Origin of the sequence: Dactylosporangium darangshiense (assembly GCF_039537565.1) — a bacterium.
GTDB classification, from domain to species: Bacteria; Actinomycetota; Actinomycetes; order Mycobacteriales; family Micromonosporaceae; genus Dactylosporangium; species Dactylosporangium darangshiense.
Genome location: NZ_BAABAT010000065.1, coordinates 1 through 48,823 on the forward strand (window position 1 = coordinate 1; position 48,823 = coordinate 48,823).

The window sequence follows — 48,823 nt, forward strand, 5'->3', positions numbered from 1 at the left end:
TGGCGGTTGCGCCGGGGTCGGTGGTGGCGGTGAAGTTCCTGCCGATGACCGTTGGGTTGGTGGCGCCGGCGGGTGTTCGGGTGTCCGACGGCAGTGAGTTGGTCGGGCTGACCGGTGCTGATCCGGACCGTCAGCCGGTGGTCCGGGTTGCGGAGGGTGTATCCGAACCGGCGCCAGGAACTTCGGATGCCGGCTGGCGTCGGTTCTCGACGTCTGAGCCACCACCGCACAGCGATGTTGGTCTGAATGAAGATCTGCAGGTCCCGGAAATGCTGGATACGGGGCCGCCAGCCGCTGGGAGGTCCGGACCGGCCGGCAGGTCGTCTCCGGAATCTCGGCGGGCGCACACCTACAGCAGGGCATCAGCCCGGAGACCCGGCGGCGACCAAGATGAAGCAGGTGTAGCCGATTCGGGCGTGCCACTCATGCACGCCAAACCGTCGGCTCCCAAAGCCGCCTCAAGTATGGCGGATACAGAAAACGGGGGCGTGTCACTTCAATTTCGTCTACGTAAACTCGGTCGCAAAGTCGCGGAGACTTCACATAGAACGCAGCGTACTGTCGAGGCGATCCTGCGGCTATACATCACCCTCCCGAGTCGCTCAACCGCGCCGGGGCTCGCTGAGTTGCGGCACGCTGTCACCGCCGCGGCAGATTCCACGATGGCGGCCGCGTCGGCGGCTCGGACCGCCGGCGATGTGCGGCTGTCGGCCCGCTCCCCGGGTGTGCGGCCGTCGGCTTCACCGACATTGGCCGACATGGCGCACGCCGCGGGACGATCGACGCCGTCAACGGGCCGGGGCGAGCCGGCTGCACCGAGCGGGCCGGCCGGTCCCGACCCATTGCGGTATCGATTGAACGGAATCGGTTCCGCCAACGACGGCATGTCCAGGTCGGTGATGCCGGTCGAACAGGACGAAGCCGCCAGCATTGTCGAACATCGGCCGCCCGTCGGCCTGCCCTCTCAAGACTTCGATGATTTCCAGCTCAACGACGACGGCGAGACCGGATCTGACTTCACCAAGTACGGCGTCCACGAGGTGGACTTCAGTGAGGGCGAGAAGACCCTCGCGCACTGGGACCAACTCGAGTTGGAAGTTCTGGCGCGCGAGGTGTCTGTCGAGGTTGTCCGCCGATGGCGGGCCGGTGAGCAGGGCTTGCGGATCCGGGTCGAGGGCGGTGGCAACGGCAGTGGCGTCGCCCGGCTGATGCGACCCGGCAGCGCTGGTCGGCAGACCGGCCTTCGGCGGGCCGAGGCGGTGGTGAAGATCCTGCGGGACAGGCTGAAGGTCCACTTGTCGCAGCGGTTCGGTGGTCAGTCGGGTCTGAACATCGACAAGATTCTGGACGAGATCCTGGCCGAGCCGCAATCACGCGGCAACGGCCGGTCACGTGCGCCGAAAGCGCCCTACCCGGACGGTGCGGAAGCTCGGCGGCGCGCTGTGGTGTGGCGTAGCGACGATGGACCGCTGCGACCGATCGGCCTGCGGGATGAGCGCGGCATGCAGCTGCACGTTGAAGACCATGACGCGCTGCGTGCGTACATCGATCGCGCAGTACGGTCGCGCAAGTACCAGCTGGTCCATGCGCTGCTGGACGAGTTGTCGCAGCTGGGGGTGTCTGACCTCCGAATGACGCTGCTCAGGCATTACGCACGGCAGCGGTCAAATCGGTCGTCCGGTGCCGCCACGCGGCGCATCGCCGATCAGGTGTCCGTCGGGGCGCCGGTGGTTGAGGAGGCGGCAGTTGAGCCGGGTGGTGGCCTCCCGGCCGCCGATGATGAGGCCGTGGACGAGCAACAGCAGGTGTCGTTGCCCGGCACGTCCAGCGAGAGTCGTTCGTCTGGTGCCGCCACACCGCGCACCGCCGATCAGGTGTCCGTCGGGGCGTCGGTGGTTGGGGAGGCGGCAGTTGAGCCGGGTGGTGGCGTCCCGGTCGTCGACGAACCGGCGGTTACGGATGCGCCCGCTGTCGGCGATGGTGCCGTGGAGGAGCAACAGCGTGCGGACGTTTCCGCTCGGGCTGCGGTGGTTGTCCTCGGCAAGTTGAAACCGGTCGAGGCCATGTGGGCGGTTCGTCAGGCCGAGTCGATCCTGATGAGCCGCCTTCCTGAGCCCCGCTCGGTGCCCGAGCTGCGCGCGGTGCGCGCGGTGGTTGATCGGGTCGCCGCGACGTTGCACCGGCAGGGTCGGGCGGCGGCCTCGGCGTTGGCGCGAGACCTCGCAGCCGCGTTACCCGACCAACTCGCCGCGCTAGGGACGCGGCCCGGTGCGGCATTCGCGGTCGCGCCGGACGACGCGGACTGGTGGGACGATTCCGGGCTGCCGACGTCCGGCTGGCATCGGATCCGTGAGGGATTCGGGCATCCGGATGGCATGTTGCTCAGGCTGGATGGTCGGTTGGAGCAGTTGCCGCCGGGCGTGTCGGTTGAGGAGGGACCGGCTGCCGAGGTGGTCCGGGTGGACTGGTTCGACCGCTATTTCCGCGTCGCGGCCGCCATGCAGTTCGAACGGGTGCCGATGACCGGTCCGACGGTGATGGAGCCGCCACCTGGCTACCAGTTCCGCCACGTTCCCTCGGGGATCATGTTGCACCTGGAAGGCCGCCCGCCGGACCAGCTCGCCCCGGAGCTTTTGCGTCCGCTGGCCAACCGGGCAACGCTGATTCTCGACCCCACGGTGGTCGACACGGCCACGGCCCTGGCGGGCATCGGTGCGCTGCCGGCGGAGGTTGCGGCTCGCCTGGTGATCCGGATCGCGACCGACGTCCGGCTCACGCCGGATGAGGTCGGGGCGCTCGCTGTGGAACTCCAAGGTGACCGTGGGGTCGCCCTGCCGGTGGTGGTGCCGGCTCGATCCATGACCGCCGTTCCGCCGGTCTCAGCCTGGATCATCCCGGTCAGCACGGACCGTCGGGTCACGTTCCTGGAACTGGCCGATGAATACGATGTCTATCCGTCCAACCAGCCCCCGCCGCTACAACGTCGCGCACACGGCCTCGCGCCGATCGATGCGCCGGCGCGCTACCGGTTGCCGGAGGGCTGGTTGGTCGAGCAGACCACGGACGGGTTGTGGGTGCGTCCGGACGACTCGTCGGATGTCAGCATGCAGGACCGGACCGGACCGGTCCGCCGCCCAGGAAATCCACGGATCACCATTGGCGTACGAGGAGTGCCGGTGCCCGGCCCGGTACGAGCCTGGATCACCACCCTGCTGGACAACCTGCCGTCCGGTACAGAACCCGACGTCGTCATGCGCGGCGAACCGGTCTGGCGGTTGTGGCTGGCCGATCCGATCCCGCAGCTGACGGCGGATCAGTGGCTCATGCCGGTGCCCGCAGGTCTCTACCTGCACCGCCGGCAGGATGGCCGGCCCGACCCCGATGGTGTCGCGACAGCCGCGGCGGCGCCGGTCGGGCAGCAGACCATGCGGCTGATACCCGAGCGGGACTCGGCAGATCCGGAGTCGTTGGCGGCCGCGCTTCGCAGCCTGCCTGGGCAACTACGCGGTCGAGTGGTCCTGGACCTCGGGCTGGCCAGCCCCGACCTGACCGCAGCCGATGCGGTGACACTGGCCCGCACCCTCGACGTGCCGGTGCTGCTCGCCCCAGCGCGCCTGTCGGCGGTTCCGGGGGCGGTGATGATGCCGATGACCGACGACGGGCGGCTGAGCTTCGCGCCCTACGCCGACGCCTACCACGTCCTGCCACCCACCCGGCGCGAGCCCGCCCGCCGGATCCCGGCCGACCTGCCGTCCGGCCCGAATCCGGACACCTACCGGCTGTCCGAAGGATGGCTGCTGCACGTCATGGCCTCCGGACTGTGGGCCGGGCCTGAGGACGCACCGTCTGCTGTAGTCGATGAGCTGATCGCGCGCCCCGCCGAAGCCGGTGTCGTGCGACTGACCGTCGGCATGCTCGGGGTGAGGGTGCCTGAGGCCGCGCTGTCACAACTGCGCGATCTGGTCGATCAGCTCGCCCCCCACGTACGTCGCAGGTTGACGACGGAGGCGCTCGACCCGGATCAACCAATCGACGGCATCGGGCGGGCGCGCATCCGGCCCGACGGTATGACCGAGCGCGCCGGCGTGTCCGCGACGGCCCCGGGGCATCAGGATCTGGCCGCCATGAACGCGGATGCCCATCCCCAGCCGGTGCTCCAGGTGCCCAGCGACGGAAACTGCCTGGTGTCCGCGTTCATCGGGAGCTCGCCGGACCAGGTCGCGGCGGCGCTGGGGCCGGGCCTGGCGCCGGACCTCGCCGCGTTCCTCAATGACCCCAACCGGGTGCGCTGGAACATCCAGCAGATGCGGTTCACCGGCGTGACCGCGAACTCGGAGCTGGGCCGCATCAGTCGGTTGCTGCAGCAGCGGGTCGGTGCCTACCTGACCACCAATCGCAACGCGCTTCCCGCCGACGTGAACCGGCAACGCATCCACTTCCGCGACGACGTCGAGCGGGAGGTTCGGACGCTGGATCACCAGCAGGTGCTGGACCGGCTGAGCCAGCTTGACCACCGGCACGTCACGGACGCCGCCTTCCTGACCGCAGCCCGGATCTGGCAGCGGTACGCCACCGTGCGCGCCGCGACGCCCAACCCCGGTCCGGCGACCACGGTGCCGCAGGAGCAGCTCGACTTCATCAACCAGCACGGCCCGCGCATCCCGGTGGCCGAGGTGGATCCGGCACGGCTCGGCGAATACCTGGTCAGTGCCTCGACCGTGTCCGGCCGCCAGCTCAGCGACGACGAGTACGACGAGGTCCGGCAGTCCGTCAGCAACTGGCGCAGCCGGTGGGGCCATCCGTCCGGCGAGTTCCTGGCCCCGCTGCTGGCGCACGCCACCAACAGCCGGGTCACCATTCTGCGCAGCGGTCCGCAGGGAACGTACGTGGCGGACACCTACGGGCCGGCCAACGGTGTCCCGGTGACCCTCTACCACGTGCCGGGCGACCCGACCGCCGAGAAGCTCACCTACAACCACTACGACGCCGCCGCCCCAGCGCCGACCCAGCCCACCCCGCCGACCCAGCCCACCCCGCCGGCCAAGCAGCAGCATCAGCCGCCGCCTCCGCAGTCGTCCGACCGGCAGCTGCGCGACATGGCGGCCGCCCTGCCGGCGAACCTTCGGCTGCAGCGCGCCATCGGCGGTACCCTGCTGCATGCTGACGGCGCCGGCGGCGCGATCAGCTCACGGGTGCCGGCCCCGACCGGCCCCGGACCGGCCATCCTGCTGGACCCGACGGTCACCGACCCCACCGTGCTCGGCGACGCGCTGGCCGGCCTGCGGCCGCAGGACACCACGCTGGCGGTGCTGCACTGGCCGCCGGACCAACCGATCAGCGCCGCCCGGGCGCGGGAGATCACCACCCAGGTGCTGGACTTGCAGACCCGCTCGGCGATGCTGTCGGTGCCGCGTGAGGCGCTGATCGACGCGCCCGCCCAGGACGACCTACTGGTCCTGCCGCTGGACGCCGACGGCGAGGTGACCTTCTTCAATGCGCGACCGCAGCGGTACCTGTTCCTGCCGGCCAGCGCCGGCCCGCAGGCCCGGCCGGCCCCGTACGGGCTGCCCGAGACCCGGCCAGGCGTGTACCAGTTGTCCGACGATTGGGTGGTCTGGGACGGCGGAAGCTACCTGTGGATCGGACCGGCCGTGGAACTGGCCCGGGTCCAGCCGCTGCTGGCGCCGGCCAGCGGTCAGCTCACCGAGCCCGCTGTGTTCCTGGGCTGGAACGGCAGCGAGCTGCCGGCCCGGGTCCGCGAGCAGGTCGGCCGCATCTTCGCCGGAATGCCGCAGGGCGCACCGACCCGACTGGTCACCTCCGGCGTCGGCCTGGACCGGCACACGTTCGACCCGGCAACGGTGGCCGGCCTGCCCGACGGGGTGCGACTGAGCCACGTCCCCGGCGGGGTGCTCGCCCACACCGGAGCGCGCCCGGCCGCCGGGGACGCGGCGATGCACTGGGGCGACCTGGCCACCCCGGACCGGCCGCGGCTGGTCCTGCATGAGTCGGTCGCCGACCCGGTGGCCGCGGTCTGGGCGGTCCAGGACAGCCTGGGCTCGAACGCCGCGTCGCTGCGGGTGGTGCTCGCGGTGGACCCGCCGACACCGGCCGGCGGCCCGGGCGCGGCGGGGCGCGCCGCGCAGGTGGCCGACGCGCTGCGCAGCGGCCTCGGCGGGTCGGTGGAGCTGGTCCTGCCGGTCAGCGCGGTGGGGCGCAACGCGGCCGATGCCGCCGGCCTGGTACCGGTCGACACCCGCGGGCAGCGGACTTTGACCGCTGCCGCGCACGCGTTCGTCGTGCCGGTGCAGGCGGCACCGGCACCCGCCGACGGACCGCTGGGCCTGAGCCCGGCGGCCGGCGGCGGATACCAGGTGACGCCGGGCTGGACGGTCAGCGAGCACAACGGCGTGGTTCTGTTCGCCGAGTACGGCACCGATCCGGGCACGCTGCCGCCGGCCGCGCCGCCTGGCGGTGTCCCAGTCGTGATCCGGCCCGGCGCAGGCGTGGTTCCGCCCGCGGTGGCCGCCGCCGTGTCCCGGCTGCTGTCCGGGGTGCCCGAGGCGGACCGGCACCTACACGTAGAGGCCGACTCGGGCAGCGCCGGGCCGGACGCCGCCGACGCTGCGGCGCACGGCGCACCCGGCGGGCAGGCACCGACGTTCGTGCCGCCTGCCGTTCCCGACCGGCTGGCGCTGGCACTGGGCGACCCGAAGGCCACCCTTCCCGACCTCGACCAGGTCGAGGAGGCGCTGCGCGCCGAGGCGCAACGTCGTGGGCTGATCGTGCCGGCCGCCGACTGGGAGATGCTGCACCAGCGGCTGCTCAACAATTACCCGCTGCTGGCCGGCCCCGACGGATACCTGTTCCCGCTGGGCGGCATGGAGGTCCGGGTCCGGCTCGACCCGGACGACCCGCAGCTCGTCGCCAACCCGGCCGGCTCCTCGGACACCGCCGTCGCCGATCCCTCCCTGGATGACATCGAACACCGCGGCTTGACGAAGGACGGCCGTTTCCACGCCAACGAGATCATCCAGGGCGTGTTCCAGACCGGCGCCCACGGCCAGGGCGCCGGAACCACCATGCGGGCCAACCGGGTGCACGGCAACCTCAACTTCAGTGAGCCCCTGGGTCCGACCTTCCACTTCGCACCCACGGCCAACTTCGCCATCAACAGGACGGACCAGAACTCGGGCCACCTGATCGACACGGAGAAGGGCCGGGTGCTCGACACCCGCGCGGACTCGACGTTCTACTCCTACCGTCCCGGCTGGACCATCGACACCCGCGGCGATACCGAAGCGTGGCAACCGATCGCGCTGGCACCGCCGCCGGGCACGCAACCGGCCCGGCTGGTGGCCGCGATCCCCGACCACCTGCTGCTCGACCCGGCCGAACAGGTCGTGGCCGACCTGCCCGCGGCCGAACCGGATCACCCCGAGCGGCCCAGCCAGGACAACCTGACCCGCCTGCCGGAGACGTTCTCGGTCAGCAATCTCACCGGCCTGACCGACCTGTACGACCACATCGTGGCCCGGCTGCGAGCCGACGGATTCGACATGTCGATCGGCAGCCCGATGCGGCAGGAGTTGCAGCGCAAGCTGTGGAACACCGAAACCCACCTGGACGAGGCGGTCAACCGGCGGCCCCCCGCCGGCGGTGCCGGTCTTGCTGCCGCCAGTCCGTCGGACTCGAAGTCGCCGGCGCCGGTGGCGACGGACTCACGGGGGTACCGGTTCACGCTGCACGAGAACGGCAAGGCTGCGGCCGGCATCCGCGTGCACGCCCGCCGGCACGGCGACACAGTTCGCGTGGGCAGCACCAGCGATGCCGCGCACATCGAGAAGGTCCGTACGGCGATCGTCGGGCACACCGGCGAGTCCACCCTCGGCCAGAACAGCGGCGTCAGCTTCGGTGGCGATGTGGCGCTCCCGCTGGCCAGGAACTACGGCGATCCAGCCGTGTTCAAGGAGAAGTCCAGGTTCGGAGTCTCCGCCAAGGCCGGGGTCAACTGGAGCAGCAACGACAGCGGCGGCGCCGTCCACGCGTCGCTGAACGTGCTGGTGTCCCGGTACACCGGCATGACCGGCGGCCACACGGTGGACCTGGAGCTGTCCGCCGAGGTGTCCACGTCGCGGCGACCGACCGAGCAACCGCGCACCACCCCCACCGTCGACGCCTCGGCGGTGGTGTGGCTGTCCGAGCCCGACGCGTTCGCGTACGGCTTCGGCGTGGACGCCGGCGCGTTCACCACCCCGCCGCCCGCGGCCCCGGCTCCGGGGCAGCAGCGCACGCTGCCGTACCAGGACTGGAGCGGGCGGCTGCGCAACACGGGCAAGCATCCCGAGGACGCCGGCGGGAACCTGGTCCCGGAGCACGTGGTGGCCGGACGGGGCCTGGGGCAGAGCCTGGCCGACATCGAGCCGGCTGCGGTCGCGCAGCTCAAGGCGAACCTGAAGCGGGAACTGGCCGCCAGCGGGTTCCTGCCCCCGGACGAGGATCGGGTCTGGGGGAGGCCGGGCACGGCCGCGCAGGGGCCTGAGCCCGTCGGCATCACGGCGGGACTGCTGATGGCCAAGGCCGCAGCGTTGCGGGGCATCGGTGCGGCGGTGCTGTTTGCCAAGGGGGGCGCGCCGGACGTCGACGCCTGGGTGGACAACCTGGATCTGGTCGACAAGATGATCTCCAACAACGGTCTCGAATCGCACTTCGACACCCTTACCCAGGACGGTCTGCCCTTCTCGCTGCACAGCTGGCGCAACGGCGTCATGCGCACCGCGGAGGTGACAGTCCACGCCCGGTCGCGGGTCACCGACGGCGTCGGACCTGACGGCAACTCGGTGCATTTCGACCGGCTCACCGACGAGTACCACGTGGTGAACCTGTCCATGGGACTGGGCATTGCCGGCCAGGGAGCCGGCGGCGCCCAGGGCTGGTCGATCGAGGGCGGGTTCAAGTTCGACCTGTCCAAGCGGCAGGACCCGTTTGAATCGGTCGACGTCACCGGCGGTGCGCTGAGCCGCAGCGTCGGTGCCTCGGACCGGCTCACCCGTATCGTGAACCGGCCGGAGTTGCTGGAGTACCCGGGCCGGGTGAGCATGTTCCACCTGCCGTACGACTTCAGCTTCACCGTGCGCTACGACGACGGTGCCGCGCCGCGGTTCGATCCGCCGGACGTACGCGGCGACGTGCACGCCGCGCTGCTGAGCTTCAATAGTGATCCGTCGACGTTCAGCGAGGAGGCCGAACAGGACACCGTGCCCTCGGTGCTGCACCAGGGCGTGGTCTATTTCCTCGACACGCACGGTCTGAACGCCGCGATCCGCAACCAGTTGCCGGACCTGACCGGGGCGGGTCATCCGATGGCCAAGCCGCTGACCAGCCTGGCAAACCTGATCGCGGTGCAGTCGCACTTCAAGGAGGTGCTGCACGGCCACTACAGCACCGACACGCTGGTCGAGCCCGGATTCTTGGCCAACACCGGCGCCGCAGCGTCGATCAGCGTGGAGCGTATCGGCCCGGCCCGGTTCGTGGGTGCCACTGCCGACAAGTACGTCACCGGCCTGATCGAGCTGTACCTGGCCGAGACAGCCAACACCGCCAGCCGCTCGTTCGCCAAGACGGTGAACCTACCTGACCTCAACCTCGGGCGAACGTTGACCAAACGGGAAAAGGATCTGTTCAAGCTCAGCTACTCCGAGTCGGTGAACGTCAAGTTCAGCGACAGCTCCGCCGAGGAGACCAAGCGCACCGGCGGCCTGGAGATGCTCAAGCTCGCCTTCAGCCGCGCGTACGCGTTCCGCACGCAGGTCGACTACGGCGTGCGGACCGGCACCCGTACCCAGACCGGCTTCATCTTCAGCAGCAACAGCGCGGCGGCGCCCACCCAGGTGCGGGGCCGCGACATGATCTTCCTGCTGCCGGAGCCCGAGGCCCTGGCCCGGTACGCGGACTACCAACTGCCGCTGAGCGAGCCGCAGCTGATCGACGCGATGGGCCGGTGGGCCGCCGGTGAGCTGACCCTGCCCGGCAACACCGTGGCCGGCCTGCTGCACCGGTGGCGGGAGCAGGTGGCCGCGGGAGCCGGCGTCGGTACCCCCGACCTGGGCACCTTCCTGGTCCAGCACGAGATCCAGCGATGGGCGCACGCCCTGGCCGCCCGCCACAACGATCCCACCGCCCGCGACGTCGTACTGCACGAGGATCGGCGCGAGCAGTTCCGAAACGACTTCGGGCCCACGCTCGACCCGGACAAGAATCCGTTCCACGCCCTGACGGTGCCCGCGTACATGACCCGCACCGGTGACCGGTCCCTGGGTCACTCCGGCGTGGACAACCTGACGCTGTTCACCGGCCCGGCCACGCACAAGGGCACCCGTCCCACGACCACCCTGCTCGACGCGGTGGTGGACCGGGTCGAGGCGGTGGCGCCCGGCCTGCTCGGCGCCGACGCGAGCACCTGGCACCGGGCCGACGGCAGCTGGGGCTTGCTGATGTTCTCGCCCGGCAAGCAGATCATCGGGACGCTGCCCGGCGGCCTGGAGTCGTTGCAGGCCACCCTGGCCGGCCAGCGGGCCAACATCGTGCTGTCGGACATGCTGCACCAGCACAACGGGGTCACGTTCTACTTCGTCGGCCGCAAGGCCGGGGTCCTGGCCGACGTGGTCGAGGTGAAGGTGTCGGCCGCCCTGGATGGCCGGCCGCACTACACCGACTGGGTACCCGACTACGGCATCGAGAACTACGGCCACGCCTACGCCGCCTACGCCGAGCAGCTGAGCAGCTCGCTGGCTTGGAACATCACCCCGGCCAGGTTCGGCTTCAGCAAGGATGAGAAACCGATGGTCGGCAATGTCTCGGTGTCGTACGCGCCGCAGGGCTCGCGCAGCCTGAAACGCTCCGAGCAAGTCACGCGGGAGCAGACCGTATACGACTGGACCGGGCACTACCGCGCCTCCACCAGCGCGCGGATCACCGTCAGCGTGCGTCGGCTCAAGATGTCCCACCGCCCGTTGAACTCCTTGCTCAGCGGCGTCTGGGACGGCTCAGCCAACCTGCTGGCCTTCGCCGGCAGCTGGGTCGACGCCAGCCTGCCCACCCCCAACCCGCCGGCGGCCGGGAGCGCGGCCACGGCCCAGGTGAGCTTCCAGCTGACCAAGGGCGCCAAGGCGATCGCCGCCGCACTCGCCGGCGCGAAGATCGTCCGGGCCGACTCCGTCGACTTCGACGCCCGGCTGGACTTCAAGGTGCCGAAGGGGCTGGCCGAGGCGACCGCGGTGACCCCGTCCACGACGCTGGACCTGCGCCCGCTGCCGCCGCTACCCGGCGACGTGTACGTGAGCGGCGCACTGGTCGACGACCTGTTCCCGGCCGCGCGGGAGCTCATGGCCGGCGTGCTCAGCTCGGCGGGGCTGCTGTCCGGGCTACCCGGCGACGTGTACGTGAGCGGCGCACTGGTCGACGACCTGTTCCCGGCCGCGCGCCAGTTCATAGCCGGCATGTTCAGCTCGGCGGCCGACGACGAGAACTACCGCGGCAGCGTGGCCCTGCCCGGGCTGCTGTCCCGGCTGAGCGTGGACAACCACCTGCCGGACATGGCGGTGGAGGGCGGGTACCCCCTCGCCTCGCACCTGTTCACCGCTGGAGCGTCCAACAGCCGCGTGGCCATGCGGGCATACGTCTCGCTGCACTCGATGGAGATCATCAGCAGTATCGTCAACAGTACTGGCACCGGCCGGTACACGAAGTTCCAGGTGGGCGCGGCGGCCACCCAGTCGCGCAACCGTTGGCGGGTCAACGTCGACGGGGGACTGTCCGGCGAATGGCGGATGCGCGAGACCCACGTCGGCGCCCAGGAGGACACCACCGCCAAGGGTAGGTTCGGCAGCGATGGCAACCGCAACGCCCCGATGAGTCACAGCGCCACCTACGAAGACAACAAGCGCAACGAGACCCACGTCAAGATGCAGGGCGCGGTGTACCTGGTCAAGCTGCGTGGCCGGTTCCGCCTCGCCGCGGTGCCGCACACCCACAGCCCATTCCTCCCGTCCGCAGGGACGGGCCCGATCGGGCCGGAGCGGTTCGGCCCGGATGCCGCCGCCACCGGCTGGATTACCGGCGACGTGTACGTGGAGATGTTCGCCGACGAGGTCCGCGAGATGCAGCGGCAGATGGACGATCGGCCGCATCGATGGAACCTCGGCGTCGCTGGGAGCTGGCCCGCACCGTCCGCCGGTGCGCACCAGGCCGACCTGGACCAGCTGCTGGAACGGTCCACGCCCGCGGCGATGGCGGCGGGCACCGGCACGGGCGCCACCGCACCGGCCGGGCGGGCCATCGGCACCGTCGCCGGCCGCCGCGTCGAGCCGGGCGACTTCGACCCCGGCCAGGCCGCCCCGCACGCCGCGCTGGTCATCCGCGACCAGCTCGGCAACCACCACGGCGCGGTGCCACCCATCCGGTTGTCGGCCGACGCGAGGACGCGGTCGCGGCGGCGGTACGAGCTGTTGCTCAACTGGGCGGTGCACCACCTCAACACCGCGACGCCCGGGCAGCAGGCCGCCGCCGACCTGGCCGAGCTGACCACCTGGCAGGGTCAGGTCGGCGCCGGCGACGCGCTGACGACCCAGCAGCTGGACCGCCGGGCCGCCGACATCGTGCGGCGGGTCGGCCAGGTCCAGCCGCCCGGCGTGGCCGCACCGGAGCGGCCGCACGAGGTCCAGATGCTCGACCAGGACCCCATGACCGTGGCCCGGGGAGTTGCGTTCGAGCTCGCTACCCACGTCGACTTCACCGCCACGGACGCGCAGGGCACCGTGTCGCGGTACCGGATCGATCCGGTGGGCCTGGTGGTCGAGCTGGTGGACCAGGACGGCGCGTACACCCCGGTCACCTCGACCCAGGTGGTGCGGGCGCTGCCCGTACAGTTGCGCGTCGACGCCGTGGTGGCGGGCATCGGCCCGGCGCAGCAGTGGCGGATCTACGAGGAGCTGCTGGAGCGGACCCCGATCCAGATGGAGGCGGCCGCCAGGCTCGTTCGGGAGCTTCGCCGCCGCATCGACCAGGCCCAGGACGACGCCGATGAAGATGCCCGGACCTGGATCACCGGCGGCCTGCCCCGCCCGATCGGCACCCCACGGGCCGGCAACTCGGCGCGGGGTACCGTACGCGTCACCACCGAGCTGCCCCACCGCCGCGCCGGACGGGCCCGCCGGCTGATGTCCGCCGACCTGCCGCCCGGCTGGTCCAGCACCGGCCCGCTGCGGCAGCTGCCGGACAACCCGCGCCCGGGTACCCGGCTGTGGATCGAGCGGCCGCAGGGCGCCGTCGCGGCGTACCTGCACCCCGACGGCGACTACCGAGTCCACATCCCGCGGGCCGGCTTGGACGTGCAGACCATGACCGCCGCCGCGTTCCGGCAGCAGTTCGGCCGCCGTCTGGCCTTCACGCTGGTCGAACCCGACGTGCTGCACAGCTGGCTCGAGCACGACCGCTACTGGGCCGCCTCGCAGCAGTTCGCCCAGAACAACCTGGCCGCGCTCATGGCCGACCCGAACGCCGCCAGTCTGGCCCAGGCGCAGCAGCGGGCCGCGCAGCTTTCGGTCCAGGCCCGGCCCGCGCCCGGCGCCGCGGTGCCGCCCGCGGCTGCACCCGGTCCGGGCAACCCGGTGCTGAACCGGCACCGGCCGCTGCTGGACGCGATCCGCGCCGGCCAGATCACCGCTGCCTACGAGTACCTGACTGCGACCACCCCGGCCGCCCGGCACGCGGTGCTGACCGGACTGCTCGGCAACGCCGGCGCGGTTACCCCGGCGGCGCTGCGCGCCATCGCGGATCTGGCTATCGCCGCCCCGGATCCAACCGCGGCGCCGGCCGCATCCGGCGCGGCCCGACACGCACTGTCCCCCGACACGGCGCGGGACGCCGGGATGCTGCGTGCCCTGGCGGACATCCTCGACCCGTCGGCCGGCCCGATCGACCGGGTCCGTGCCATCGCGGTCGCCACGTGGGGGGTACCCGACCCGCAGGCCTGGGCGGCCACCCTGCAGAACCTGGCCGGCCAGTTGGCCGGACACGTGGCCGGCCCGGGGCAGGCCGCGGATGTACAGGCCCTGCACGACAGTGCCACCGATCCGACGCAGCGGATGGCCTACCACCGCAACGAGCGGATCTTGGACGGCATGACGCCCGAGCAGATCACCGGGTTGACCCAGGCGGTGGCCGTCACCGGGCTGGGCGCGGCCGCGCTCGCGCCGCTGCTGCGCCCCGCCGACGACGCCGCGCAGATGCTCGTCGCGGTGCAGGCGGTCCCGGCCGGCGCCGGGCCCGCAACGGTGGCGCCGGCCGTCATCACCCATGGGGTACCGCCCGGCCCGGCGACGCTGGACCAGTGGACCGCTCTTACCGACTGGGGCCGCTCGTTGGCCTTCCTGAACACCCACGGGCCCGAGCTGCTGTCCGATCCCACCCATCGCGAACTGCAACGACGACGTGCGCAGGCGCCGGACGAGGACGCCACCCTGGCCGCCCACGACGGCCTGCTCACGCTGGCCCGGTACGGCCTGATCCAGGACGGCTACCGATACCTCACCGGCGGCGTCGCACCGGTATCCGCGCCGGCCGCACCGCCGGGCCAGCCGGCCGCCGACCGGCCCACCGACCGGCAGCGGTTCCTGCACCGGCTGCTGAGACACCCCGAGCTCGCCGAGCCGGCCGCCGTCGGCGCGCTGGCCAAGCTGGCCGCCGCCCTTCCCGAACCGGTCGACCGCGCCGACGCGGCGATCCTGCAGACCGTCGGCGACACGCTGGCCGGGCTGACCGTCGACGACGCACAGGTCACCGCCACCGTCCGGCGCGCCCGTGAGGCACTGAGCGAGCCGCAGCGGCAGCAGTGGGCCGCCACCGTCCGTACCCTCGCCGCCGCCACCCCCGGCGCCCGCGGGGCGGCCCTGAGGCACCTGTCCCAGCGGCTGTACCCTGCGGCGCCGCCGGCCCCGCCGGCCGCCCCGAGCGGTACCGCGCGGCAGGACACGTTCGCGCGGCTGCAGCAGGCGGCCCAGGACCTCCGGAGGGCCCAGGTCGCGCTCGATCAGGCCCGCCGGTCCCAGGGGCGGGCCGAGGCCGACCGCGACAGCGCCGGTACCGAACATGAGCGGGCAGGCACCGACCTCACGGACACGCTCGCGCGGGTCCGGACCGCTGAGGACACAGTGCGCCATCGCACCGACGAACTGCCCGGCCTTTCGACGGCCGCCCAGCAGACGAGCGATGCGTTCGAGGCTGCGCAGGACCGGGCCGTCGCGGCCGAGCGGGCCCGCGACGCGGCTCCCGACGACCCGGACCTGCGCCAGTCGGCGACCGACCTGCACAACGCGGCGAACCTGCTGCGGGAGCGGGCCGGGACCGCGCGGCAGCGGCTGTCCGACGCGCGGGAAGCCATCGAGGAAGCCAACACGCTCCTCGGCCGGCTCAACCCGACCCTGCCCGATCTGCGCCAAAGGGTACGGGAGACCAGCGACGTGCTCGGCGCCCGCGAGGCGGCCCTGCACATTCACAACCGGATCGCGGAGATACGCGATCAGCAGCAACGGGAGCGGACCGCGGCGCGCGACGGCGCTCAGGCCGACGTCGACCGGCTGCGGCCGGCGGATCCGCCGGCCGTTCCAGGGGTCGTGGCCACCGACCTGGACGGCCTGCTGGCCGAGTTGGCCAGGGCGGGTCACGACACCACGACCGTGGTACAGGTGCTGGCCAGTCGGCTGAGCGAGCAGGCCGGCGGTACGCTGCCGCCGCGCCTGGTCCTTTCCACCGCAAGGGACTGGCAGCCCGAGGACGGGCCGTTGCCGAGCGACGAGGCCGCCGTGACCGGGCTGGACCGGCGGGCCCTGGCCAGCCAGCTGGCCGTCACCCTCAAGACCATGGTGGAGCTGCGCGTGAGCGAACCGGGCTCACCCCGGCCCCGGTCGTACCTGGCCTATGAAAGCGGCGAAGTCGTCCGGCTCAACAGCACCGATGGCCCGGAGACCATGGAGCAGGCGGTGCAGCGGCTGCCCGAGCACATCCGCGACGAACTGGGCGCGTACCACCGGTCGCCGGACCTGACCGACCGGCTGGAGATCCTGCACCAGCGCGAGATCGAGAATCTCAGCGATTTCGCCGCCGACGTGACCGCCCTGGTCGAGCACGTGAACCGCTTCCAGCCGCTCCTGGCCCGGCAGTGGCTCGGCCAGGCGGACCCGCCCACCACGGCGGACGCGGCGCTGGGGACGGGCGCCGGCCTGAACCCGATGAGCTCGCCGGCCGGGTCGACGGGATCGGCCACCGCGACGCCGGGCGATCCCATCGACCTGGCCGACCGCGAGCAGGTCGCCGCGGCCTGGCTGGACCGCGACGCACGGGGCCGCGCCGACCTCATGGCCGCCCTGCTGAGCCCACCGCCCGGCTTCACAGCGCAACCGCCCACCCAGATCCGGCCCGACCTGCCCGCGGGGGCCCGGGTGGCGGTCCTCGCCGGCCCGGCCGTGGCCGTTGGGCTGGCTCAGGCCAACGGCGTGCTGTCCTGGTACCAGCCGGCCGGCGACCGGCACCAGGTCGGCAGCATCGCCATGTTGGCCAACTGGGCCCGCAACCGGGGCGGCGGCGACGTCTGGTACATCGTGCTGCAACCCAGCGCCGCTTAGCTGATGGTGCTCTCAGGTCATCAGCCAACTTCCCATTCAGCGATCGGCGAGTGGCTGTGCGGCGTTGGCGACCGGCGGACACGCCGGCGTCTCGTGCCGCAACAGCAGCTACTTCATTTCGCTGAGCACACAGTTGAACGACCCGGACCGCCGCTCCGTTGTGGGTGCCGCACGAGACCAATCCCGATTGGGTAGGCGTAGGGGTGGCAACAGTGGATCAGGCTCATTTGGACGTCGGCGCGACTGCGTGGTTGCTCACCTCTGCGGCGCTCGTCCTGCTGATGACGCCGGGCGTGGCGTTCTTCTACGGCGGCATGGTCCGTGCGTCCAACGTTCTCGGCACGGTGATGCAGAGCCTGATGACCATCGGTACGGTCAGCGTCATCTGGCTGCTGCTCGGGTTCTCCCTGGCGTTCGGCAGGGGCAACGGTTTTGTCGGCGGGTTCGGCTTGGCTGGTCTCACCGACCTCACCGCCGTCGTGCCGGGCGTGCATCTCGACGGCGTGCCCGTCCTTGCCTTCGTTGTCTTCCAGATGATGTTCGCGGTGATCACGCCGGCGCTGATCACCGGGGCGGGCGCCGAACGTTGGAGGTTCAGCGCGTTCGTGTTCTTCGTCGCGCTGTGGTCCTTGCTGGTGTACGCCCCGATCGCGCACTGGCTGTTCTCGCCCTTGGGGTGGGCAAGCCGGCTCGGGGCGCTCGATTTCGCTGGTGGGGCGGTCGTGCATGCCAACGCCGGAGCCGCTGCACTGGTAATCGCTGCGCTGCTGGGCCGACGAGCTGGCTGGCCCACGTCGCATCACCGGCCGCACAACCTGCCGCTGATGCTGCTGGGCACCGCGTTGCTGTGGTTCGGATGGTTCGGCTTCAACGGTGGATCGGCGCTCACCGCCAACAATGTGGGCGCCTTGGCGGTGACCAACACCCAGGTCGCCGCTGCGGCGGGCCTGATGTCCTGGGCGTTCGCCGAGCAGATCCGTTTCCGCAAGCCGACAACGTTGGGCGCGGCGTCCGGAGCGGTTGCCGGTCTCGTCGCCATCACTCCGGCCGCCGGCTACGTGACGCCGGTCAGTGCCGTACTGATCGGCGTTGTCGCCGGGGTCATCTGCCACCTGGCGGTCGCACTCAAGACGCTGTTCCGGCTCGACGACGCACTGGATGTGGCCGCCGTGCACCTCGGCGGCGGCGTCGTCGGTTCGCTGGCGGTGGGGCTGTTCGCGACCAGCTCCGTCAACCCGGCCGCCAGCAACGGCCTCTTCTACGGCGGTGGCTACCGGCTGCTTGGCGTCCAAGCGCTCAGCGTCCTGACAGTTGTCGCGTATTCGGCCGTGGCTTCGCTGCTCATCGCCGGACTGGCAGATCGCATCTTCGGCAACCGGATCAGCCCCCGCGCGGAAGGCATCGGGATGGACCTCTTCCAGCACGGCGAGTCCGCCTACGCCATCGCCTCGCCACAGGAGACCCCGGTCAAGACATCCGCCAAGGCCCCGGCGGTCAATGACCATGGCTGAGCAGGCGCGTACCCAGGTGGCTCAGTCCGTGACCGGTCGGATGCGGCGCCGCACACGGCGTGGGCTGCGCATCGCCATCGCCATGCTGCTGATCGCCGTGCTTGCGGGCCTCTACAGCCTGTCGACGGCACAACTCTGGACAAGCGCCGACGCCGAGACGGCGGTGGTGGCCGCCGAGCGGCACGGGCTGCACTATCTGCAGTGGACCACCCGGCTCATCGACGCGTTGACCCAGGCCAGGTCCGCGGCGGTACGCGGCGAAGCGCCGGACCTGGGCGCTCTGAACAGCGCCCTGGTTGCAATGAACGAGGCCGACAGTTCGGACGGTGACACGCTGCGTACGAAGCAGCGATGGGCTGATCTCCGTACCGCGATCAACGCAGTGATGCTCGACCGGCCGGTCGGCCGGGAGGCGTCGCGGCGCTACGGAGACGTCATCACGCTCGCCATCCAGTTGGCCGGCAAGGTCGGTTCGACCGGACGGCTCGTTGTCGACCCGGACCTCTACCGGCATTACCTCGCGGATGCCGTGGTCTTGCGCCTGCCGGTCGTGCTGACAGACGCCAACCTGGCCGCCGACCTGCTGTACCTGGATGGTCACAGCTCGGGTCCAGCCGCTGCGCGGGCTGCGCTGGCGATCTCGGTGATCCGGTCAGACCTGGCGAGCGTCGCGGTGGCGGTCGATACCGGTCTGGGTGACGTCACCGACGCTTCCGGTGTCGCGGTCGGGCAGGCTCTGGCGGCGCCGCTGGATGCTTTCCGCGAGGCGGTCGGCCGGCTGGCCGGCCCGACGGCGTTGGACAAGAGTCAACCGCTCACCGACGTGGCCGGCACCACCACCATCGCCCGTCAGGTGCAGGAAGCCAGTACATCGCTGGCGTCTGTCATGTTCGCGGAGCTGGGCGGGCAATTGACCAGCCACGAACGAGCACTGGAGCAGCAGCGGCTGCGGCCGCTGGCCCTTGCCGTCGGTGGTGTTGTGCTCGGCGTGATCCTGCTGTTCTGGGTGGTGCCAGGCAGGAGACGCGACGGGGTGGACGATTCGTTCGATGATGCCGCGTCCACACTTCCGGCCGACGTCGCTTCGGTCTCCATCACGCTGCCCGAGGTGGATGCCCGTGACCTGCTCGCCATCGAGGAGCTGGTCCACGTCGGACGTGGAGTCAGGGCACGGCCGAGGGGCGATGCCGACGATGCTGAATAACCTTCGGATCACCCAGCGGCTCACCCTCCTGGTGGCTTTGTCGTTGGGCGTGATGGTGATGGCGAGCGTTCCACTCGTGGTGGACCGGGTCGACGGTGCGCGCGCAGCCGCGGTCGTGGTCCGCAGTGCGAGCGACGCTCGTCTGGTCGGCGCGGTGATCGAGGACCTGCAACGGGAACGGCTGCTTGCGCTGGGCTATGTCGCCTCCGAACGGGTGAGTCGCGACGCGTTGGTGGCCCAGATCCAGCAGACCGATGACAGCCGCGCCCGGGCCCGCGCCGAGCTGTCGTCGCCGTATCCACCAGACCTGTATGCGTTGTTGTCCGACCCGGGACCACTGCACGATATGCGGCAACTGGTGCTGCGGCGCACCGCGGCTGCGGAGCAGGTGGCACAGGCGTATCACGCCGCCGTCGTGGCGCTGCTGGACCGGCTACGTCTGGCCGACCAGCCGGGCGCCGATCTGGCGGGCCTGCGGCAGACATCCGCGTTGGACACGCTCCTGCGGCTCAACGAGGAGGTGAGTCAGACCGACGCGGCGCTGGTCATGGCGGCCGCGGATCCCGCAGCCGCCAGTGAACTGGCGGTGAGCGCGGGACTGCTTGCACAGGTCTACCATGAACGCTTCCAGCAACAGGGCGAACCGGTCCACGTCGCGATGCTCGCGGCAATCGAGGCGGGTCCGTCGGTGCAACGTGTCGCAACGGTGGTTGTCACACTCACCAGAGCCGGCGCAGATGCCGCGGCCGTTCCGGTCGAGCAGGGACTGCCTATCGCGCAGGGCGAGGCCGCGGCCCGGCACAGCGGGCAGGACAGCATTACCCGTGACATCGCTGTCTGGGCATCCGAGCGGACGGATCAGGCCCGGGCCGCCGCCGCCGCCATCATCGGTGTCGCGGTGGTGCTGCTGATCGGGGTGTGCTGGCTCGGCGCGCTGGTGAGTCGCTCGGTCGCCCGGCCGTTGCGGCGTGTGACCCTGGCGGCGACTGCGGTGGCTGACCTTGCCACCCGGGAGCTGCGGCGGGTGCATGACACCGATTCCGACGACGGACCGCCCAGGCTCGCGGCCGTCATGGTGCGTTCAGCCGACGAGATCGGCGAACTCGCCTCCGCGTTCAACCAGGTTCAGGCCACCGCGACTCTGTTGATGCAGCAGCAGGTGACGACCCGCCGCAACGTCGCCGTCATGTACGGCAATATCGCGAACCGCACCCGCAGCCTCGTGGAGCGGCAACTGGCGCGTATCGACCAGCTGGAACGGGAGGAAGCCGACGAGGAACGATTGGCGCAGCTCTACCAACTCGACCACCTCACCAGTCGGCTACGTCGTAGCGCGGAGAGCCTGCTCGTGATCGCCGGACGTCGCGACGACGGCCAACTCGAAGCGCCGGCCCCGCTGGCAGACATCGTTCGCTCAGCCGTAGCGGAGATCGAGGGCTATCAGAACGTCAGGCTGGGTCGGCTGCCCGATGTGGTGATCAGGGCGGCGGCTGTCCCTGACCTTACCCTGATGCTGGCCGAACTCCTGGAGAACGCCACCTCATTCTCGCCGCCTGAGGCGTTGGTCGACGTGTCCGCGACGCTGCACTCCGACTGTGTCCTGCACATCGTCGACCACGGCATCGGGATGCCACCCGGCCGTCTGGCGGAGGAGAACCAGCGCCTGATCTCGCCTGAGCGGCTCGACATCGCTCCCACCACCATGCTGGGGCTGCTCGTGGTAGGCCGGTTGGCGCGCCGGCACGCGATGACGGTCAGGCTGCTTCCCTCCCCGACCTCTGGTGTCACCGCGGAGATCGTCGTACCGGCTGCTCTCGCCTTGGGCGATGCCGGCCTTCCGACGACCGCCGAGCGGATGCTGCCGAGCGTTGACACGGTCGCCGGGAAGGTGGTACCCGGAGAACGCCCCTTCCCAGCCGGCGGCGGGGCGGGCCGGGCGGCGCCGCCGATCCGGCCGCTGCTGCCTTCCCTACCGGGGGCAGACTTCGCTTGGTTCGACCCGGCGTCGCGGCTGCCCCCAGCGGGGACGAGCATGTCCGGCGCGATGTCCCTTGCCACGGGTGCAGGTGGCGCTGCGCCCCGCGCCGCGGATGCGCCGGCGGAAAGCCGAGGCGGACTACGCCGCCGCGACGCTGGGGCGAGCCTGCGGGACACGCCGGCACCTCGTCGGTTCGAGGATGCACCGGTCGAGCGCCAACCGGAGGCGGAGCGCGCTGAGCTGGACGCCCTGGTTCAGGGCACCGCTCGTGCCCAGTCCACGCCGCCGTCGTCAATGCCGGTGCCAGACACCGGTGCGACGCTGCGGGGGCCGGCGGCTGCACCGATGTCCCAATCAAGTACCGCATGGGGGTCGGAGCGACCGGTCGGCCCGACCGACGCCAACCACCGAAGTGGACTTCGGCGGCGTCGTCCCGGCGAGCATCTCGCAGCAGCGCTGCGCATCGACTCCGGCGCCGAGGACCGGCAGCGCACGTTGGTAGGCGATCCCGCATCGATGGTGATCTTCCGGGATCCCGAAGCCGAGCGGGATGAACTTGAGGGATTCCTGCATGGACTTGCCAGGGCGGCAAGTACTGACCCCAACCGGAGCTCATGGTGACCGTTCCTGCTTTCAGGATCAGCAACGAGGCGCAGCAGTTCAACTGGTTGCTGGACCGCTTCGCCAACGAAACGGCCGGGGTCGCTCAGGCGATCGCGGTCTCCTCCGACGGGCTGCTCATCGCGATGTCCTCGGAGATGCAGCGGGCGGACGCCGATCGCCTTGCCGCTATTGCCTCGGCCATCGCCAGCCTGGCCAGTGGCGCCTCCCGGCTCTACGATCTGGGCGGAACTAACAAGATCATTATTGACTTGCAAGGCGGTTACGTCCTCGTCAGCACCATCCGGCCGGGCTGCTCGCTCGGCATTCTGGCCAGCAAGGATGCCAACCTCGGCAACCTCGGCTACGAGATGGCAGTGTTCGCCAACTACGCAGGTGGGGTGCTCACGCCGCAGCTCATCGACGAGTTGAAATCGACGGTGAGGGCCTAACCGCGATGTCGGCCGACCCACCGTCTGTGCCGCCGGGACCTCCGGGCTCGGCGGTGTCCGGCGTACGCCCGTACTTGTTGACCGGCGGCCGTGTCCGCCCGCTCAACGCCGAGCGCCTCAACATCGCGGCGCAGGTACTGACGACCAAAGACGGGCGAGCGGCATTCGACCGGCTCAGCTACGAGCATCGCGACATTGTCGCGTCGTGCCTCCAGTGGTCCTCCGTGGCCGAGATCGCCGCGCACCTTCACCTGCACCTGGGCGTCGTCCGTGTCCTGGTCGCCGATCTGATGGCGCTCGGCTATCTGGTGGTACGAGAAGTGGAGGTGCCCGCCAACCAGCATGGACAAATTATCGAAAGGGTTATCCGTGGACTCAACGCAATACGTTGACGCGGCCAGGGGAACCAGCCGGCCTCCCCTGCCCGTGAAGATCGTCATCGCCGGAGGGTTCGGGGTAGGCAAGACCACGGCGGTCGCTCAGATCTCTGAAATTCCGGTGCTGACCACCGAGGCCCCGATTACGGAGATCGCCGCCGCCATCGACCGCACCGGTGAAGTCCCGGACAAGACCACCACGACCGTGGCACTCGACTTCGGTTGTATCACCATCGATGACGAGATCAAGCTCTATTTGTTCGGTACTCCTGGCCAGGACCGGTTCGGGTTCATGTGGCGGGATCTGACCGAAGGCGCGCTGGGAGCACTGGTCATTGTCGACAGTCGCCGTCTCGACGACGGGTTTCCCGCCGTCGACTATTTCGAACGTGCAGGCGTGCCGTTCGGCGTCGCCATCAACCTCTTCGACGGGGTGCTCAGCCATGACCTCGCCGATATCCGCTGGGCGCTTGCCATTGCCGAGGACACGCCGCTGGTCACGTTCGACGCCCGGGACCGGGGATCGGTCCTCGACGCCCTGCTGGCCGTGCTCGGTCACAGTCTGGCGCGCGCGAACTGATCGGCTGAACGGGCCGGTGCGCCGGAACGACACCTGCTGACCAATCTGTTCGGCGAGCACGGCCGCTGAGCAGCCTTCAACGCGTCCCGGTCTTGCGCTGCTCGAGCAGCGCAGCGCGCTGCTGATCTTTCTCAATGCCTCGTGCGCTCGTCAGGTCTCGGACATCTACCCTTTCCCGTGCGCGGGTCAACTATTGCCATGACCCGCCTGCACTTTGCACTGCTCCGAACCAGCTCCGTCACGGATTGCCGCCTCCGCACCACATCTTCCACGTTTGCCGGCGGAGGGAACGGATTCGCCGACGGCCGTCGGTCGAGCCTGTGCGAACCGGCTTCATCCGGTCGTCGGTGGTGTCTGTCGTGGCGCGGCTGAGGACGGTCCCGCGATGGCTATCGAGGCACCTGACGGCGTGGCGACGTTTCTGGAGTGGCTGACTGGCGAGAAGTTTCCGGGAACCGACGAAGACCGCCTCCGCGGACTGGCGAGCGCGTGTCAAGCGACCGGAGACGGCCTGGATCAGGTGCGATCGCTGTGGACATGGGCGGTGGCGACTGTTCGTGAGGGTCTGCAGGGCATGTCGGAGCTGGCCTTGGTCGAAGCGATGCAGGTCTGCATCGCACACGACGGCTTTCTTGCGCTCGCATCGAAGTATGTCCGACGCCTCGGGTTGTCGCTGACGGACACCGAGATGATGCTCGTATATACAAAGCTGGCGATCATCGTAACCGTGGTTTCGCTGATGATCGAGTGCGCTGGCGCGTTGGCGATGGCGTGGTTCTTCCCAGAGTTGCTGGCAAAGCTTGCGGCCAAATTGGCGGCCAGCCGGCTGCTGATATCCGAGCAGCTGGCACGGCTGCTGGTCGTTGCGGCATCGGCGCAGATCATCGGCATCGGGATGCAGTCACTCATCGACGCCATCGCACAGATGATCCAATTGGCCAACGGCACCCGGAAGCGCTGGAACCCGCATCTGACGGCGGAGGCGGTGAAGGTGGGCTCATTCGGCGGCGCGTTCGGACTGGCCTTGGGCGAAGCAGCGGGGACGGCAGCGAGACTGGTCCGGGGAGGACATGGGGCCGCTGAGCCGCGAGGTCTGCGCCCCCCGAAGCACGAGTCGGGTCCGCTGACGGCGGCGAAGTTCGCCGAGGATCTGCTCCACGAAGCCACGACCGAGGTCCTTGTCGAGGGCACGTACGGGACGATGACCGGAACAGGCTGGCAATGGAGTGTCATGCCGGCAACTGCCATGTCGGGTGTCTGGTCATCGGCGGCGACGTCCGGAGGCGGTGCGCTCGGCTACGCGTTGCGGCATCGCCACGACGGACCGGCCGAGCGGGTCGCGGAACATGGCGGCGTGGAGCCGTCCGGCCCGCAGACTCGAAGCCCGGACACCATCGACCTGCTCCAGGATCCGCTTGACATCCGCAATTCCGGTACAACTGTCGTCTCCGACGCTGGTCCAGGCTGGGATCCCGGGCAGGCGTTCGACGGTGGCCCCGGTCGCGGTCCGGTTGCCGTTCCCGGCGATGGCGATGGCCCTGCCGGCACGTGGGCCGGCGGCGATCCACGGACCACGCGGCCGCGCACCGCACCGGTCACTCCGGTTGGCCGCAGCACGTATGCGCATCGGGTGCCGGGCCCGGGGTCGCAGATTCCCGGTGGTCCACCGTCCAATACATCGGTCGGCGGCCCGGTAGTGGCCAACGGCCATCCCCCGGTCGCGGCGGCCGCCCATCCCGAGGCCGCCGGGCGGGACTGGGCCGTGAATGCGCATCCGGCGGTCGCCGGCCCGGACCGATCCGACTCGGTCCAGGCCGAGGGCGCGTCGGACGATTCGGCGGTGTTGCGGCATCTGACGCACGGTGCGGTAACCCGGCCAGGTTCGGCATTGGACGTCAGCAACGGGCTGCACATGTTGTTGACGGACCCCACACGCCCGGCATGGGCCGGGGCACCGGGCCACTATCCGGGGTTGCTGGCGTCGCACCTGGCCAAGCATGGACTTCTGGTGAGCCGGACGGCGGATGAACAGTTGCTGTGGCTCGGCGATCCTCGGGAATTCGCCGCGGCGACGGGCGGATCGTGGGAACCGTTCGCGGGAGACGGCGAAGCGTTGCGCACCCTGCTCGCCGGAGCCGGCGGGGGACAGCGGCCCGGATGGAGCGCATACGTGTGGGTCCACGCACCCGGTGGCGATGCGCACATGTTCGAACTCCACGTCGACGCGACCGTCCCAGTAGCCCAGCCCGGCCGGCTGAAATGGGTTGACCTGCAGCAACCCGACGGTTGGCAGGACGCGACACCCGGATTCGATGACGGCCGGACGATGTCGTTGCCGTCGGCGAACGTCATGGTGGTCGACCAATCGGGTGCTCCGGTGCCGCTCGGCGGTCTTTCCCCTGATCCGGCGTCGTCACCAGATCAGGGGGGTGAGCTCGATGCGCTGCCGGACCCAACCGAGTTGCCGCACGAAATAGACAATGCCAGCCGTCTGGGAATGCTCGCCACCGAACTGCGAAACGCTGTGCGGGAACGCGTGCAGGCCCGGGTTTGGGCGCCCTTCGCGCGCCTCACCCCTGGTGGCCGCACCGCGGTCGCGGTCGACACTTCCGCTATCGAGGCCGCACTGCGCGCCGACCTGCGGTCGTTCATCGTCACCGGCGGACGGACCTTCGACGTAAGGGATGGCTGGGGGGGATGGCACACCGTCACCATATCGACGACGACGACGAGCGATCAGCATCAGGTGGACCGGAGCGCCGAGAATGCTGCAGCGACTTCCAGCGACGGTTTCACCATCGGTGTCGCAACGTTGGTCGGCGGTCGGTTCGGGTCAGGCGGAGGAGTGCCCGGTGAGGCGGCGCCGGCTCAGGCGTCCGAGACGAGCGAAGCTGCCACGGCGCTGCTCGACTCGCGCACCATCCGCGCTGGCGCCAGCTCGCGTCTGCTGGTCTCGCAGGTGCGCTTCGCCGTCACGGCGAGCAAGCCGGGCGGCAGGCCGGATTCGTCGCCGCCCGTTCATCAGGCTGGCCAACAGCCGGACCCGGCGGTACGACCGGGAACCGAGCGAGCAGCCCCAGCCGTGCCTGCCGTGCGCCAGCGCCGGAACGAAATGGCCGGGCCGGCCCTTCAGCGGGTCAAGCCGACCGCGACCGTCGCTGCGGGCAGCCACGGTCGGGACCAGGTGCGGGCTCTGCGCGGTGGTGCTCTGGCCGACGGCACACCCATCGTCTCGTCGGTCCTGCCCGACGCCGGCGGGCTGGCGCTGGTGTCCCCCGACGATGCCGAAGTGCTCGGCAAGCTCGGACTGATCCCGGCGGGTGGAAGCATTCCCGTGTTCGTGCACGGTGCCGCGACGCACGTGATGGTCACGGTCGTGCAAGAGAACGGCTCGCCGAAGCAGGTCCGGATCACTGCGGATCAGCTCGCCACCATCATCAATGGTTGGTTGGGTGAGGAGGCCGCGGGCATTCCGGTTGCGCTGATCGCCTGTGGCATCGGCGGGGTTACCGCCGGATTCGCACGGAGGCTTGCGTCGGCGTTGGGTCGGGACGTGTTCGCTCCGTCCGGCGAGGTTGCGATCGTGCAGCGGGGCGACGAACTCAAGCTGGCGGGCAGCGTCGACGGGTGGTGGCAGCTGGAACTCGTCAACGGCCTCGGCGGCGGCTACGTGGTCCCGACCATGGACGAATTTCTCGATCCTGATAGCGCCGGGGTCCGTCCGTCAGCTGAGACCCGGCCCTTCGGCGGTATTGAAGTCGTGACGTTGACGCCCGACGACACCCCGTTGCTCACCCTCGCGGCGAACGTCGGCCGGTCCTCGACTTCACCGGTGCCGGCCACCGATACCGCCAGCCCGGCCCGGACGACCGCCCCGATCACCGCCACACCACCGGAATCCACGCCCACCGACCACAACGAGCACGCCTGGCCGCGTCGTGATTCCGCGCCTGTTGGGCTCGCCGTTCCGGACGAACTGAGGCCGGTCCTGCCCACCATCGACGAAGCCGACCTCGACCGGGACCTGCTCCCGGAGTTGCGGCTGCACGGCATTGTCGACCTGGTGAACCAGGTGCTCCCGCGCAACCGCCCCGACACGATGGAGGAGACGATCGACCGCCTCAACGACGCGGTCGTGCATCAGCGACAGAACCCCGACGGCATGGCGGACCTGCGCAGGGACATCACCGCGAAGCTGGACTCGGTGAGGAGCCGGCCGGAAAGCGAGCGCTTGGATGCGCTGCGTAACTATCTCACCGCCCTGGAGCCTGCTGCTGCGCAGCCCTCCGGCGGGCTGGCACGGACCCCGGAGCAGTTGCAGCAGTGGGTGCGCGAGTCTGGCGAGGTGGCGGCGCGGCTGATGCGAGAACCTCGTGGACCGGAGGATGTGCGGGCGAGCCTGCTCTTCGCGCGGTACCCGCTGTGGGCTATTGACGTGGACCGCGACCCCGCCAAACACGAGAACGACGACTACCTGCCGCTGGTGCAGGAAGTCTTCGACGTGTCGGAGGTCACGCCGGAGCTGCTGACCCGGCTGGACGAGCACATCAAGAGGATAGGGGACTGGCCGCACATCACCGTCGATGCGCTGAAGCGGCGTGAAGCGTTCACCCAGGAGGCGCTGAGGGAGATCGGACTGCCGTCGCAGGTCGAGGATCGGATCGCCGCGGCGGTGACTGGTACGGAGAACATCCGGTGGGACGACTGGGCGAACCGGGCACCGGCGACCCATCAGGAGCGCGGGCTGGAGCTGCGGTCGCTGGTCCGGGCGTTCAGGGAGCAGGAGAACTTCGGCTTCGACGACGCCGACCCGGAGCATTTCCGGCGTCTGAATCGCGTCATCGATTCGGTGTATCGCCACTATGACAAGCACCGCGCCGAGCCCCGGCCGTCGCGTCCGGTGCATCTCGACGACCTCGAGATGTTGCTGCGGCACAAGTACGGCGCGCGGGTGCCGTTGAATTGGGATCAGGTATCGCGTATCGCCGATCGTGTGATCGAGCGTGAGAAGAGTCGGCTCCCGAAGGTGCTGGCCTCTTTAGCCCGCACCGGACCCGTGTCACTGGCCAGGGCGGTCCGTCTATCTCGCACCCAGCTGTACCGTCGGAGGGTTGCCGCGGCGGTGCGCCGCTACGAGAAGCAGCCCGGTCGTACGGACTCGAAGGAGAAGCGTCGCGACGAACGGGAGGTGTTGTGGAGGATCATCACGCTAGCGATACCGGGCGCGCGAGATGCGACAGATTCGGTGACGGTCAGGTGGCGGCGCCGGGTGGTCTATGTATCCAAGGCCGACCTGGACGTGTTGGTGTGGGCACGGCGCAAGTACTATGCCGACCCGCGTGATCGGAAGTTCCGGTCGGCGTCGGACTACGAGTCCATGATGCTGGAGATCCTCGGCAAGAGCGGGCCTGTCTCCGCCACCGACCTGGTGGTCTTGGCGGAGAAGGTACGAGAAGCCTACTCGTGGGTGAGGCGACGAGCGCCGAGAGTCAGCGTGCGGACAACGTTGGTCGACAGGGTGCTCGCGGGCTGGCGTCGCGACATGCCGGGCCCCGGACCCACGCAGCAGGGGGACCGCAGTCGGTTGGTCACCGGGTTTCACACGGTCGGCCAGTTGGACTTCGTGCCGGAGCTGACGGGGTGGTTGAACGGGATCGTGCCGCTCGCGGACGGCGCCATCGAGACGAGTGAGGTGCGGCGGAAGCTGACCTCTGGTATCGCGCAGGCGACGGACGAGGGGATCGAACTTCGGGTCAGCACCGCTGCCGCCACCGCCACCGGCATACGCAGGAGGGATTTCGACATAAGGTTGTATGCGGTGGCGAAGGGCCGGCCGCTGGTGCAGCCGGCAAGCCTGCTTCCCTTCAAGACTTCCGGGAGTACGCGGTTCTCCGGCAAGCAGGAGAACCGGATCTACCGCTACCTGGACGCCGCCCAATCGATGGCAGGCTCCGCTGGTTGGTCGGTTGATGCCGGGCTGGCTGGACGGTTGGCGCTAGATCCGGCCCAAACGTCTACCCCATCGTCGAAGGATTTCGGACACGTGGATCTTTCGCTGACCGGCGGATACGGTCGTTCGTCTGGGTCGCGTCACCTGTCGGGAATGGCGGACTCCGACTACCAGTTCCTGCGGATCAAGGAGCCATTGGGCTGGGTCGATCTGGAGGTCGCGTGGGTGGCGCGGGTCCAGGACCGGGACACCGGACGGTGGCGGGATTTCACGTATCGCCGGGCTGATGACGGGAAACCGAGGGTCGACAAGGTGTCGTACTCGGTGGCGCAGTTCCAGCTGCCGTACACGACGGAACAGGTCGGTGGCCTGAACCCCGAGGCGGTGGACAATCTGGCTCCCGGGCTCGCGGACAACGTTGATCCCGGCTACCTGCAGCGCCGGGAGATCGCGGAAGCGGAGGAGTTCCCGCTGTGGAAACTGGACCATGCGGTGACGCGGGTCCAGTTGGCGGACAAGGTGCTGAGCCAGCTGCGGTTGGCCAAGACGGAACAGGGCGAGCCGGTGCTGTCGCTGGCGGACTACATGTTCTGGAAGCCGGTCCTGGAGGCGAAACTCACCAACGATGCGTTCGCGATTGCGCTGGCCGACATACTGCACCCGCCGACAGGCCGCAACTTCCAGAGAGTGTTCCGGGAGGTGTTGGAGCGCGACGGTCGACGCCTCAGCCTCGCGCTGTACGCCGACAAGGAACAGCCCATCTCCTCGGTCACGCGGATCAGTGAGATATCGCGCAGCGGTGAGACGAGGTTCGACCGCATCCTGGCCTCGGTCGGCAAGTCGTTGTCCAGCCGGGACGCGTTGCAGTTCGCTCGCGGCACCTTGCTGACCCGGGTGAGTTTGTTTGGCGACTTCTTCGGTGTGGGTGCGCGCGGCCAGCACAGTCCGTGGCGAAAGGGCAAGCAGCACACCCGGCACCACCGCGCGTGGCTCACCCGGGCCAAGCGGCTGGTCGGCCGGGTGCAGGTCGTGCTGCTCGACTTCGACGTCCGACTCGACGTCAGCCACGCCACCCACGGCGGCCCGACCCGGACGGGCACGAGCAATATCGATGGCTACGCGCATGCCATGGTCGCCGCCGCCGACCTGCGCCGGCTGAACCTGGCCAGCGAGGCGACGCTGCAACAGCACCGAGACGAGGATCAGGCAGAGGACGAAACGAGAACGGAACGTGCGAGGCCGAACAGGACAAAGACGTGGTGGAACCTCGGCGCCGGCTTCGGCCTGGGCGTTGATTTTCCGGACCGTCTCAACGGGGTCGACACGCTCTACAACCAGATCGTCACCGCGATGGTCAAGTACAACTACCTGCCGGCCGTGGCGAAGGGCAGGGAAGGGGAGACGCCGTGGCAGGCCCTGCATCGCCAGCCGCTCACCGGCGAAACGTTGAACCGCCCCGGTGAGGAGTACCGCAACTGGCGGACACTGATCAAGCAGTTGTCCGAGGAGTCGCTGCGTCGGCGCGGCGACGACGTGCTCGACATGGACGCCGGAGCGTGGGGCGTCACGTGGACGTTCCGGTCACCGGCCGAGCCCAACAACCGCCGCCTCGACTTCGTGCTCGGCCTGTCGGCCGATATCGTCGGCGCAGGGCAGCACGCCGGTATCCCCGGCCCTGGCTACGAGGTGCAGTACAGCCACACCAGTGTTGACACGTTCCAGACCAAGCGGACCGCCGGGAAGACGACAGACGCCTCGGGCTACGGGCTGCTCGACCTTACGAACCTGCCGACCGGCAAGCTCCCGCACGGTCTTCCGGCGCGGCTGCAGGGGGGCGGGCAGCGAACGTGGTTCCGGACGAACCGGTCCGGACAGAACCAGTCCACGTCGCTGACCGCCGACACCGATGGACAGAAGATGCCCAGCGCGCGGTACACGGTACCCATCCGCTGGCGCTGGGCCGGCGAACGCAACGGGCTCAGGCTCGCCCGCGGCAGGTTCAACGCGGAGGCCGAGCTGCTGCAGCCGGACGAGCTGCATGGCGGCCCGGCCCCATCGGACGGTCATTTCCCGCCGGACCGTCCGGCACTGCGCAGCAGCAATGACCCCGACAAAGAGCTGAACCTCAACAGTGACACGTGGGCCGAGGACGCCGGTCGCTCGGTGCTGACGGACACCGACGCAGCGGTCTACACGTTGCTCGGGGCGGCCGGTGTCGGGGCGCTCCGGAAGGCGGTCGTCGAGACGACCCAGGTCAATCCGGTGGCGGCGCGCGTGGATCTGACCCGTTCGGCCTACAAGGCGGCGGCGCTGCGCGCCCTGGCCGGCGCCGCGACACTCCCGGTCGGGGGGACGGAGCTCTCCCTGACGACGGTGCCGGTCGGCCGTCCCCGCGTGGAGAGGGTGTGGTTCCCCTACAGCCAGCAGGTCCTCGAGAGCCAGTCCGGCAAGGAGCAGAGCAAAGAGGGCGGCGCCTACGGGGGTTGGCAAGGCGCCGGTGGATTCGAGCTCGAGCACGGCTCCGGCACGGGGAACATGACCCACGAGACGGGCACATCCATTGGCGATGCCGACCTCTACACCGTCGGTGCGTACCGTGCCGTCTTCCAGGACAAGAAGATGGCGGCGGTGCGTACCCTGGTGATCAACGAGGTGACGCTGCCTGACGGGACGAGAGTGAAGCGTCCCGGCGAACTGGTGGTCAACGTATTGCTGAGCGATGTGGTGGCGCACGCGGACGAGTACGACGACCCCGGCGACCTCCTGGCACCGCATCGCAGTGACTCCCCCGACGGGGTGCGGCCGGCGCTGAAGACCGACTTCGACCCGCCGGTCAGCCTCCAGGACGGATACTCCTGGTCGGTGACGTGGCCGCTGCTGTACGGCGGCGCCGCGGGCCTCCACGAGACCGACGGGCACAACCCGTTGACCGCGGCACTGGGCGAGGCGGCCAGGGCCGTGGGCGGGCACGAGGGGGAAGAGCTGGCGGTGCAGGTGAGCTCACTGGCGGCCGGCCTGAGCCCGCACATGCCGAAACTGCGCGACGGCGGCGCCAAGTGGGAGTTCGTCACGTCCAGTGGCCGGCAGTTCGAGGTGGTCATCACGGCCGAACTGGAGGGCACGGCCAAGAAGGACCGTGAGGGAGGCACTGGCGAGAAGATTTACGCCCGCGCCAACCAGTACCGCGACTTCAGCCGCAAGAGCATCGACTCGACAACCCGCGGCATCACCGGAGCCGGCACCGGGACCGCCCACGCTGGCCACAGCCACGACATCAACCTGCTTTTCAGCGTTACGGTCTCGAAGACCACCCGCGTGGAGCAGCTGGCCAAGCGCGCCTCGAATCTGCTGAAAATGACCGGCCTGCGGGCCAACAAGCTCAAAGACTTCAACCACAACGTGCAGTTTCACCTTCGCGTCCGCGAGGTCCCCGGCCCCGTGGCCAAGCTGATGCGTAAGGGGCGCGCGGCGATCAGCCAGCCCGTACCGGAGAACGTGGTCACCGTCGATGTCATCGAGGAGCACGTCGTGGCCGCCCCGGCCGAGGGCAGCTTGCCGCGCGGGCAGGCCCCTCTCGGTGCCGGTCTGCTGCTGAACAACGTGATGCCGCAGCAGCACCGCATCACCGGCATCCACGGGGTGCAGAACATCTTCACCGCAGTCAAGGACCTGCCGGGTGCGAAGGAGTCGGACGCGGACGGTGTGCCGCCCGACGGTGCGCTCACCTTCGAGGACCTTCCCGACCGGCTGTCGGACATGTTCTCCGCGCAGGGCAGCCCGATCAGTATGGTGGCCACCGCTGACAAGCTGGTCGGTCACAACGGCGCCGAGATACGGGTCAGGGCGCGGTACGGCCCGGTACGGCAGCTGTACTTCATGACGAAGGCCGAGTTCGAGAGTTACGACCACGGCACCGACCAGGCCGCCACGGCGGAGATCGTCTTGAGGCAGACAAAAACGGACGCCACCTTCAGCGCCACCGTCATCCCGGAGCCGTCGGGGACGATTCAGTTTGGTCCACGGGTGGCGATCGGCCACCAGCGTGGTCGGACGACCGCGACCGAGAAGACCGACTGGATCGAGCATCGGGCCTGGCTGCGCGCGGACAGCTCGGTCTACTTCGTCTACGCCACGCTCATCTTCGACATCACCGTCGGCGGCAGAACGGTCAGGGCCGCGGGCGCGGTGGAGCTGGTCGTCAACAAGCAGGGCGCGCTGGAGTTGGGCATCCCGCTCGACACGCTCGAAGCGGCGGAGCAGCAGCACGCCGATGGCTCGAAACAGAAGGCCGCCAAGCCGTCGCCGGAGGGCGCGCCGTCGCGAGAGCGACCCCGGGCCTCGTCACCGCCTGACGTGCGGGTCCACGGCACCGTGCCCGAGCAGGCTGTGTTCTCCGCCGAATGGCGACGAAGCCGCGTCGGACCAGCCATCATACGGGGCCGGGCCGTCGGATCGCTCCCTCACCGGCGGCGTAGGGCTTCCATCGACGGGCATGCCACGATCGATCGGCGGGGGGATGCCGGTCTGGGCGGAACTGATCGACCGCCTCGACGCCAGGCCCCAGATGGGCAACCCGCGGCCGGAGGGGGTGTCGGGCCGTAGTTCGACGCCAGACTGAACCGGGGCCGGTTCCGCTACGTTGTCACGTCGGACGGCGGCTTGATGCGTGTGCCGCGTCTGTGCGCGACAGGAAGAGGGCAACGCCATGACTCAGGCGGTCGAGAAGTCCAGCGACCAGCTCGGTGACTTTCACCAACTTCTGCTCCGCATGGCTGGTCGCCTGCCCGACGAGTTGATATCGGTGGCCCGCCGGTGGCTGGCTGAGGGCGAGCTCGTGGAGATCGCGCAGACGGTCGTGTTCGGCGCGTTGACCGGTCGGGTGGCGTTGACCGAGGCGGATGCCGAGCTGCTGGCGCAGACGTTGACAGCGGCTGGCGAGGACGTCGATGCGCTGGCTGACGTCGAGCTTTCCGAGGTCGATCCGCAGCCACTGTACGGGTTGGCGCCGGTGAGTCCGGAGGTGCTGGACGAATATGGTGACGAAGTTCCGTACAGCATCGATCTGACCGTTCCCTATGAGGGCCCGGGTCAACCGGACGAGGTCGACGCCGTGCTGGCTGCAGCGGTGGCTGATGCGCTCGAAGCGGGAACTCCGGCGGTCGCGCTGTGGCGATGCTGGCGGTTCCCGGCGATCGACACGCAATGGCCCCCACCCCGGCGGATGTACCTGGTGCAGGCGGATGACCCGGCGGTGCTTCCCGCCCTGACGGCCCAGTTGCAGGCAGCGCTGGAGGACGTCGGCGAGGAGAATCCGCAAGTGGAGGTATTTTTCGACGCTGACGAGCTGCCGGCCTACCAACGCACCGCGCTGGGTTTCTCGGCATTGCTATGGATGGCGTGGGCGGCTACGCCGCTGCTGGTCGCCCGCGTGTTCGACACCTACGACGAGCAGGAGGGCGCGGGCTTCGACGCGATGCATCCGCTGCTCGATGAGGACGAACGGGACCACGTGCTCGCCTATCTGGACGAGGGCGTTCCGTTGTTGATCGCGCCCGGCTGGACTGAGGACGTGGTGGACCGAACGCGGGGTGATGTGGTGCCGACGGCGTTCCGCACCGACGGGCGGTGGATCTGGACCGATGCCGTCGCCTACTACTTGCGGGAACACAGTCTCGCTCCTGACCTTGATCTGCTCGATCAGATCCGGGGGAGGGGCTATGCGCCGCCCGAGGTGAGCGTTGTGGAGCTGCACCGGGCGTTGGCCGCGCTGTACGCACCGGTCGTCGACGAGGACGTGTTCGACGAGGACGTGTGGGATGAGTATGCCCCCGGCTTCGACGTCACCGAGCCACAGGCCGCACACACGTGGGATGCGGTCGGCGTCGGGCATGACACGTCCGAGCGTGACATGGACGGGACAACCAACGACCGTGCGCCGTCGTAGCGGGCAACCGGGCCCGCGTTGGCGCCGATCGCGTTGAACCAGATGCCGGTGTGCTCCGTCGTGTAGCGGAGTGCGCGAAGCAATAGGGAGACCGAATCATGCACGTGGTGTCCTCGGGCGCCGGTGTCGTTTCGCGGCGCGGATGTCGCTGCGTTGCTACGGCCGGACACGGCCGGACGGTCTGGCAACCCGGTGCGGCCAGTTGATGGTTCGACGGTGCCTGTCGTTGAGAGCCTCGGGGCCCGGGCTGGCTCGATGGAGAAGATCGGGTTGATGCCTGCGGGCCGGTCGATGCCTCCTGCCGCAGGTGACGTCATCGTCGAGCAGTTCGGCGAGGCGCTCCTGTTGCGGAGCGCACTGGACGTACGCACGCCGATGGCGGCCCTGGCGGGTGCGTTGCCGGCCGACCCGCGGCGGACCGTGGTCTTGACCGCGCCGTCGGTGACCGGCCGGCCGGACCTGTTCGATTTCCTGTCCGAGATCCTCGTCAGGCATCTCGGCGGCAGCGCGGCGGGGATCAGATTGGTGCCGCTCGGCCGGTACGACGGGTCTGTCGAGGTGCGGCCGGCGGCGCAGGAATTGGCCGCGCGGATCGGCCAGGAGGTTGCTTTTCCCCTCGCCGGGCTGACGCTGGCGCCGGACGACGACGCCGTGTGGGCCGGGGGCTCTCCACCGAAGCTGAGGGTTGCCGTTCCGGATGCGTCCGGCGGAGCCGTCGATCCCGACGCGGCCGCAGACTGGGCAGTGAGCGGGCCGGACCGGCAGGTGCACCCTGAGCCGCCTTGGCCACCACTCCCGACTCCGGACTCACCGACTCCCGTCCCTCAGCCGGTGTTGTGGCTCCCCGAGCCGCCGTCGACCGTTTCGGAACGGTCGACGCTCCCTCGGCGGCCGTCGGTGGCGAATCTGCCGGCCGCCGTTGCGGAGCCGGCGGGCAGGCACCGGCCGTCGGCGACCGATGGTCGACAACGGCTCCTCGAGCTCACCGGATTGAGCGACTTGCCACGTGATCGTCCGGCCATCGTCTGGCGGCCGTCGCGTGTATCGCGCAGACCCGAGCAGCCGATGTCGGCCGCCGTCACGGCGCAGATGGTGGTGCCCGGAGCCCGGACCCGCGCGGGTTGGTCGTTCCTCGGCACATCGTTGAGCGGTGCCAGTCGAGTGCTTGCCGGATTCCTTGTCGAGGTCATCGTGGAGGCGACCGGATTTCGGGTCGCCGGCCGCCCGGTGTCGCCACGGTCGCTGGGAAAGATGATCGCCGACTGCCGCGACGGCCTAGGCCAACCGATCGTGGTCATACCGCACGGTATGACCCTCAGCGGACCGGCCGCCGGCCTGCTCTTCGGTGGCTTGGCCGACGCGGTTGCAGCCCCGGTGCTGGCGGCCGACGCGGAGGTCACCTTCAGCGCGACCGGCATCCTGACCACCAGCGGCACGTTCCGCAGATGGAATCCAAGGACCCCACACACAGGTGGGTGGAGCCGGTCCCGTCGTGTCCATGACCTTGGTTCGGTCCTGCCGCCTCGACCCGTGCCAGCACGGCGTAGGTCCGATTCGGCACGGTCGGATCCGTTGACGGACCTGATGGCCCCGGCCGAACAGGTACCGGCCGGCACGGACCGGGCCGTGGCGTTGCCGCCGGTCGCAGCCACGACGGTCGCAGTAGGACGGTCCATTGTCGACGATGCTGCCGCCACGCCTCGCGGTATCGACCCAGCGATGGCACCGGCATCGATCGCCCCGCAGCTTGCCTCCCTCCTTGCGCCTCGAGCCCGGCCGGTGGCGGCCGGACTGTCTTGGATCGCCGCAGCTCCCGACGCCGACGTCGGGCCGAGCGGTGTTCCGAACGAGACGACAGTGCCGGGTGTGGTCGCAGCGCCGGTCGAAGTCACATCCGAATCCGTCGGCCGACCGTTGGCAGCCAGCCCGACGACCGAGGCCTTCCAGCAGCCGTCGTCCACACCGGAGCACATTGTCGGGGGTGGAACCGGCAGGCTGGTGATGCCGGTTCAGCCGTTGACGTCGCGTGTCCAGTCGGCCGTGTCGGTGGTGCGGATGCGTCCGGATGTCACGAAGTCGCCAGCTGCACCAGCGGCACCGTCATGGTTGCGGATGTCCGAAGCCGATATCGACGCGGCGGTCGCAGATCGTGCTGCGCTGCGTCTGGCGCTCCGTGGACGATACGACGCACACGCCCGCGTGGTCTCCCGCACCCTGGCAGAGGAGCCGGGACTGCGGTCGAGCGCCGGTGCACTTGCCGAGCTTACGGCTGGGCTCGTTGCGGTTCTGGCGTACTGCGAGGGCGAGCGCGACCAGATCAACGATGTGCTGCGCGGTGGCGGCGCGCAGGAGGAGGTCGAGCGGGCCGCGCTCCTGGCCCGCGCTGCGATGTATGGCTTGCGTCGGCTTCCGGCGGTACTCGGTCCGGTCTTCCGGTCCGGATTCGCCGACCCGGACGTCATCGCCGGGTATCGGCCCGGAGACGAGTTGGTCGAGCCGGCGTTCGTCGACGTCGACCTGCAGCGCGGCACGGTGGCCGCCTCCGGCGTGGAATTCGCCATCTGGTCGGTCAGCGCGCACCGGCTGAAGGGCCTTTCCTCGGGCGCCCAGGGCAGTGCGCTGTTCCCGCCGGGGAGCCGTTTCGTCGTGCTGGCCGTTGATGACTCAGACGTACCAGACGTGCCGGTGCGGGTACTGCTCAGTGATGTCGCCACGTCGTCCGGGTCTGGTCGGGTCGGTCCGTCCGTCGACAGCCCGGACGGCGTCGAGCGGGTGTTGTCCCGGCTGCGCGGGCCACGGCGAGGGGCGGGGATCGCGAGCGCACCCTTGGCCTTCGCCGTCGGCGTGGACGATGCGGGTCGACGTTTCTTACCGCCGGTGGCGGGCGCCGGCACCGTCGGAACAAGCGAGAGTGGAAATACGCCATGACCAGTGTGATATCAGTGTCACAGACCGATCTGGGAGGGCTGTCGACCATCACAGCCGCGCTGGCAGCGGCCGGCCCCGGCGCCACGATCGTTGTGCAACCAGGCATCTACCGCGAGCAACTGCGGCTGGTCGGTCCGGTCACCATCGTTGCCGAGGACGGCAAGGGCACGGTCATTGTCGATGGCGGGGACGGGGTTGCGGTGTTCGCTGCAGCCTCGGTGACGCTACGTGGCCTGAGCCTGCGTGGCGGTGGAGCCGAACTGCCGGCTTTGCAGGTCGCTCAGGCTGAGGTGAGGATGGTCGAATGTGAGGTACTGGCGAATGGTGTCGTAGCCGTGCACGTTCCGGGGGGACGGCTGAACATGCGCGACTCTCTGGTCAGTAACCCGATCGGTGCCGGCTTCCTGGTCGAAGGCGGAGCCGGCAGTGTGGTGAGCACGACCATGGTGCGGGACGTGGGCAGCGTCGCGATCGTGATCGTCGGAGGAGCTGATCCGGTATTCCGGCAATGCACGGTGACTGCGGTCCGGGGCGCCGGAGTGCTCTGCACCCGCAACGGGCGGGGTGTCATCGAGCAGTGTGACATCAGCATGGTCGAGGGCCCCGCGCTGGCCGTGGAGGACGGTGGTGCGATCCGCGTGGTGCAGACCAGCGTGCACGACACGGCGGGCGTCGGCGCGCTGATCGCCGGCGGCAAGCCGATGTTGGAGGGATGCGAGATCCGGAACGTCGGCGGGCATGGCGTGATGCTCTCGGCCGAGGCGGATCCGCTGCTGCGGGGCTGCCGGGTGAGCGGTACCGGCGGCCACGGCCTGTTCGTGCTCGACCAGGCGACCGGCGCATTCGCTGGCGGTGAGATCAACGGCACGGCGTTGGCCGCGGTGGCGGTCACCGGCACCGCGGCACCGCGGATCGAGGGCGCCCGGGTGGCTGGTGAAGGCGGCGTGGGCCTGCTGTTCGAGGGCGAGGCGGGGGGAAGCATCCGGGGTCTCACCGTGCACGGCGGGAACACCGGCATCTTGGTCCGCGGTGCGGCGCGACCATCCCTGGACGACATCGCCATCAGTGACTGCGACCTGTACGGTGTGCAGTTGGCCGACCGGGCAGCGCCCACGCTTCAGCGAGGCACGATCGAGCGGTGTGCGGGCGTCGGCATCATGGTCGGCGCCGGGACCGAGCTGACCGCGACCGACGTTGCTGTTCGGGGCGGGCGGGCAGGCCTGGTGCTTGCCGCCGGTGGCAGAGCGACGCTCATGTCCGGCGTTCTGGCCGCTGCCAGGGACGCCGGCATCGTCGTGCAACACGGCGCCGAGCTGTCGCTGACGCGTTGCCGGGTACTGGGGAGCGGTGGTCCGGGGATCAGGTTCGCGGCCGGCTCGACCGGGCGGCTCGACGGGTGCGAGGTGATCGAGAACTCGGGTGACGGCGTGCTGGTCGAGACCATGGAGTCGGTGCTGATCCAGGCCACCACAATTCTTGACAACGGCGGCAACGCGATCCGCCGGGCGGTACCCAGCACGTCGCTGGAGGTCATCGACCCGGTTGTTGCGCGGCGGGCGACGCATGCCGAACGATCGATCGAACCGACAGCGCCGGTCACACGCGGTCCGGCCGCAGAGGCAGGCGGTGCGGCCGGCCGGGACGGGCGGGGTCCATTGGTGGATCCGGGTGATCCGGTAACTCCACTGTTGGCAGAGCTCGAAGCCCTGGTCGGTCTCACCGGGGTGAAGCATGAGGTGGCGACCCTGGTGGGCTTGCACCGGGTCAGCCAGCGGCGGGCCGCAGCTGGATTACCCGCACCGCCGATGTCGCGGCACCTGGTCTTCGCGGGCGCACCCGGCACCGGAAAGACCACCGTTGCCCGGCTGTACGGGAAGATTCTCGCCGCGCTGGGCGTGCTGCGCAGCGGTCAACTGGTCGAGGTCGCGCGGGCCGACCTGGTTGCCGAGCACATCGGCGGCACCGCGGTGAAAACCACGGAGAAGTTCAACGAGGCGCGTGGTGGCGTGCTGTTCCTCGACGAGGCGTATGCATTGTCGCCGGTTGAGGGCGGTTCCGGTCATGACTTCGGCCGCGAGGCGATCGACACGTTGGTCAAGCTGATGGAGGACCACCGCGACGAGGTGGTGGTCATCGTCGCGGGCTATTCGGCGCAGATGCGGGCCTTCCTGGACAGTAACCCGGGTCTTGCCTCCAGATTCTCCAAGACGGTCGAGTTCGAAAGCTACTCGACGTCAGAGCTCGTGAGCATCGTGGAGAGGCTGTGCAGCACCCACCACTACTCCCTGGAGTACGACACCCGGGTGGCCGTCTCCGCGCTCTTCGACGGGATGGCCCGGGACGCGAACTTCGGAAACGGTCGGGTGGCCAGGAAGGTGTTCGAGGAGATGATCGGACGTCAGGCGTTCCGGCTGTCCAACGTGGGTTCGTCAACAGGTGTCGAGTTGGCCCAGTTGTTGCCGCAGGATCTCGGTGCGTCGCAGGGCAGCGGGGTACGCGCAGGCGAGGCCCGAACCGACGAGGTCGGGCGCCTGCTCGGCCAGCTCGGCAACATGATTGGGTTGAGCGACGTGAAGCGCGAGGTGGCCGACATGATCAATCTGTTGGCCACCATCAGGACCCGGGTGAGTGCCGGGCTGCCGGCGCCGTCGATCTCCCGCCATCTGGTCTTTTCCGGGCCACCTGGCACCGGCAAGACCACGGTCGCCCGTTTGTACGGCGACCTGCTGGCCGGACTGGGTGTTCTTGCCAACGGTCAGGTGGTCGAGGTGGCCCGTGCGGACCTGGTCGGTGAATACGTCGGGCATACCGCGCAGCGCACTCGGGAGGCGTTCGAGCGAGCTCGGGGTGGTGTGCTCTTCATTGATGAGGCGTACACGTTGGCCCCGCAGGATGGTCGCCAGGACTTCGGTCGCGAGGCGATCGACACGCTGGTCAAGCTGATGGAGGACCATCGGGACGAGGTGGTGGTGATCGTCGCCGGCTACGAGCACGAGATGGAGGCATTCCTGGCCGCGAATGTCGGTCTGGCATCTCGATTCTCTCGCCGGATCCATTTCGCGAACTACAGTGCTGACGAGTTGGTGGCGATATTCCAGGGGCTGGCCATGGCCAGCGGATACGAGTGCCCGGGCGACACTCTGGTCGCGCTGCGTGAACACTTCGAGCGTGTGCCGAAGACAGTGTTCTTCGGCAACGGCCGATATGCGCGGCAGGTGCTCGACGAGGCGGTGACTCGGCAGGCAGGTCGAATTCGGTCGATCGGCTCGCCGACGGTCGACGAGCTACGGACGTTGCTGGTATCGGACGTCACGCCGGCGGTGAGCGCAACCGTATGAGCCGGCACCGCTACCAGCCGTGCGTGCGTCATATCGGGGCGCCGCAGTCCCGTCCGACAACGAGCGATCAGTTCTGCTCGCTGCCATGAACATGTCCGACAAGGATCCGCTCACCGCGTCGCTGCTGCCGGGTCGCCGGGCTGTCTCGCTGCGCGTACTTCTGGCCGGCTTGGTCGCTGCCGTCGTGTCGCTCGCGTCAGTGCTGTTGCTCGTCGTCACTGCCGGCGCAGATCCGCACCAGCCGACATGGGCGTCGGCGGCACCGCCGTCGCCGTCTCGGCCACCGGCGGTGGATGTCGCCACCGCCGACCTGACCGTACGCGTGCGCCTGCAGACGCTCGGTGATCAGGCTGAGTGGGTGTCCGCCGATAGCTGCCTGGGTGCGTACAGCCAGCTGCATGTGCAGCGACGGGTCCACTCCGGCAAGGTCGCCGTCGCCTTCGACAACCTTCAATGGCGCAAGGCCGACGGCGCCGGCTGGTTGCTTGAACGGCGTCTTCCCGATGGACCCGACGTGTCGGATCTGGCGGGCGGCACTGACCCGGATGCTCTGCAGCAAACTCCGGCGACCGTTGTCGAGTACCCGCCGGGTGCGCTGGACCTGCACCTTCCCGAGCCGCTTCCAACCGATGCCGCACAGCTCGAAATGGCCCTGCTCGGGGACAATCCGGCCGGCATGGACTCCGGCTATCTGCTCGCCCGCATCCTTGACCTCGTCAGGGTCCGATACCTGGATCGAGCCGAACGTGCTGCCGTGCTGCGCGTCCTCGCCGACCTGCCCGGCCTGGAATACGACGGCCCCGGGCAGGACGTCGCCGGTCGGCAGGGGCTGACCTTCGGGCTGACCGGCGAGGGGTCCCGGATCTTGTTGACGATCCACAAGCAAACGGGTGAGATTTTGGCGTGGCAGCGGGAATCCATGGTAGGCCGGGACCCTGACCCGGTCGAGGTTGTGCTTGTGCTGGACCGGACGCGTGTCGACCTGCCGGATGGTGTTGTGCACGGTCGTATGCCGACGTCACCACAGCCGATGTCGAGATGCTGCTCCGGCAGCGCCGAGACCCCTGTCGAGGGCGTATGACAGGTTCCTGAATGCAGCGTCCGCTGCCCGTTGATGTCCGCCTGTCGCGAGCTCGCGCGCCGGCGGTGTGCGTCACATTTGCTTAGGTAGACCTGTCTGTCTAGACTCGTGGGCGAGGGCTGCCGGTGCGGTTCAGCCCGCTCAGGCGCCCAGCGCACTGCCGGGCCGTTGGGCACGCCGCCCACATCCGGTCGGAAACCGAAGAACCATTATTGAAATCGGAGTCAGAAATGCCATTGCACGGCGAGTACGAGCCCAGCCCGACGGACTTTGTTCGGGACCAGGTTGCGTTGTACGAGGCGACCGACGGAGTGGAGGGTGGTACCTTCCAGGACCGGCCGGTTGTCGTGATGACGCACAGAGGCGCGAAGTCGGGGAAGATCCGCAAGAATCCGTTGATGAAGATTGAGCACGACGGCACCTACGCGGTAGTTGCCTCCAACGGGGGCGGCGCCCTGCCGGTGTGGTACCAGAACCTCGTTGTCAATCCGGTGGTCGAGCTGCAGGACGGTTCGGTCAAGCAGGACATGCGTGCCCGTGAGATCTTCGGCGAGGAGAAGGCGCAGTGGTGGGACCGGGCAGATGAGGCTTACCCGGATTTCATTCAGTACCGGGTCACTGCGGGGCGGGATATCCCACTCTTCGTCCTCGAGCCCGTCCTGGCGTAACTGCCGTCGATAGGGGGACCGCCTGTAACCGCCACCGACGCCGGTGACGGTTACAGGCGGCTCCGGATCGCTCGCCGCCACCCGAGACGAGGTGGCAGCGAGCCGGTCCGTGACGTGACGACCCATCACCTTCTCCCGAGTTCCGCAGTGTGCGCCCAGAGAGCAGGAGGCGCAGCCGTGCGCCGGCCATAGCGCGCAAGCGTCTGCAGAGAGCAGTCCGCCGTTGCGGGCACGGCCCCTCGGTGCCGCACACGGTGCACAGGGTCTTCAGCAGTGGATTGGTATGTTGAGCGAACCTGCGGGAACCGGACATTGCGCCTCGCCACGGGTTGAGAAAGTGTCGGGCCTGCGGCCGCTGATGATGGTGTGAGGCGATCGGGTGACGGCGGCGACGGCAACCGCCACCTGTACCGCCCACCGTGGGGTCGTTGAGGCCACCGGTCGGCTGCGCAGCGCTGCGGCGCTCGCGCAGCGGGTTGGTTGGATGTCGAGCCTGGTGCGGGACATGACCCGCCGGCTGCTCGAGCAGCATTGGACCGTCGAGGTGCTCGCCGCGCTCGCCGCCGGTGTCGGCCCGGACGGGCGTGCCCTGCCGACCAACGAGTAATGTAGCGCTGCGCCGGCTCGGGATCACCGCGACCGCCCCGGAGGGCGTGGTCGCCTCCGACCTGGTCCGGCGCATCGCCGAGGAGCACGCGGCGCGGTTGCTGCGCCCGGCCGTGTACCGCGATGGCCTGCTGCGCACGGCCGCTGCGACGTGGCCGGCCAATCCGGCCAAGCGCACCGGGCCGGTCACGCAACCGACGCCTCGGCGGGCACGTGCGCGGCATGATCTTCGACGCGCTGCGGCACCTCGCTGCGATCGAGGGCATCGCCGTGGTGACCGTGCCCGCCCGCGGTACGTCGGCCGGCTGGTGCCCGCACTCGCGACCGGCTGTTGAGTCGAGGATTCCACCTGCACGTGACGGCCACACCACCGGCAGAACCAGTACCCTCGACACAACCTTCCGTAGGATCTCAGCGACGCTTCTGTACTTCCGGCGAAGATGCACCGGCATTTCGGACGATGTCAGTCCGGAAGTCGATCCAGTTGGGAGCCTGCCTCGTCCACCCGAACGCGGCTGCCATTGTCGGACGACTCCGCGAACAGATCGATCAGCCTGTGCATCCGGACGGCGTCGTCCATTGTGGGCGCCGTGCGGGTACCTTCGGCGGCATCCCGTGCGAACGCGGCATACACATTCGCCAGTTCAAGGACACTCGACGCCAGGCCCGATTCGGGCAGCCAATTATATGAGGGCGGAATCGGGAGCGTCGCAAGTGGGATGTCGTCGCCGTGCGCCCCTTCAATGACGTAGTCCTCGCCGATGTCGCCGAATGCGGACACGTTCGTGATTCTTAGATCTCCCTGATCGCCCGTGATGTCGATCTGGACACCCGAGTTGTTCCGTTTGCCGCCCTCGATGTGAACAGAGAACACGGCCCCGCCCTCGATGGTCCCGGTGGCGACCAACTGGTCCGGATTGGTGGTCCGGAGGACTTCACCGGTCTCTGCGATGGTGATCTCGTTGAATTGGTTCACCATCAGGGCCGAGAAGGTCCTGGGCCATCCTACGGCGGAGAAAATCATATCGAGAAAATGCCCGCCGTAGATCGCGATGACGCTGGAAAAATTCTCCGGCGGGACCGTCCAGCGCAGCGCCTGGGACAGTCGCGCCTGAAAATAGTTCATGCTCACATGCATACGTACTGAGCGGAGCGCGCCGACGTAGCCGTCCGCCAGTAGATCGCGCAGGTACCGGTTGTGCGGAGCCAGCCGGCGCTGAAGGCCGACGACATGGCGCACACCAGCGTCGTGAGCGAGCCGGGCCAGCGCTTCGGCTTTCTCGGTGCTCGTCGTCAGGGGCCACTCGGAGTACACGTCCTTGCCGGCAGCTATCGCAGCCCGCACGCCGTCCTCATGCTGAGGGGCAGTGGTTGTGATGACCACCAGATCAACGTCCGGATGCGCGACCAACTGCCCAGCGGTATCGACGACGTGCGGGTAGCCGAAGCGTTCTGCGACGGCAGCGGCGGCGTCCTTCCTGCGGCTGTGTACCGCGACGATCTCATAGTCGGGAAGAAGATTCAGAACCGGGATATGACCACGTAGCGCCCAGTTTCCGACCCCTACGACGCCGACTCGGATCCTCGGCTTCTGACGAGCACGTTCGTGTGTGTTCACGTCGGATCAGCTCCGCCCATCTTCGCTGGTTGATCAAGTCTTGGCGGCACCTGTGATCGGTCCGTCACCGTGGACGACCGGTGGCAGCGGCCGCCAGTAGCCGCGACGTGTGTGGGCCGAGGCCGAGACGTCTCGCGATTCTCAGGTCTTCTTCGGTGTCGACATCGAGACGGACGCTGTGCGCATCGACGTCCGTAATCTCCCAGGCGCCGCTCAGCATGTGCCTTTGCCGTGAGGACCCCTCGAACGCGGGCTGCAACTGCGCCGGACACTGGGCGGTCAGCAGGGTGGTTCCTCGGCCTGTGTGGTCCGCCAGGAAGGCGCGGTGGTGGTCCCGCGCCGCTGCCAGGACCTCACTGAGCTCGGATCCTCTCAGGGCGGCCAGGTCTGAGGTGAGCGCAACTACCGGAGCGCCGGGGGCGATGGTCTGTGCGTGGGCGGCGCCACGCAGAATTGCCGCGTTGAGTCCGGCCCGAGGGTGATCGGGAATCGCCAGGACTCCTCTGGCCACCGCCAGTGCAGTTGCGTCAGGGTCGTCTGTCACCACGACCACTGCCGCGACGTCGTCCGTGGTGCGCAGCGCGCGCAGCGTGTCGAGGAACAAGGTACGTGCCAGCTCCTCTCGGTCGGCGCCGGGCCAGGGTTGGAGGCGGCTCTTGGACAGTGCGAATGGTTTCACCGGGAGCACTGCGACCCAGGGACGAGCCGCGCAGGGCCCCGGACCTACTTGACCGATCATGATCTGATCACTTCCTCCTCGCGTCACCTGTCGCTGGCGAATCCAGCACCGGGAGCAGTTCGGGTAGATGGCCGTCCGACGCAGCGGCCGCCGCCACGCGGTCCGGCGGCACCTCGCCGTAGAGCGTCGTCCGCGGTTTCGCCGACCGGCCGGCGGCTCGCGCGATGGCCTCGAGGTCCCGGACAGAGCGGTACGAGCCGTAACCCGAGCCAGCCATGCGGGAGATGGTTTCCTCCATCAACGTGCCGCCGAGGTCGTTGGCACCGGAGCGCAACATCCTGGCCGCACCCTCGGTCCCGAGCTTGACCCAGCTCGTCTGGATGTTGGTGATGTGTGGGTGGAGGAGAAGGCGGGCCATCGCCGTGACGGCGAGGTTGTCGCGGGTCGTCGGACCGGGCCGTGCGACGCCGGCCAGGTACACCGGCGCATTGGTGTGAATGAAGGGGAGTGTCACGAACTCGGTGAAGCCGCTCGTTTCCTGCTGGATCCGTGCCAGCGTGCGGAGGTGCCCGAGCCAATGGCGGGGCTGGTCCACATGCCCGTACATCATCGTCGAGCTGGAGCGGAGGCCTACCTCGTGGGCGGTTTTGACGACCTCGATCCAGGTAGCGGCGGGCAACTTGCCCTTCGTGAGGACCCAGCGCACCTCGTCATCGAGGATCTCGGCGGCTGTGCCCGGAATGGAGTCGACTCCGGCCTCCTTGGCGGCCGTGAGCCACTCGCGTATTGACAGCCCGCTGCGCGACGCGCCGTTGACCACCTCCATGGGGGAGAAGGCGTGCATATGCATGGCAGGCACACGGTGCTTCACCGCGCGGGCCAGATCGAAGTACGCCGTGCCGGGCAGATCGGGATGGATGCCGCCCTGCATACATACCTCGACCGCACCAACGTCCCAGGCCTGCGCAGCCCGGTCTGCGACCTGGTCCAATGAGAGGGTGTAGGCGTCGGCGTCGGTGCGGCGCTGGGCGAAGGCGCAAAATCGGCAACCGACGTAGCAGACGTTGGTGAAGTTGATGTTGCGTGTGACGACATACGTAACGTCGTCGCCAACCACCGCTCGGCGTAGCTCGTCCGCGATGTGTGTCAGCGCATCCAGCGCCGGTCCGTCGGCGTGCAGCAGTGCCAGCGCCTGCGCGTCGGTCAGCTTCGTGGGGTCGTCGGCGGCCTGTTTGAGGGCGGCGCGCACGTCCGTGTCGATGCGTTCCGCCACCATGCCGGGCACCGCAGCCTCGCGGAGCGCCTCCCAGTCGCCGTATACCTCATCGAAGTCATCCCGGCGGTCGGCGGTACGGCCTTCGGTGTCGATGGTGCGATGGAGGTCGGTGCGGCCGATTGACACAAAGCCCTCGTCCGGCTCCTGCCAGGGCAGGCCGGACGGCCGCACGTCTTCGAGGGCGAGGCCTGTATCCGGATCGGCCAGCGCGCGTACGTGCGGCAGCAGCCGCGGGTCCAGCCACGGTTCGCCGCGCCGGATGAACTCCGGATAGATGGTGAGCCGTTCGCGCAGCCGGAAGCCAGCAGCCGCCGTGTGCGCTGCAAGCTCGTCGATCTGCGGCCACGGGCGTTCCGGGTTCACGTGATCCGGGGTCAGTGGGGACACGCCGCCCCAATCGTCGATGCCGGCCTTGATGAGCAGGGCGTACTCCTGGTCGACCAGGTTCGGAGGGGCCTGGATACGGGCGCTCGGCCCCAGAATGTGCCGGGCCACCGAGACCGCCGCGGCCAGCTCCTCGAGCTCCGCGTCGGGCATTCCCCGCATCGCGGTGTCCGGCTTGGCGCGGAAGTTCTGCACGATGACTTCCTGCAAGCCGCGATAGGACCGAGCGATCCTTCGCAACGCGAACAGGGAGTCGGCACGCTCCTCGTACGACTCCCCGATCCCAATGAGAATTCCGGTCGTGAAGGGAACGTTGGAGCGTCCTGCGTCCTCCAGGACACGCAGCCTGACTGCCGGTTCTTTGTCCGGAGAGCCGTGGTGCGGACCGCCTGGCTCGGACCACAGTCGGGTCGCAGTGGATTCCAGCATCATGCCCATGGATGGGGCGACGGGCTTGAGTCGTTGCAGATCCGTCCAGGACAGGATTCCCGGGTTGAGATGCGGCAGGAGTCCGGTCTCCTCGAGCACCCGGATCGCCATGGCCCGCACGTACGCGAGTGTGTCGTCGTAGCCTTCGGCCTCCAGCCATTCGCGTGCCTCGGGCCAGCGGCCCTCCGGCCGGTCGCCGAGCGTGAAGAGAGCCTCCTTGCAGCCCAGTTCGGCGCCCTTCCGGGCGATGTCCAGGACCTCGTCAGGCGAGAGAAACATGCTGTGCCGGGCTCGTCGCAACTTGTTGGGCACGGTTGCGAAGGTGCAGTAGTGGCACTTGTCCCGGCACAGCCGGGTCAGCGGAATGAAGACCTTGCGCGAGTACGTGATGACGCCCTGGCGGCCCGCAGCCTCCAGGCCTGCGTTGCGTACACGTGCGGCCGAAGCGGCAAGGTCCTGCAAATCGTCTCCGCGGGCCTGCAGCAGTACGGTCGCCTCGGTCTCGTCGAGGGCGACCCCGTCTCGGGCGCGTCTGAGTGCT

General features: G+C 69.2%; 20 protein-coding genes. 14 read left to right on the forward strand and 6 right to left on the reverse strand.

Annotated features, from left to right (window positions below; translation table 11 throughout):
• Positions 1-788 precede the first annotated feature (788 nt).
• From ABD901_RS52960 to ABD901_RS52970, 3 genes are all read right to left on the reverse strand, one after another.
• The gene (locus ABD901_RS52960) at positions 789-1,370 is read right to left on the reverse strand and encodes a hypothetical protein (RefSeq protein WP_345142330.1); all 582 of its coding nucleotides are present in this window, start codon (positions 1,368-1,370) and stop codon (positions 789-791) included.
• 18 nt (positions 1,371-1,388) lie between these two features.
• Complete coding sequence (locus ABD901_RS52965; RefSeq protein WP_345142333.1) at positions 1,389-1,526, reverse strand: hypothetical protein; 138 nt, start codon at positions 1,524-1,526, stop codon at positions 1,389-1,391.
• Between the two features lie 138 nt (positions 1,527-1,664).
• Positions 1,665-1,997, reverse strand: coding sequence for a hypothetical protein (locus ABD901_RS52970; RefSeq protein WP_345142336.1), 333 nt, complete (start codon positions 1,995-1,997; stop codon positions 1,665-1,667).
• A 48-nt stretch (positions 1,998-2,045) separates the two neighbouring features.
• Here ABD901_RS52970 and ABD901_RS52975 point away from each other — a divergent pair, with 48 nt between their 5' ends.
• The 14 genes from ABD901_RS52975 (at position 2,046) to ABD901_RS53040 (ending at position 43,897) form a co-directional block, all read left to right on the forward strand.
• Positions 2,046-16,679: a hypothetical protein gene (locus tag ABD901_RS52975; protein ID WP_345142339.1), complete on the forward strand. Its 14,634-nt coding sequence runs from the start codon at positions 2,046-2,048 to the stop codon at positions 16,677-16,679.
• A 212-nt stretch (positions 16,680-16,891) separates the two neighbouring features.
• Positions 16,892-18,190, forward strand: coding sequence for an ammonium transporter (locus tag ABD901_RS52980; RefSeq protein ID WP_345142342.1), 1,299 nt, complete (start codon positions 16,892-16,894; stop codon positions 18,188-18,190).
• Complete coding sequence (locus ABD901_RS52985) at positions 18,177-19,394, forward strand: hypothetical protein (RefSeq protein WP_345142347.1); 1,218 nt, start codon at positions 18,177-18,179, stop codon at positions 19,392-19,394. The genes ABD901_RS52980 and ABD901_RS52985 overlap by 14 nt, the downstream gene beginning before the upstream one ends.
• Complete coding sequence (locus ABD901_RS52990) at positions 19,375-21,993, forward strand: sensor histidine kinase (protein WP_345142350.1); 2,619 nt, start codon at positions 19,375-19,377, stop codon at positions 21,991-21,993. Before ABD901_RS52985 ends, ABD901_RS52990 begins: the two co-directional genes overlap by 20 nt.
• Entirely contained in the window at positions 21,987-22,424 is a 438-nt protein-coding gene (locus ABD901_RS52995; protein ID WP_345142353.1) for a roadblock/LC7 domain-containing protein, read from the forward strand. The genes ABD901_RS52990 and ABD901_RS52995 overlap by 7 nt, the downstream gene beginning before the upstream one ends.
• Positions 22,425-22,477: 53 nt before the next feature.
• Positions 22,478-22,816, forward strand: coding sequence for a DUF742 domain-containing protein (locus ABD901_RS53000; RefSeq protein WP_345142356.1), 339 nt, complete (start codon positions 22,478-22,480; stop codon positions 22,814-22,816).
• Positions 22,767-23,381 (forward strand): GTP-binding protein, encoded by a 615-nt coding sequence (locus tag ABD901_RS53005; RefSeq protein WP_380138293.1) that lies wholly within the window; start codon positions 22,767-22,769, stop codon positions 23,379-23,381. Before ABD901_RS53000 ends, ABD901_RS53005 begins: the two co-directional genes overlap by 50 nt.
• Positions 23,382-23,766: 385 nt before the next feature.
• Positions 23,767-33,933, forward strand: coding sequence for a hypothetical protein (locus ABD901_RS53010; protein WP_345142361.1), 10,167 nt, complete (start codon positions 23,767-23,769; stop codon positions 33,931-33,933).
• 103 nt (positions 33,934-34,036) lie between these two features.
• Positions 34,037-35,275 carry a hypothetical protein gene (locus ABD901_RS53015; RefSeq protein WP_345142364.1) on the forward strand — a complete coding sequence of 413 codons (1,239 nt, stop codon included), beginning with the start codon at positions 34,037-34,039 and terminating at the stop codon, positions 35,273-35,275.
• Between the two features lie 255 nt (positions 35,276-35,530).
• Positions 35,531-38,203 carry a hypothetical protein gene (locus tag ABD901_RS53020; protein WP_345142366.1) on the forward strand — a complete coding sequence of 891 codons (2,673 nt, stop codon included), beginning with the start codon at positions 35,531-35,533 and terminating at the stop codon, positions 38,201-38,203.
• A 14-nt stretch (positions 38,204-38,217) separates the two neighbouring features.
• Positions 38,218-41,541 carry a right-handed parallel beta-helix repeat-containing protein gene (locus ABD901_RS53025; protein ID WP_345142369.1) on the forward strand — a complete coding sequence of 1,108 codons (3,324 nt, stop codon included), beginning with the start codon at positions 38,218-38,220 and terminating at the stop codon, positions 41,539-41,541.
• Between the two features lie 85 nt (positions 41,542-41,626).
• Positions 41,627-42,622: a hypothetical protein gene (locus tag ABD901_RS53030; RefSeq protein ID WP_345142372.1), complete on the forward strand. Its 996-nt coding sequence runs from the start codon at positions 41,627-41,629 to the stop codon at positions 42,620-42,622.
• A gap of 230 nt (positions 42,623-42,852) precedes the next feature.
• On the forward strand, positions 42,853-43,290 hold the full coding sequence (locus ABD901_RS53035) for a nitroreductase family deazaflavin-dependent oxidoreductase (RefSeq protein ID WP_345142374.1): 438 nt from the start codon (positions 42,853-42,855) through the stop codon (positions 43,288-43,290).
• 484 nt (positions 43,291-43,774) lie between these two features.
• Complete coding sequence (locus tag ABD901_RS53040; protein WP_345142376.1) at positions 43,775-43,897, forward strand: hypothetical protein; 123 nt, start codon at positions 43,775-43,777, stop codon at positions 43,895-43,897.
• Between the two features lie 462 nt (positions 43,898-44,359).
• Here the strand turns inward: ABD901_RS53040 and ABD901_RS53045 are convergent, their stop codons facing one another.
• The 3 genes from ABD901_RS53045 to ABD901_RS53055 all read right to left on the reverse strand — a co-directional run.
• Positions 44,360-45,514, reverse strand: a complete 1,155-nt coding sequence (locus tag ABD901_RS53045; protein ID WP_345142379.1) for a Gfo/Idh/MocA family protein — start codon at positions 45,512-45,514, stop codon at positions 44,360-44,362.
• Positions 45,515-45,578: 64 nt separating this feature from the next.
• On the reverse strand, positions 45,579-46,253 hold the full coding sequence (cofC, locus tag ABD901_RS53050) for a 2-phospho-L-lactate guanylyltransferase (RefSeq protein WP_345142382.1): 675 nt from the start codon (positions 46,251-46,253) through the stop codon (positions 45,579-45,581).
• 7 nt (positions 46,254-46,260) lie between these two features.
• On the reverse strand, positions 46,261-48,823 hold a 2,563-nt coding region (locus ABD901_RS53055), incomplete at its 5' end, for a bifunctional FO biosynthesis protein CofGH (RefSeq protein ID WP_345142385.1).

What these genes read in the sequence shown, in the direction of transcription:
- ABD901_RS52965 (WP_345142333.1), bottom strand. Translation starts at nt 1,526, where the DNA reads ATGGTCTTCAACGTGCAGCTGCATGCCGCGCTCATCCCGCAGGCCGAT.
- ABD901_RS52985 (WP_345142347.1), top strand. Translation starts at nt 18,177, where the DNA reads ATGACCATGGCTGAGCAGGCGCGTACCCAGGTGGCTCAGTCCGTGACC.
- ABD901_RS52990 (WP_345142350.1), top strand. Translation starts at nt 19,375, where the DNA reads ATGCCGACGATGCTGAATAACCTTCGGATCACCCAGCGGCTCACCCTC.
- ABD901_RS52995 (WP_345142353.1), top strand. Translation starts at nt 21,987, where the DNA reads ATGGTGACCGTTCCTGCTTTCAGGATCAGCAACGAGGCGCAGCAGTTC.
- ABD901_RS53005 (WP_380138293.1), top strand. Translation starts at nt 22,767, where the DNA reads ATGGACAAATTATCGAAAGGGTTATCCGTGGACTCAACGCAATACGTT.
- ABD901_RS53010 (WP_345142361.1), top strand. Translation starts at nt 23,767, where the DNA reads ATGGCTATCGAGGCACCTGACGGCGTGGCGACGTTTCTGGAGTGGCTG.
- ABD901_RS53015 (WP_345142364.1), top strand. Translation starts at nt 34,037, where the DNA reads ATGACTCAGGCGGTCGAGAAGTCCAGCGACCAGCTCGGTGACTTTCAC.
- ABD901_RS53020 (WP_345142366.1), top strand. Translation starts at nt 35,531, where the DNA reads ATGGAGAAGATCGGGTTGATGCCTGCGGGCCGGTCGATGCCTCCTGCC.
- ABD901_RS53030 (WP_345142372.1), top strand. Translation starts at nt 41,627, where the DNA reads ATGAACATGTCCGACAAGGATCCGCTCACCGCGTCGCTGCTGCCGGGT.
- ABD901_RS53035 (WP_345142374.1), top strand. Translation starts at nt 42,853, where the DNA reads ATGCCATTGCACGGCGAGTACGAGCCCAGCCCGACGGACTTTGTTCGG.
- ABD901_RS53040 (WP_345142376.1), top strand. Translation starts at nt 43,775, where the DNA reads ATGTCGAGCCTGGTGCGGGACATGACCCGCCGGCTGCTCGAGCAGCAT.
- cofC (WP_345142382.1), bottom strand. Translation starts at nt 46,253, where the DNA reads ATGATCGGTCAAGTAGGTCCGGGGCCCTGCGCGGCTCGTCCCTGGGTC.